Genomic DNA, 56,224 nt, shown 5'->3' on the forward strand with positions numbered 1-56,224 from the left:
CGCCGTTCAGATGCTCAACCGCCAGTTGCTGCGCGAGCAACTCGTCATTACCTTCTTCGGCGTAAGGACCTGTTTGTGGGACGTTGAATCCCAAAGTGACAGAGGACCCTGTCGGTTCGTTGGTGTAGGCAGCAGCCGACGAAGCGGTAAAGATCGTAGGCAGGGCCAGACCGGTTCCCGCAACGGCACCGGACTTCAGCACGCCGCGGCGTGTGACAGATTTATTGGTCATTAATTCCTCCCATTTCCCATTTTCCGCCCTCTGGCTCCTCTTCCATCGGACGAAATCGCATTTCTGCGTGCAGTAAGTATGGAGGCGCTTCTGAAAAATTCACAACAACCCATTAATTTCGAAGGAATCTTATGTAAACAAATACACAGAAACAAGAATATTTTGTAACTGTTTTGACACCAGTGATCGTTAGACTCTATTTTCATTCAATTAAATAGTAAAAATGCTCACCCTCGGCATTCAGGCCCATCCCGATATTTCTGCAAACCATGAGTCCATACTTACTGTAATACCCCTCCACGAAGTACCAGGTTGAAACTTACAGACCGAATGCCTCGCATAAACCCACATGCGTAACATCGCTCTGATATGGCAGTCGACGGCCATCAACCCGACTCAAAGACTCTTCTGACACCAGCACAAAACGGCTGGAATTGCCTCTGCTTTCCGGCCCAATCCCAGACACAGTGAAAGGTGAAAAGACGCATTGTCGTCGCAACGGCGACTAATTAGTCACAACTTCCAAGCGATACCCTCGAATTAGTTAAAAATTAATTTTCGGTTCATTTTCAAGTGATATTTCTGGTAGGCCGAGTAGAATCGGTAAAAGTGAAAAGACTTTATAAATCATTAACCTGTAATTTTTTACGAGTAACGGAACGGTGTGACATGAATGGGGGGAAAGCTCATCGCGGAGTGTGGCTGCCTAACACGCTTCACGCAAGAGCCATCATAAATTTCATTCACTGGAGCCAGGGTGGTCTGGTATTGGACGCCGCGCTGAAAGGCATTGTTGAAGCCTTCGGTGCAGATTGCGGCGTGATTAGCCGGCTCTGGCTCAACAAGGGGGCGCATCGCGTTGCCGCCCGTGCGGACACGCGTGATCCGGCCGTCAGCCGTCCGCTGTTCTTGTCCTTTGCCAACGATGCATTGGGCCCTTTCCGCAACATGCCGAAACGGGCCTCTGTTTTCAGCTTGCGTGAGGATGGTGAAGATCCCAGCGATTTGTCACCCGTCCTTGTCGATTGGGTAACTCATCGCAAGATTAAGGACATTCTGTTTGTCTGCCTGGATCACCAAGGGGGCGAGATCGACTTTCTGGAGCTGCATTTCGGGCAAACCCCCGAACCTGGTTTCAAGGAAGCCATTGAACAGATCGCTCCGCAGCTTTCAGAAACCTACCAAAGCCGTCGACCGGGTTTGGTCACCGAAGCTTTGTCGCGCCAAACAGTGTCGACAATTCGGAAAAGCACAACGGACACTCCAATCCTAAGCACAGGAAACCCGGCTGGGTTGACCCGCGCTGAATGGCGCGTATGCGCGCTGGTTTCGCGCGGCATTTCTCCACAAGGGATCGGCACAGAGCTTGGAATTGGGCCAGCAACTGTTAGAACGCATCTGAAGCATATCTATTCGAAAACAGGTCTGGATAACTTTCACATGCTGGCAAGACGTTTGGTTTCAGTCGAAGAACGCGAAGCACTGCACGGAAAGCAGCATCAGGCAAGGGCTTGATGCCAGACACCGACTGGCAAAATTGGCTGGCATTGTGGCTGTTCGCACCGCTGTTCGTCGCAATGGCCTGGACGGATTTCACCCAACTTCGGATTCCAAATACCTACTGCATTGTGGGCCTGATCCTGTTTGTGGCTGCCGCACCCTTTCTGGCATGGAACGAGCTTCTTTTGCGCTTGCTGATCGCGGGGGCGTGCTTTGTGATCTGTTTCGGTCTGTTTGCCATCAACTGGCTTGGCGGGGGGGACGCCAAGATGCTACCCATCGTCTTTCTTGCTGTTCCTTCGACCCAGATACCGAACTACCTGTTCTTGTTTGCTGCTGCGATGGCGGTCGGTCTGGTTGGTATGGCCTTGTTCCGCCGTCTTGCGCGCGATACTTCCCCTCTTTTCAAGTCGACCGCCCAATCACGTGAGTTTCCAATGGGCATCGCAATCGGGTCGGCAGGATTGGTCCTGATCGCCATATCAGTCGCGGAACTGACCGGTTAACGATCAGTTCCCGAACGTTTCAGCATAGCGGATAAAGATCGGCGTCAGGATTAGGCCAGCGATTGCTGGCAGCATCAGGAAGGCCATCACACCCGACATTTTCACCGGCAGTTTGTTCGCCATTTCCTGCGCCCGCAATTCGCGCAACTCGCGCATCTCTTCGGCGTATGTGTTCAGTGCTGCCGCAAGCGGCACACCGAATCTTGTCGACTGAAGGACAACGCTTACGAAGGAACTCATCTCTTCGATACCGGTGCGACGGGCCATGCGCATGAGCGCTGTGTCACGGTCGCGACCGGCCTGAATTTCACTGAGCGCAATCAAGATTTCTTCGGACATTTCGGGCGAAACCAGCTGCATTTCCACAGCGACCTTCAGAAGGGCCTGATCAAAGCCCATTCCTGCTTCGACGCCGATCTGAAGAAGATCCAGCATGTTGGGAAAGGCATTTTCCATGAGCCGCTTACGCTCTTTTATGCGCGCGTTCATCCAGTACTGGGGGCCAAAGAAACCAATCGCGCACAAAATGGCGACATTACGGATGATTTCCAACAGGTCCAAGCTGGACATGTATTTGCCGATGGAATTGCCGATACTGTTGGCGGGCTGCCAGTTCAGCAACAGGATGAACAGCAAAGGCAGAGACGTGGCCAACATCAACCGCAAGAAGTAATATCCCGCAATCGCATTCTTTCCGCGAAAGCCCGATTTCGCCAGAACCTGCCCAACTTCGAAGCGTTCACTGGCATCGCTTGGGATCAAGGCCGCGCTCAACCCTACCGGAGCCTCGTCTTCGAGGTCATTGGTTATTGTACGGGCCAGGTTTTGGCGCTGACGGCTCGGCATCATACGCTCGGCCGCTGTAGAGCGTTCGCTTAGCGATGACGAAATTCCCAGAAAAGCAATAATGGCACCAACAGCAACAAGGCCAAGGATCAAGGCCTGAGTACCCCAGCCACCATCCAAAAGTGAACTAATAAATTCCATCGTAAATGCTCCTTATATCCGGAAATTCACGAGCTTGAACATCACGAAGGCATTGAGAACGACTGCCACCGCAATAACGCTCATTGCCGGCCAAAATGCCGGAGCGTCCATTACATCGCCATAATATGAGGGCGTAATAATCGTCATGAATACCGCGATCAGAACCGGAATGGACGAAAGGATATAGGCGGTCATCCGTCCTTCGGCCGAAATCGCCTTGATCTTGCGGCGCAGAGACATGCGCGCGCGGATCACACGGGACAATGTCCTAAGAATACCCGCAAGATCACCGCCCGTGCCGTGCTGCATCATCAGCGCAACGGCGAGGTATTGAACGTCTTCTTCGTCAACACGGTCCGCCATAGCCTTCATAGCTGTCGTCAATTCTTCACCAAAGGCTACTTGGTCAACGACAAGGCCAAATTCTGTTCCGATGGGATCCGGCATTTCTTCGGCGACGCTTTGCAAGGTTGCGTTCAGAGGGTGACCCACTTTCAAACCGCGCGACATCAGGTCCAGTGCATCGGGCAGTTGCTTGATCAATGCGGCTTTACGCTGACGAAGCGTAGCACCCAAGGCGAGAAGCGGTCCGATCAGAAAGACCAGAGCTGAGATTGAGACCACCTGCAGAGGGTTAGCCACCATCGACCCGCCGATCGCACAAATCAGGAACGCTGCGACGCAGGCCATCAGAAAAACTTCCGGAACCATGTTCAAACCAGACGCCTTGAGCGCGGCAGGCAAATCGCCGACAAAAGGAAACTTCCGCAGCAGCGGTCTGGCTTCCTGCGGTTTCAGCAGGTTCAGAACGTCTTCTCCGGTTGAACCCTGGTTCAACATCTGAACGCGACGATTGATCGCCTCTTCGCGGTTTTCACCGCGCTTCAGAAACTGCCGTATTCCTTCAAAGGCAATAAGCGCACCCAGGAAAATGGCCAGTGCCATAACCAACTGGGCGTCAAACCCGGCCACTTCCAACTCTGGGCCTAAAATGGCGTTGATGTCGATGTCTGCAACGAAAGCCCGAATTTGCTCAAACATAGCCGACCTCCTTAGTTGAATTGGACCGAAGACAAGTCCACGCCGGCCGCGGCCAAAACATCGCTGGATTTGGGGCGAATGCCGGTTGCAACGAACTTACCCAGTACCTTGCCGTTTTCGTCCTTGCCTTGACGCTTGAAGACAAAGATGTCCTGCATGGTCACGACGTCTGCTTCCATACCGGTAACTTCGGCAATGGACGTTACACGACGGGTGCCGTCAGACATACGGTTCAGCTGCAGCACAAAGTTGATGGCCGACGCGATGGTTGACCGGATCGCCGTGTGCGGCAGCTCCATCCCACCCATCTGAACCATCTGCTCGACCCGCGCCAAAGCGTCTCGGGGCGTGTTGGCGTGAACTGTGGTCATCGAGCCGTCGTGACCTGTGTTCATCGCTTGCAGCATGTCAAAGGCTTCCGAGCCGCGAACCTCGCCCACCACGATACGGTCGGGACGCATCCGAAGCGCGTTGCGAACCAGATCACGCTGCGCCACCGCACCAGTTCCGTCCAGACCTGCCGGGCGAGTTTCCATGCGCAGGACGTGTTCCTGCTGCAGTTGCAGTTCCGCGGCGTCTTCGATCGTTACAATACGTTCACGGGCACCAATATAAGATGACAGAGCGTTCAGCATGGTTGTCTTACCCGAACCGGTACCGCCCGAGATCAAGACGTTCATCTTGGCTTCGACCAGCCCGCGCAACAAGGCCGCAGCACTGTCATTCAGGGCTTCGTTCTGAACAAGACGCTGCATCGTCAGCGGAACGCGTGCAAACTTCCGAATTGACAGCGCCGGGCCGTCCAGCGCACAGGGGCGGATGATCGCATTGACCCGGCTGCCATCCTCCAGACGCGCGTCCACCCAGGGCTGGCGTTCGTCAATACGGCGACCCACGCGGCTGACGATTTTGTCGATAATTCTAAGCAGGTGACGTTCATCACGGAACCGGGCCGACGTTTTTTCAAGAATACCGGCACGTTCCACGAAAATCTGTTCATGCCCGTTGACCAGGATATCGTTGATCGTCGGATCGGCCAGCAGCGGTTCAAGAGGACCAAGCCCCAGAACCTCATGCATCAGCTCCTCGACCAGTTGCTTGACCTCTTCGCTGCGCATCGCGCGACCTTCGGCACGAAGAAGTTCCGTTGCGTGTTTCCCAATCTCGCCGCGAAGCGTTTCTTCTTCGACCTTGTCGATGACGGCCAGATTCAGCTTATCCAGCAACGAGTTGTGCATCCGCGCCTTCAGATCAATGCGCTCCAGCTCCATTGCTTGCTGGTTCGCTTTTTTCTCGGCATCAAATGCTGCAAAATCGGACAGGTTGTCGGCAACCTGCTTCGTGTCCAAAGCCACAATCTTGGCTGCGCCAGAAGATGTGCGACCTGTTCTGTCAAATTCACGAAACATATTCCAAACCCTTATTACTTGTTAATTCACGTCTACAGATGGCGACCGATCACTTACCGACACGAGGCGGCATTGCGATACGGGTTTCATCTGCCAGCTTCTTGATGGCGCGCGTCGCAGGTGCCCGGTTTGAGACCTCCTGCAGCGGGATGCCGCGATCAACGGATTCACGCACTGTGCGATCGTCCTTGGGCACCCAATAGGCAAAGTCTTTTTCCAGCAATTTCGACGCTGCCCGATGGTGCGCGGCGGGGAACAGCGGCTTTTTCTCAAGGCTGGCGACAAGCTGAATATCAATCGCCGGATTTTCGGCTTGATAGAAGTCCATCAGTTTACGGGCGGACCGAACCGATGGAACCGCGACGTCCGTGACCAGGTACAACCGGTCTGCCTGAGCAAGAACAGGTGTGATCCACTCTACCAGAGCACGAGGCAAATCCACGACGACGTAGTCATGGGTGCGCCGCAGGCTATCAAGAATGGCCGAGATTTGCTCTTCCTTGATCGCAGACAACGGCCCATAGCGCGACGGCGCAGCCAGAACGTCTACGCCACAGGGCGCTTTCACCATGGCCTGTTCCAGAAACGCATTGTCAGGGATGCTTTCTTCCATAGCCATCCGCCACATCGCGTCACTTTCTTCGACGTCCATCAGGGCCGCGATGGACCCGAACTGGAAATCAAGATCGACGACGGCGACGTCGTTCGCGGCCTTTTTCTTGAAAAAACCTTCCTTGCACTGCAGTTCGTTGGCCATATTCGCGGCAACAAGCGAAGACCCTACCCCGCCTCGGGACTTCGCTACGGCAATGACCTTGCCAAGAGTCGCCTGACCGCCCCAAACAGCGGGCAACTGAGCCTGGCGGCGGGCACGGATTGCGTCTACCTGAGGAACGATTTCTTCGTTAATCGCCTTACGGGGCAGAACATCATCTACGCCCAGCTTCGTGAGCTGACGCGCCTTTTCAAGCGGCAGGTCTTCAGGGGCCAGAGCGATAATGATTGCGTTCGGCATCCGGGCATCGCAGATGGATTGCGCGGTCTCAAGCATGGCGTCCGAATTCTCGTCCACGTCGAAAAGCACAACATCATGCAGCGCGGTCAGCGAGACGGCCGATCCGTTGGCACCCTCGACCGTGTCCTTCTGACCGGTGAACGTGCAGTTATCCTGACTGGCCAGGGATCCTTCGATCGCCGAATAGATTTGTTCGTCAGGCGAAATTAACAATACTGAAATCTGCTTAGCACTCATTATCTTTCTCCTTACTCTACCGCCCCGACAGCCAGGTCTTCGGCAGGAACCGAAGTGCTCATGGCGGGAAGGGAAATACTGTTTGGGGTATTGGACGTGACCGCAGGGCCTCCACCTGCCAAGGCAGCCAGTCCTGCCAGTGGCATCACGAAATTGAAGTCGACATTAATGAGATCTGCTGTGACAACCGGCGTATAGGGTCCACCGAGGAATCCAAGCCGAGAGTCATGCGAATAAGTGAACTGAACATTGGCTGCCGTCGTTCCAGGCGGAAGCAACGGGCCGATCTCGTCCCAGATACGCGCGCCATAGGCCGTCGACGTGTCCAACGTGCACGGAGCCGGAAGGTTGGGGACCGCACAGATATTCCCGCTGCGGCACAACGCGCCAAATCGTGTGTCACCCGGCGCAGTTCCAGACAGGTCATGCGACGCAGGCAGCGCGCCACATTGAGGCGGACCAACGGTTGCCAGTCTCGCGGCGGTATGCATCGCTTTCTGCGCAGCCGTTGTTGACCAATACAGGCGACCGTAGTCGATGACGCCAAAAATCAGGAACAGGAATATTGGAATGACGATGGCCAATTCGACCAATGCCGCGCCACGGTCCTGACGGCCAAGCAACCTTGCGATATGGGCTAGTTGTCTCATACGCCGTACACCCTGCTTTGATCCGAAATCACGGTGGTAATGGATGTCAGCGAGTTGCCGAACCAGCCAAATATTCCACCAAAGATAAAGTCAATCTCAACCTCGGCCGTAACTTCGACGATAGACGCCGGGTTGACCCGATAGGTTCCCACACGGGGGATACAGGTCGGGGTGACATCCACGACAGTCGTCCCACCCGGCATGATCGACGAGCCACCCAACTGGTTGGTGACGATAGTGGTCGCAAGCGAGTCATAGGTCCCGACGGTTCCGGCATTACACAAGTCAAGCGGGGCAATGCGGGCAATCATGCGGGACGCATCCCGTACACCACCTGCCGTCGCCTGATGGATCCAGGTGATCCGGCCGCCTTCGATAATAACTGCGATGAACAGCAGCAGAACCGGAAGGATGATGGCAAATTCGACCATAGGCGCGCCTGACTCACAGCACTTGAGCCGCGTGATATGAGCAATCAGACGTTTCACCGGTACAACCTCACGACGTCGCGGAAGATTCCGTCGTCTTCGTTACCGCCCAGACCGTCACCACCGACCTGGCTGACAACTTCCAGGAAGATGTCAAAGTCTGTACCGTTGGTGTTCGCCAATGGCTGGATCAGGAAGCCTTTTACGTATTCTTTCACCGTGACGTCTTCTGCACGTCCCTGTACGTTGTTTGCGGCGCAGTCGACGGCAGCAAGAATAAAGGTCCGGCGGTCGGGATCAGTTGACGTGGCAGGCGCGTTACATTGGGGGCGGCCGTTCTCTTGGCGTTGTTCCAAGATATCGCCGCTGCCGAACTGGTCAATTTCCTCCAGATACATCTGGTAGCGCGTGGTCGATGCAGGCATTGCGTTCAGCGCGTTGACCTTCGTTGTTTGCGAATGCGCTGGCAGTTCGTTGTCCGGGTCCAGGCCCACGCCATAGTTCTGGGTCAGGTAATCAGATCGGCCATCACTCCAATCCCCGTCACCAAATCGACCGCCACCGCCGGGGAAACTACAGGAGTCGTCCACGAAACAATCATCTGGCGGCAAAGGAAGCGTATCCAGCGAAACTTCTGGCTGGCCGTTTATGCAATTCGGGCCAGTGCCGTTGCCGTTGCTATTGCCCGAGCGGTTCCAACCCGAGATTACATTCGGCGCTGGTGCATAGTCGGGGTTGTTCTTCAGATTATTCATCGTGCCTGAGAAATAATCGAAGCGGGAATTATAGATCGCGCTGCCAATCCCGTTTCTTTGACCGGGTTCGGTGTCAACACCGCGCTGCGCAACGCAACGCCCTATGTTGCCCTCTGCCGCGATCAGGCAAATGTAAAGATTGGCCCCGGTCAGCCCGTTGCAGGGCCCCAGCGGGTTGATTCCATAATCCGTCGGATCAAGGAAACCAAAGTTACCGGGACCCCAAGCTGAATTGTTCCCACCGGTACGCAGTTTGATCGTCGTCCCCACAATCGCAGGGTCGCTGGCCGACCAGTTAGGCGGGATGCAGAACATCAGAGGTGTCACGTCACAGGCGTAAGACGTGTACCCTGCGATCGCCTGGGCATCGACCTGTTCGTTGGGGGTCGCTGCACCCACCAAAGATGCCAGCGCACGAGCAAACGGGATGAATACAGTTCTTGGGGTCGCTGTCACTTCAACCATGACAGCCAAAGCCGGGTCGGTCGTGACAAAGCTGTCTACGGCATCATCGTCGTCAGGATCTGCTGCCGGGGTGGGCAAACCCGTCAGGAAACGGAGCGAGAAATCCGCTGCCGAATCCAGGGTTTTGTCACCGTCGGCGAAGAACTGTTTATCCACGATCATCGCACCCGCCGCATTTGTGGCACGAGTGATTGAGTCGGGGTTTCCGTCCAGCTCTCCGGCGGCGGCCAAGGCGACGTGGTCGGCATAGGCCTGAAGGTCAGTTTGCGTCGACGCCATACGTCCAAGGTCAAAGGTCAGAGCGGCAAATCCGATGATCATGGCCAGACATAGGGCCGCAAAGACCAGGATGGTTCCGTCTTCTTCTTTCCTGAAAGTACGTAACGAGAACATCATTAACCCTCCGAACAAACTCGACGCGCCTTAGTTCACGGTGCTGGACGTATCAGTGACAGGTGTCTCTTCTTCTGTAGTGTTGTTTACGACCGGAACCTCTTGGACATCGGTAATACCGCGGCGTACCTTGACCACAGGCTGCGGCGTGCCGTCATCAACCGGTGACTTTTCAAGCAGGATGTCGCTCAGGCGCACGGTTTCCAGCGGCTTGTCGTCAAGCTCATCCAGCGACCGCAGGGACAGGCTCAGCTGACCGGCTTTCTGCGCCAGCGCCAGGCGTTGGCTTTCATCCGGTGTCACCTCGACCGTTACGGTGCGGGCAATTCCTGGCTGGTCCAGTTCCTCATCGGTTTTCTGGTCAACACCAATAACCCGGATGTTTTGCAGGATGGTCAGCGCACGCAGGGTATCATCGCTGCCACGGGTCAGAACGATGTCGACAAAATCGCCGGGGGTGACGAAGCCACCAACGCCGGTCTGCGCGTTGACGTTAATCGCCATCGCGCGGTTGCCTTCACCAATTGTCTGAACAATCGTGACTTTTTCGCCAAATCCCGAGACTTTGGATGCCAACAGAAGCTCTCCCTGCGCCAGGGCACGTTTCGCGCGGCGCGGCTCTCCTCCCTGAGCGGGTACGACGTCGTCGAAATTTGTGAACACGCCCGGCGGAACAGAGTCGGCCGGCCATTCAATCGTTGTAAGCTTGTATCTTTCGATCGGGCTACCGAAGGCAATGTTATCTGCCACGGCAACTACGCGAACGATGGTGTTATCGACAGCGGCTGCCTGATTTCTTTCAAGCTGGTCTTGGGCCCAGAATACCGCGCCCCCCGCCAGGGCGACCCCGAAGACTGTCATCAAAAATGATTTAACTCGCATTTTGCCCTCCAATTTCCGAAGTCGGCTTTGGCAGTCAGATTTGGGCGAATTGCTGTGTAACTTTACAAAACGGTAATCAAACTGACGCTACTGATTAAGTTGGGTGCTACCCCCCACAAGAGCCTGCGGGGAGTTAGCTATTCAAAGAACTCATGTCGCCCTGAATCAGCGCGTCGCGGCGGCTGTTGTGGCGTCAGTGTAGTTAGAGTTCGTTTCGCTCGCCAAACTGGTTAGGAATGTACCACCAGCGATAATTGCAACCAACAGAGCGACTCCGTATTCCACCAAAGTGGCCCCACGCTCGTCTTTACGGAGTTTCAGGAAAATCTTGCGAATAGATTCCGACATGATTTTTTCTCCAGATTATTGTTAGAGTGCGAAAGACGCACAAACCAACGCGACTTAGCGAGTTTGGATCGACGAAGTAGCGTCGCTAAAGTTCGAGTTCGTTTGGGTCGCCAGGGACGTAAGGAATGTGCCACCGGCGATAATCGCAACCAGCAGTGCAACACCGTATTCGACCAAGGTCGCGCCGCGCTCGTCTTTGCGCAGTTTCAGGAAAATTTTGCGAATGGAATTCGACATAACTTTTACTCCAGACTGTTTTAACAACGTGCGAAATCCGCACTCACGAGGCAGACATCCCCGTTAACAAATCGATACCAAGCGGAAAGCTGCCAAACCTCCCCACAAACGCAAAAGTTTTCCCGTATAACGGGAATTTTTTTTCGTTTGGGGCAGATTTGTGTCCTAAATTCGGCCCTCGTCAGGTGAGTCGCGCCATGATTCTTAAGGAATCTTTAATGCGATCACAGAAAAACCCGCCTCCCATACGCAAGGCGGGGCAGAATAATAAAATCTATTTAGTTTAGACAGTTACACCCTGGAGGACTTGCTCGCGCGACAGATCCTGCCTGCTGCCCTTCATCAGGATTTCACCACGCCTCAGCACGACAAAGCGGTCAGCAAGGTCATAAGCAAAGTCAAAATACTGTTCGACCAACACAATTGCCATTTCACCTTTGGAGCGAAGGTGGCGAATGACTTCTCCAATCTGTTGGATGATATTTGGCTGAATGCCTTCGGTCGGCTCATCCAGCAGCAGCAGCTTTGGTTTGGTGATCAAAGCGCGTGCGATTGCCAGTTGCTGCTGTTGCCCACCGGACAGATCACCCCCCCGGCGATTCTGCATCTGTCTGAGCACTGGGAACAGCTCGAAAATTTCATCGGGAATGTGATGTTCGGTTTTTGGAAGGCAGGCGAATCCGGTCTCCAGGTTCTCACGCACGGTCAGCAATGGGAAAATCTCTCGGCCTTGAGGGACATACGCCACACCTTTCCATGCCATGCGATGCGCAGGCAGGATGCCCAGCTCCTCTCCGTTCAGCACCATTTGCCCGCCGGATCGTGGGTGCGTCCCCGAGATCGCCTTGATCAGGCTGGTCTTGCCAACACCATTGGTGCCCATCACGCAGGTCACCTCGCCTTGTGCAGCCTGCATCGAGATGCCGTTCAAAATTTGCGAATGCCCGTAATGCAGGGTCAGATCGTTAAGTGTCAGCATCGCCTAGCGCCCCAGATAGACGTCGATGACGTCCTGATTTGATGTCACGTGGTCCAAAGACCCCTCGGCCAGAACCGCGCCTTCGTGCAGGACCGTGACCTTGCAGTTCAAACGGCGCACAAATTCCATATCGTGTTCCACCACCACCACGGCACGGGTTTTCGCGGCCTGCACCAGCAGGTCGGTAGTATGCTCACGTTCCTGCGGCGTCATCCCGGCAGCGGGCTCATCGACCAGCAGCAGGCGCGGTTCCTGCGCCAGAAGCATGCCGATCTCAAGCCATTGCTTCTGTCCGTGGCTGAGTTCGCCGGATTTGCGGGTCAGTTCATCTTTCAAGCCGATCTCGGCGGCCAGTTCTTCGACCTTGTCCAGATCAACCGTTGAAGGGCGATAGAACAGCACGCCCAACCACCCGCGTTTGTTCTTCAACGCCATCAGCAGGTTTTCCTGCACCGTCTGATCTTCGAACACGGTGGGTTTCTGGAACTTCCGCCCGATCCCCGCCTGCGCGATTTTTGCCTCGCTCATGCGCAGCAGGGACACGGATTTCTCGCCCCAGATCACGCGGCCCTCGTCAGGGCGGGTCTTGCCGGTGACGATATCCATGAAGGTGGTTTTGCCCGCCCCGTTCGGACCGATCACGGCACGCAGTTCCGCGTTGCCGATCTGAAAGGACAGGTTGTTGATGGCACGGAACCCGTCGAAAGTGACAGAAACGCCGCTGACCTCTAGCAGAGTGCTCATTCCGTGGCCTCCTTTTCGCGCAATGCGCTTTCATCAGGCCCAAGGGCCGCGCCGTGGCGCTGTGGCGCGCGACGGTTGGTCCTGAGGTCGAACAACCCCCCGATCCCTTGCGGAGCGAACAGCGTGACCAGCACAAAGGACACGCCCAGCAGCACCTGCCACCAGTCGACCCATTTGATCGTGTAGAACCCCAGCGGGATATCCGGCGCCTGCCCGCCGGTGAACCATGTGCTGAGCAGGCTGACGAAAGCCGCCCCGATGACTGCGCCGTACAGACGCCCGCGCCCACCGATGGCGACCCAGACGGCCAGATAGATCGAGGCGATGGGGGCCATCTCCTCGGGGTTGATGATGCCCGCCTGCGGGTAGTAGAGCGCGCCCGCGATGGCCGCGATACAGGCGGTCAGGGTGAACACGGCCAGTTTGTAAACCTCGACCGAATAGCCAAGGAACCGCACCCGCGCCTCGTTATCCCGGATGCCGCGGATTACCGAGCCGAACTTGCCCGATACGACCCATGCCGCCAGCATGTATCCCAGCCCAAGGGCCAGCGCCGAGGCCCAGAGGAACCAGATCGACACCACGTCTTGCGAGGCAGTGACGCCGGGCAGGTTCTGCAAGCCCGACAGGCCATTATTACCACGCAAACCGCTGTCATTCTGGAACAGGTACAGCGCCAGTGCCAAAGTCATGGCTTGAGTCAGGATCGACAGGTAGACTCCCGTCACCCGGCTGCGAAACGCCAGCCAGCCAAAGATCAGCGCCAGCAGGCCCGGCACCAGCACGACCAGTGCCAGTTGCAGAAACAGGCTATCTGAGAAGGCCCAGATCAGCGGGAATTCAGACGATCCGACGACGCCGAAGATTTGCGTACCGATGGCGTCCACGACTTCAGTGGAAGTCGGAGGGATATCGGCCTGCGACAGAGACTCGACCACGATCAGGCGGGTGCGTTCGTACATCAGCCACATGCCGATCATGTAACCGCCCAGTCCGAAAAAGGCGAAATGGCCCAGTGAAAGGATCCCGGTAAAGCCCCAGACCAGATCCATCGCCACGGCGATCAGGCACAGGCACAGGGTCTTGCCTAGTGTCTTGACGAAACTGGTCGAGATCACGCCGATCCCGAACCCTTCGGACAGGACAGTGACGCCCAAAGTGAACAGGGACAGGATAGCTAGAAAGACCAGCACCGAGGGATTCTTTGCGACAAAGCTGCGTTCCATGGCTCAATCCCCCGCCGCGCGGCCTTTGAGGGCGATGATGCCCCTTGGCCGGAACTGAATGAAAATGATGATGAAGATGATCATGTAGGTCTGCGCGGCGAGGGTGTTCGACGGGTTCATCCACTCGATCCCTTTTTGCAGGAAGCCGATCATGCCAGCGCCCGCCAGTGCGCCCCAAATGTTGCCGACACCGCCAACGACCACGGTCATGAAGCTCTGCACGATATAGTCGCTGCCCAGATCGGACGTGACTTTGGCGAACAACCCAATCGCAACGCCCGCAATCCCGGCGATGCCCGAGCCCAAGCCGAATGTCAGCATATTCACCCGCCCCGGATTGATCCCCATCGACCCGGCCATACGCGGATTCTGCGTCACCGCGCGCATCTCAAGCCCAAGCCGGGTGCGTTTCATGATGTAGAGGAACAGCCCCAGAAAGATCATCGCCAGAACGAAGATCGCGATGCGGATATAGCTGATCGAGACCACATCGTTCAGAACCCACGCCCCGTCCAGCCAGCCGGGCGCGGTCAGCGGACGCGCCTGCGTGCCAAAGATGTTCTTGGCCAATTGCTGTAGCGCGATCGAGATGCCGAAGGTTGCCAGCAGCGTTTCCAACGGACGGGAATAGAGCCAGCGGATCACCAACCGCTCCATCGCCACACCCATGGCGAAGGTGACGGCAAAAGCCATCGGGATCGCCACGATGATCGACAACGTGTGGTCTGGAATGAACTGCTGTACGACGTAGCCGGTATAGGCGCCCATCATGATGAACTCACCATGGGCCATGTTGATCACGCCCATCACGCCGAAGGTGATGGCCAGACCGATGGCCGCGAGGAAATAGATCGACGCCAGCGAGATCGCGTCCAGCGTCAAATCGAGCGTCTGGTTCAGGCCGACCTTCAGCTCGATCTGCTCCAGCGCTTGCGCGGCGGCGGAGGTCACTTCGGGCGACGGCTCTGCGTAGGTTTCAAAGAAAACATGCGCGACCAGCGCGGAGTCGATGTCGGCCTCAGTGACCAGCGCAGGAACAAGTCCGGTTTCTGCCAGTGCCGCATAAGCCTGTGTGCGGGTGGCGTCTGTATTCAGTTGCGCGACAGGGACGTCGCCGACGCGGCCACCGTCGATATGCGCGGCCAGTGCAGAGCGGATATCGTCCGGTGAAATGCGCGGGGCGGCCAGATCGCTGGCAACCAGCAGGTCATAGGCCGCATCTCGTGAAAGTACGTCTGATCCGGGCTCCAGCACGGTCGCTATATTCTCATCCGAGGGCAATTCCGCAGCCGTTTGCAGCTTGGTCACGACCAATGGGTTCAAGGCCGCGCGGACATCTACGCCCAGATCGCCAGACATGTCCTCAATCGCGGCCACGCGCGCTGCATTGTCTTCGTCATAACCAATGGTCAGCAACCGCTCCAGCCGCTGTTTCTGCGCCTTCAACGCCTCGTCGGGTTCATCCTCAATCGACGCGCGCAGGGGGGCCAGCAAGGCCCCTTCAGGATCACGTTGTATAGATTGCAACGCGGCCGCGCGTTTCGCACGGTCCGGGTCGGTCAGCTGGAATTGCACCAAGGCCGTCCCGATCATTGCGCGGATACCGCTATTGGGCTTCAATTGTTTCAGGTCAGATTTCTCGTACGTGCCAACAATTTCGCCGGTGTCGAAATCGGTCAGCTCATAAGACCGTCCCTCACCCTTTTTACCGGCAAAGAACAGACCATCCGACTTGCGCATCCACACATTCTTGGCGGCCCAAGTCTCAAGCATCACCTGCGCCTGAGGCAAACCGCTGCTGGCAATCGCGTCAATCGCAGGTCCGATCGTCTTGCGTGAGCTTTTGGCGATGATCTCCTGGTGCTCTTGCAGGATCGGTTGCAGACCGCCCTCTTGCGCGTTGGCAGTCAGGCAGGCGCACAGAATTGCGAGGCCCGCAAGGAATAGTCGTAACATGTAGAGAAACCCGAGGTGTCTTATGCGCAAGGCGGGCAATCACACCCGCCTTGCATCTGGTTTAGTAGTTCGACAGCGTCTGAACGCAGGTCTTGGTCTCGGTGTTGTACATACCGCAGCCCAGTTCTTTCCAATCCGAGATCAAAACCGCCGATTCCGGCAGGAAGTCGGTCCAGGCATCACCCGGCACAACCTCGGTTTCGCTGATGATGTCGAACTGACCATCTTCCTGAATCTCACCGATCAGAACCGGTTTCGCCAAGTGGTGGTTCGGCAGCATAACCGCCGTGCCGCCAGTCAGGTTCGGGAATTCCTGCCCGTACATCGCGGCGCGTACGTCGTCGACCTCGGTCGAGCCAGCCTCAGTTGCGGCGTTCACCCACATGTTGAAGCCGATATAGTGCGCCTCCATCGGGTCATTGGTCACACGCTCGTCACCCATGGTGGCTTTCCAAGTTTCAATAAATTCAGCGTTGGCTTCGGTATCGGCCGACTGGAAATAGTTCCACGCGGCCAGGTGACCGACCAGGTTCGCGGTATCCAGACCCGACAGTTCTTCTTCACCGACCGAGAAGGCCACGACAGGGATGTCATCCGCCGAAACGCCCGCAGCCGCCAGCTCTTTGTAGAAGCCGATATTCGCGTCACCGTTGATGGTCGAGATCACGCCGACTTTCTTGCCATCCGCGCCCAGCGCGACAACGTCCGCCACGATCTTGGACCAGTCGGAATGACCGAACGGGGTGTAGTTGACGAAGATATCCTCGTCCGCAATGCCTTTACCCTTCAGGTAGCTTTCCAGAATGTTGTTGGTGGTACGCGGGTACACATAGTCGGTGCCCAGCAGCGCGAATTTCTCGACGCCCAGCTCATCCAGGAAATAGTCAGTCGCAGGGATCGCCTGCTGATTCGGCGCGGCGCCGGTATAGAAGACGTTTTTCGAGGATTCCTCGCCCTCATACTGAACAGGGTAGAACAGCAGGCCGTTCAGCTCTTCGATCACCGGCAGAACCGACTTACGGCTGACCGACGTCCAGTTGCCAAAGATCACATCCACCTCATGTACGGTCAGCAGCTCGCGCGCTTTTTCCGCGAACAGCGGCCAGTCGGATGCGGGGTCAACGACCACGGCCTCAAGCTGTTTGCCCAGCAGGCCACCCTTGGCATTTTGCTGGTCGATCAGCATCAGCATGGTGTCTTTCAGCGTGGTTTCCGAAATCGCCATGGTGCCTGACAGCGAGTGCAATACACCGACTTTTATCGTGTCTTCCGCAGACAGTGCAGCGGTCGCCATGGCGGCAAAGACAAGTGATCCGGCGAGCGTGGATTTGAGAGATGTCATATGATTCTCCTGGGCGGGGCCGGGAGAGAGGGCTTGCGCAGACGCACACTCTTCTTCTACCTGATCCCCGCAACTGTTGTTGCGTTCCGTGTGGCGGTTGTGTCCGAGGTCCAATTCGCGCAGCCGTCACACACCCCCGGGTCATCTCCTCGGCGGGCACCCATACGGTTTCTGCATCGCCGAGAATTTAGCAAATGCAGGGCCCATCATTTTTCACAATCCGCCGTATCTGCCTGTTTTTTCACCAGCCGCCTGAGGTTGCGCCCAAAAATTAATCACGTACTGCGGAAAACCGACGAAAACCGACGTCGAAGAATAGAGTTCCGGCGCGCAAACGTTGAAACAAGCAGCATAACTTCTGGTTCCGCAGGTGCGCCATTACTCAACATGCCTCCATATTGCCCAAGCAAGACGCGATGCCGCCGCGCGCGAAGGGCGCGATTCGGCTAAGTGCAAAGCAATTGGGCGAAAAGTCGGTATTGGACGGTTTTCGCCAATCGGGGTCATTTAAGTGCCTGTTTCCCCGAACCGACGGGAAGTCGCTGGACGCGGTGCTGCTGAACACCGCTGGTGGTATCACGGGCGGGGACGCATTCCGCTTTAGCGGCCACGCGGGCGATGGCACGACCCTGACCCTGACCACCCAAGCCTGCGAGCGCGCGTACAAGGCCAAACCCGGCCCCTCGGGCCAGATCGTGAACCACCTGAGTGTCGCTCCGGGCGCGCGGCTGAACTGGCTGCCACAGGAAACCATCCTGTTCGACGGCAGCGCGCTGGATCGCCGGTTGCAGATCGACCTTGCCTCGGATGCCACCGCCCTGATGGTCGAACCCCTGATCTTTGGTCGTATGGCGATGGGCGAGACCCTGACCAATATCCGCCTGCGAGACCGAATTGAGATCGCGCGCGATGGCGCACCTCTGTTTATGGACGCGATGCAGTTCGACGGTGATCTGCACGCCCACCTGGCCAAGACACATATCGCGGGCGGTGCGGGGGCGATGGCGCTGGTCGCCTTTGCCTCACCCACTGCCGAGGGTCAGATCGGCCCTATCCGCGCGATGCTACCCTCCACCGCCGGAGCCTCGCTGATCCAAAGCGATCTGCTGGTGATCCGGGTGCTTGCCGAAGACAGCTTTACCCTCCGTCGAACACTGATGCCGGTGCTGCGGCGGCTGAACAATGACACGCTTCCCCGATGCTGGATGATCTGACATGAACCTGACCCCTCGTGAAAAAGACAAACTGCTGGTCGCCATGGCCGCCGAGGTCGCCCGCAAGCGATTGGCCCGAGGCGTCAAGCTGAACCACCCCGAGGCGATCGCGCTGATCACCGACGCGGTGGTCGAAGGTGCGCGCGATGGGCGCTCGGTTGCCGATATGATGCAGGCCGGAGCCGAAGTGATCACCCGCGCGCAATGCATGGAAGGTGTGCCCGAGATGATCCACGAAGTTCAGGTCGAAGCCACCTTTCCAGACGGCACCAAGCTGGTGACTGTTCACAACCCTATTCGCTAAGAAAGGAACACTGATATGACCCGTATGCTTTTCCCCGCCCTGATCCTTGCTGGCCCTGCGGCAGCCCATAACGGAACACATATTCATGCGCATGGCTCGGATTACGCCACTCTGGGCGTTGGTCTGGCCGTTGTCGCGCTGGCCGCCTTCGCGTTGATGGTAAAGCTGAACAAATGATCCCAGGCGAGCTGTTCCCGGCCAAGGGCGAGATCACCCTTAACGCAAGTGCCTCAGCCATCACCCTGATGGTCGCCAATACTGGTGACCGCCCGGTTCAGGTCGGCTCGCACTATCATTTCGCCGAAACCAACCCAGCGCTGGATTTCGACCGCGCCGCCGCACACGGGCTGCGTCTGGACATCGCCCCCGGCACCGCCGTGCGGTTCGAGCCCGGTCAGGCGCGCGAGGTCTCGCTTATCCCCATCGGGGGGGCGCGTAAGATCTATGGGTTCAATCAAAAGGTCATGGGGTCGCTCTGATGCCAGCAACAATCAAACGCTCTGACTATGCCGCCATGTTCGGCCCCACCACCGGCGACAGGCTGCGGTTGGCTGATACCGATCTGGTGATCGAGGTTGAACGCGACCTGACCGCCGAACGCGCGGGTGCCGCTGCTACCGGGGGCGCCGGCGACAACGCGCTGCTTTACGGCGAAGAGGTCAAGTTCGGTGGCGGCAAGGTGATCCGCGATGGGATGGGGCAGTCTCAGGCCACGCGGGCCGAAGGGGCCGTGGACACGGTCATCACCAATGCGCTGATCGTGGATCACTCGGGCATCTACAAGGCGGATGTAGGCCTGAAAGACGGGCGCATCGCCAAGATCGGCAAGGCCGGGAACCCCGACACGCAACCCGGCGTCGATATCATCATCGGCCCCGGCACCGAGGCTATTGCGGGCGAAGGGCGTATCCTGACCGCCGGGGGTTTCGACAGCCATATCCATTTTATCTGCCCACAACAGATCGAGGATGCGCTGCATTCCGGCCTGACCACCATGCTGGGCGGCGGCACTGGCCCTGCGCATGGGACGCTGGCCACCACCTGCACGCCAGGACCGTGGCATATCGGGCGGATGTTGCAGGCCGCCGACGCGTTTCCGATGAACCTGGCCTTTGCGGGCAAGGGCAACGCCTCGCTGCCCGCCGCGCTGGAGGAGCAGATCAACGCGGGCGCCTGCGCCCTGAAACTACACGAGGATTGGGGCACCACCCCTGCCGCTATCGACTGCTGCCTGACGGTGGCCGACGCGATGGACGTGCAGGTCATGATCCACACCGACACGCTGAACGAATCCGGTTTTGTCGAGAACACCGTGGGGGCCATGAAAGGCCGGACGATTCACGCCTTCCACACCGAAGGCGCAGGCGGTGGTCACGCCCCCGATATCATCAAGATCTGCGGCGAGAACCACGTTCTGCCGTCTTCGACCAACCCGACGCGCCCCTTCACCGTGAACACTGTCGAAGAGCATCTGGATATGCTGATGGTGTGCCACCACCTCGACAAATCCATCCCCGAGGATGTGGCCTTTGCCGAAAGTCGCATCCGGCGCGAGACGATCGCGGCCGAGGATATCCTGCACGACATGGGCGCGTTCAGCATCATCGCCTCGGACAGTCAGGCTATGGGCCGTGTGGGTGAGGTTCTAATCCGCACATGGCAGACCGCCGACAAAATGAAGAAACAGCGCGGCCGCCTGCCCGAGGAAACTGGCGAGAACGATAATATGCGCGTGCGCCGCTATATCGCCAAATACACCATCAACCCGGCGATAGCCCACGGCCTGAGCCATCAGATCGGCAGCATCGAAGAAGGCAAGCGCGCCGACCTGGTGCTGTGGAACCCGGCCTTTTTCGGGGTCAAGCCCGAGATGGTTCTGCTGGGCGGCACCATCGCCTGCGCGCAGATGGGCGACCCCAATGCCTCGATCCCGACACCGCAGCCGGTCTATAGCCGTCCGATGTTCGGGGCCTATGGGCGTTCGGTCGAACATTCAGCGATCACTTTTGTCTCGGGCGCGGCGCAGGCTGCGGGAGTTGGTGATACACTGGGGTTGGCCAAGCAAACCGTCGCGGTGCAAAACACCCGCAATATCGGCAAAAGCGACCTGTTGCTGAACAACGCCACGCCGCAGGTCGAGGTTGACCCCGAAACCTATGAGGTCCGCGCCGATGGCGAGTTGCTGACCTGCCAACCCGCCGAGGTTCTGCCCATGGCGCAACGCTATTTCATGTTCTGAGACATGCTGCGTTGCAGCATATGCAACGCAACCATGACCAAACATCTACTACAAAACGAGGCCGACATGACACATCATGAAGACCAAGGGAGGACCAACAAGTTTGAAGGTCCACATGGCACATTCAGCACCGCAAACCACCCCGCGCGTTTCGCTACCCGGACTGATCGCATCCTTCGGGACGTCGATCTATTCGTTTCTTATCCGGATGGCAGACGCACAAACGCGCGTTCAGCAGATCAGATTTCTTCAATCCCTCAGCGACGAAGACTTGCGCAAGCTCGGGTTGACACGCGACCGGATCCCACACCGCGTCTTCGCGGATTCAATCTGGCTTTGACCGGGCTTTTGGCAGGGGGGGCAACCGCATGACAGCTCTTCTCTGCACGGCACGGCAGTATTCCGACCATACGCATGGTGACCCCGCCGACCACCTGTCACTGACTTATGAAGATCGCTTTCTGCGCCGCAAAGTGCTGACCTGTGAAAGCGGTGAGCAGATTCTGATTGATCTGTCACAAACAACCTCGCTAGATCATGGCGGTGCCCTGATCCTTGACGACGGGCGCGAGGTCGAAATCCAGGCCGCGCCAGAAGCGTTGCTGGAAGTCACGGCCCCCGACCTGACCCGCATCGCGTGGCATATCGGCAACCGCCACACACCCTGTCAGGTCGAAGCGGACCGCCTGCTGATCCAAATCGACCACGTCATCCGCGACATGTTGCTGAAAATCGGCGCAACGGTGCGTGAGGTTCAGGAACCCTTTACCCCCGAAGGTGGTGCTTATGGCCACGGCAGGACCCATGGCCACGCCCACTGACACAGATATCCTGACGCTGACCCAATGGCTCTCGCCTGCTTATCCGGTGGGAGGGTTCGCGTATTCACACGGTCTGGAATGGGCGATCGAGTGCGGCAGCGTTGCCAACGCCGCCGACACAAAGGAGTGGGTTGCCGATGTGATCGAATACGGCTCTGGCCGGAATGATTGCATATTTCTTTCAGCCGCGTATTCGGCACAGACCACCACCTCCTTGTCCGAGGTGGATGAGGCTGCGCGCGCATTCTGCGCCTCGTCCGAGCGGTTGATGGAAACTCGACTGCTGGGAGAGGCGTTTTGCGGCATAACCGCAGATGTCTGGGCGGTGGAGCTGGGCACCCTGACCTACCCGGTCGCCGTGGGATACGCTGCACAGCGACAGGGCTTGCCGCTCGCCCTGACGGCCCAGATGTACCTGCAGGCCTTCATGTCCAATCTGGTCGCGTGTGCGACGCGTTTGGTACCGTTGGGTCAAACCGAAGGGCAGCGGATGATCCGCGATCTAACGCCTTTGTGTCAGCATGTGGCGACGGGCGCTGTGACCTTGGGGCTGGATGATCTGGGGTCGACGGCGTTTCTGACAGATGTCGCGTCGATGAAACACGAAACTCAATATTCAAGGATGTTCCGAACATGAGCAAAATGAACGGCCCCCTGCGCGTGGGCATCGGTGGTCCTGTTGGCGCAGGCAAGACAACTCTGACCGCCGCCCTGTCCGAAGCGCTGCGCGACAGGGTATCCGTTGGCGTGATCACCAACGACATCTACACCCGCGAAGATGCCGAGGCGCTGATGCGGATGCAAATCCTGCCGCAGGACCGGATCATCGGCGTCGAAACCGGCGGCTGCCCGCATACGGCCATTCGCGAGGATGCCTCGATCAACCTTGCGGCTGTTGCCGAGATGCAGGCGCGTCACCCCGACGTCGAGGTCGTTCTGATCGAAAGCGGTGGCGACAACTTGTCTGCCACGTTCAGCCCGGAACTGGCGGACGTTACGCTCTATGTGATCGACGTGGCCGCGGGTGAAGAGATTCCGCGCAAAGGCGGTCCTGCGATCACCAAATCGGACGTCCTGATCATCAACAAGACCGATCTGGCCCCGCATGTTGGCGCGTCGCTGGAGGTGATGGACAGAGACGCGACGAAGATGCGCAACGGTCGCCCATTCGTGTTCACTTCGCTGCGGCATCGCAAGGGCGTGGATCAGGTCGTTGACCTGCTGGCGCAAATCGGGGGGCTGAATATTCCCGTCGCCGTGACCGAGGGGGCCGCCTAGCGCAGCCCCCTGGCAATGGAAGCTCATCGCGAGATTGCAGGCAAACTTTTCGACCTAGACAAAAGTGCCTTCGTCACTTCGTGTCCCTTGCTGTTTTAAACAACAAAAGAAAAACAAAAACCGACCCGATCGAGGTGGTAACAATACCCACTGGCAGTTCCTGAGGCGCAAGCAACAGGCGGCTGAGGATATCTGAACCGGTCAGCAAAGCCGCCCCGACGATGGCGGCAGCGGGCACAAGACGGTTGTGCAGAGGCCCAGCGATCCCACGTGCGATATGGGGCACCATGAGCCCGACAAAACCGATAACCCCCGCAACCGAAACAAAAACGGCGGTCGCTAGTGCCGCTACAAAAAACATGCGGAACCTCAATGCCTGTACCGGAACGCCCAGCGTCGCTGCCGTCAAGTCGCCGGTCAAAAGCGCATCCAGCCAGCGACTGCGCCACAGGGCATACATCAAGATCAGAAACATCCCGGCGCAGACCAGCGGAAATGTCTCCCATCGGGCCAGACCCAGTCCACCCAGCATCCAGAAGATGACCGAGTGCGCGGCGCGACTGTCGCCCGCAAATATCAGATAGTTCGTGATCGCCGAAAACAGAAACGAAACTGCCAACCCCGCAAGGATCAGCTTTTCCGGCGCACTGGTGCGCAACCCGTGAACCAGTGCCAGCACAATTCCCGACGCGACAAGCCCGCCACAAAATGCAGCCAGCGGCAGCGTCCAGAATCCCAGGATGTCGCCGGTCACCGTAATGACGAAAACCGCACCCGCCGCCGCACCCGACGAAAGGCCGAACAGGAAGGGATCAGCCAAGTCGTTGCGTGTTGTGGTCTGAAGCACTACGCCGACAACGCCCAGCCCTGCACCGATCACGGCCGCAAACAATGCACGCGGCAAGCGAAGGTCAAAGACAATGCGGTGCAGCGGCGACACCTCGCCATCCGCCATGCCGTTGCCCAGCATCACCGCATCCAACGCAACCGCGGCTGGAATTTGCGTCGTGCCGTAAATGGTCGAAACCAGCAAAAGGGCGGCCACAACAACCGCCCCAAGCAAGAGTGTCAGGCCAAAACGGCCCATATTAGTTCAGGCCCGGGTGCATCGCGTCGGCCATTTTCGAAATCGCCGCGATATTTGCGGGTCCGGGGGTCAGTTCTTCGTAACGTAGGCCAATCCAGCGCTCGTTCCTTACCGCGTCGGTCTGCGACATCACGGGGTGTTCCTGCAGAAACTTGAACGTGTCTTCCGCGCCGTTGCCGGTCTGATATTCCAGCAGCACAAGAAATTCGGGGTTCGAAGCTGCCACAGCTTCCCACGAGGTGCGGCCCCAGCTTGTGTCCATGTCATGAGTGACATTCGCACCACCAGCTGCAGCGATCATCGCGTCAGGGATGGCGAATTTACCTGCGGTAAAGGGCGCGTCGGCTGGTCCATCCAGCAGGAAAACACGGGGTTTTGGCAGGTCCGCAGTCTGCGCCTGGATCGCTGCCAGTTCCTCTTTCCAGCCGGAAACCAGAACCTCGGCCTTGTCTTCAACATGCATGACCTCGCCCAGACGAAGCACATCATCAAACAACAGGTCCATGCTGGCCTCGGGACGGTCCTTGTCCAGATGCACACAGCTTTCCGTTAGGATCATTGTCTTGATGCCAAAGGGTTCCAGCGTGTCGGGCGTCACGTCGCCCCCCGGCTTCATCCCATAGTACCAACCCGCGAAGAACAGGTCAGGCTCTACCGCCACAAGGTTCTCAACAGTTGGGTATTTCGGCGCAAGCTCGGGGATGTCACCGCGCAGCGTGTCAAACTCGGGGCTGGTCTTGTACCAGCCGGTGATGCCGGTCAGACCCACGATCTTGTCCTGCAGACCCAACGCAAAGGCCATGTCGGTCATGTTCATATCATGCACAACCAGACGCTCGGGCTGGGTGTCGAACACCAGCGGCGCACCGCAATTATCAACCGTGACTTCGTGCGCGACGGCACCACCTGCCAAAACGGTGGTCAACGCCACAGACAAGATCTGTTTCATTCAGAAATATTCCTATTCATAAGTTGTTATCGAGGTTTTTCGGATATCCAGCGCCGGGATCACGCGCCCTTCGTGGTGAAAGCACAGGTAATCGACGCCAAACGTGTCACTAACCCTGTCCGGGGTCAGCACATCGGCGACCAGCCCAAAACCAGTCAGCCGTGTATCTTTCATCAATGCCACATGAGTGGCAAATTCTGGGATCATCACCAGATCATGCAGGATCATCACCACAGTGATACCCAGTTCAGCGACCAGCGACAGCATCCGCCCCTTCGTGTCTGGATCCAGATGGTTGGTGGGTTCGTCCAGAAACAAAAGCGTAGGATTCTGGGCCAAAGCACGGGCGATATGCGCGCGCTGGCGTTCCCCCCCGGACAGAACGGCCATCTTTTTTTCGGCCAAAGCACTAAGCCCGGTGAGGCTCAGGATTCTGACCAAATCCGCGGCGTGTTCCTCGGCAGAGCGGTCTGCACGGATCGGAATCTGGCCCAGCGCCACATAATCCCGCAACAGCAACCTGCCATCCGGGAACTCCTGCTGACTGACCACGGCGATCGTCCGCGCCCGATCCCGTGCGGACATCTGTTTCAGGCTGCGTCCGTTGACCAGAACATCACCCTGATTCACCTCGTGCGCGCCGCATAACAGATTCAAAAGCGTCGTCTTGCCTGCCCCGTTGGGCCCGGCAATTGCAAGGATTGCGCCTTCGCATAATGTGAATGAGACCCCCTGCAGCAGTATATCGCCACTAAGAACCTGATGGGTCAGATCACGCGCAACCAAAATAGCTGGGTTGGTCATGGACACACCCCTTTTTGAATTTGGGGCATGCGGGACAGTGTCTTTGTGAACAGTTTTTCCGGACGCTCGGTCGCATTGGCCCAGCCATCTGCGCTGTTTTGGTATTGGTGGGCAAACTCTGTCAGTGCCTGGATATCCTGCGTATCCTGAATGTCACCAAAAAGGTACTGCGCTTTGTCGACTGCCTGAAGTCCAACAGTCACAGGCCGCGCGCATCCAGCCATGCAATCGACCATGCGGATGGAAAAACCATTTGGCAAACGATCGAACAGCGCGTCGGACAAGCCCTGCGCGTGTGCCTCACCCTGGCACGTTTTGCAGATGAGAAGAAAATGGTCAGGCGCTGACGGCATGGGTTCCTCCGCCAGCTTCAAAGCGCGGGCAGACAGTGCCGGAAATGTAAACACGATGTGCTCGTGCCATCAAAGCCTCCTTTCAGGACGCCCCGCCCCGAGTTGGTTAACATTTGATGGCAGGTCTCCTGACTTGCGGGTCGATGCTCGGCCATCCTTCCCGGCACTTGGGCCAGTGGGTTGTTGGCGTCGCTCACCGCTTACAGTTGCGGGGGCAGTCACGGACTTGGCGCAAAATGGCGGCCTCACCGTATTCCCTTTTCATCCCTTGGGCGCACCATCGGGAACCATCATCCGAACGAGTGCCCGAGATCACATGTCAGGTCAACGACAATATTGTGGCAGCCAATCAATTTTTGGCAGACGCAAAACCCCATTGACCAATCCAAAGTATAATTGTCCTACACCCCGCTTCGCGACCGCCACCCCGTGAGGCTGAAACCGGCAAACAAAACCGCGGCCACGCAGACGATTGAGGGACCCGCCGGTGTGTCAAACACATAAGCTGAGCGCAGTCCTGCTACGGCCGAGAAAGCCCCGATTGCCGCGGCAATCAATGCCATCGTTTCCGGAGATCGCGCCAGGCTGCGCGCGGCCGCCGCCGGAATGATCAGCATCGCGGCAATGAGCAACACGCCTACAACTTTGATCGCGACAGCAACCGTAACGGCCAGTGACAAAGTCAGGATCAACTGCTCGCGCTTGGGGTCGAACCCGGTGGCGTAGGCCAATTCTTCGTTCAGCGTAGCGGTCAGCAGTTGCGACCATCGCCATACGATCAACGCGACGACCAGCGCGGCCCCGCCCCAGATCACGACAAGATCGGTGCGCGAAACTGACAGTATGTCACCAAAAAGATAGGCCATCAGGTCGATGCGAATGCCCGACAAAAACGACACCGCGACAAGACCAAAGGCAAGCGACGAATGCGCCATAACTCCAAGTAGGGTATCCATGGCATAACCGCGACCGGACAGCAATGTGACGGCCAACGCCATGATAAGCGCGACAACCAATGCGCCCAGAAAGACCGACATCTGGAAAGCCAGCGACAGCGCAACACCCAGGATCGCAGCATGAGCGGTGGCATCGCCAAAGTAAGCCATACGCCGCCAGACCACAAAACACCCAAGGGGGGCGGCTGCAATTGCCACGCCAATACCGGCGAGCGTTGCCCGCGTCATAAAATCATCAAGCATTATTCTGCCGCTTCGTGAGAGTGGTCGTGGTTGTGATCATGTTCGTGGCGATACAGGGCAAGCGCGCCACCGGTGCCTGTTCCAAACAGGGCGCGGTATTCTGGTGCCGAAGCAACGACGGCAGGCGACCCCTCGCAGCAGACATGACCATTGAGGCAGATCACCCTGTCCGAAGCACTCATCACAACGTGCAGCTCGTGGCTGATCATCAGGATGGCGCAACCGGTTTCCTGTCTCACCGCCTCGATCTGCTGGTAAAAACTGGCCGAGCCTCGCTGGTCTAGACCTTGCGTGGCTTCGTCCAGCAAAAGGATGTCGGGACGATTGATCAAAGCCCGCGCCAGCAATACGCGCTGAAACTGGCCCCCGGACAGTTGGGACATCTGGCGCTTCAAAAGATCCGGCACACCTGCCGCCGCCAGCGCCGCAGCGCAGTCATCTTTTGAAACACGGTGCGTCAGACGCATGAACCTTGCAACCGAGATCGGCAATGTCGGGTCAACATGCAGTTTTTGCGGCACATAGCCGATTTTCAGCCCAGGCTTCCGGTAAACATGGCCAGCAGAGGGATTTGTCGCACCGATGATGGCCCTAAGCAGACTGGTTTTGCCCGATCCGTTCGGGCCAACGATGGTGACGATCTCACCTGCCTCAATCGCCATATCCACATTTTGCAGAACGGTGTTCGCACCGTACCTTACGCTGAGTTTTTCAACGGTGATCAGGGTCATTTCTACGCCTTTTCGGTGCAGTCGGGGCAAAGCCCTTCGGCTTCTACAACCGTTCGTTCAATTTCGAAACCCGCCGCGCGTGCTGCAGCCCCCAAAACACCTTTGGCCGGAGTGGATTGCGCCTCGGCCACGGCGTCGCATTTTCGGCAGATCATGAAGGCCGGCGAATGAGAGGCCCCCGGGTGAGAACAGGCAACAAAGGCGTTCAGTCGCTCAATCTTATGCACGAACCCATTCTGAGCAAGAAAGTCGAGCGCACGATAGGCCACCGGAGGCTGTGACCCAAAGCCTTCCTCGCGCAATCGGTCGAGTATCGCGTACGCGCCCAGCGCGCGATGCTCTTGCAACAGCATTTCCAGAACCCTGCGACGGACTGGCGTCAGACGCAGTCCTTCTTCCTTGCACCGGTTTTCCGCTGCGGACAACCCGGCCGCAACGCAAGTCTTGTGGTCATGCTTTTGGAACCCAACCGGGGCCGTATCGCCGGTTATTTCGGGTTGCGTATCACTTGTCATGTTATTCCATATCATGTATGTCGCTCGCAATGTTATAAAATCACACAGAGGGTCTGATGTCCAGAAAGCTTCTCCCACTATCTATCACCGCTGCATTCATGGGCGGAACGGCCTTGGCGGATGTACCCAATGTCGCGGTCGACATCGCGCCAGTTCACTCGCTTGTGGCACGGGTTATGGAAGGTGTCGGAACGCCCGACCTGATCATCTCACAGGGTGCCTCGCCGCACGAATACAATCTGCGCCCCTCAGAAGCTGCTGCGCTGCAAAACGCCAACTTGGTATTTTGGATGGGTGAAGACCTGACACCGTGGATGGAAGGGGCCGTCGAGACTCTTGCCGACGGCGCAACCGTCACGACCCTGTTGGAAACGGATGGAACAATTCTTCTGGATTTCCGTGAGAACGCCCTGTTTGAAGCCCACGATCACGACGATCACGCCAAACATGACGACCATGACGACCATGACGACCATGCTGAAACCAAAGGCCATGACGATGAACATGCCCATGATGATCATGACCACGAAGGGCATGACGACCACGATGGTCACGCGCATGGGGACCATGACCCGCACGCCTGGTTGTCGCCAGAGAACGCAAATACGTGGCTGAATGTGATCGCCGCTCAACTATCTGCGGCTGATCCGGACAACGCCGGTACGTATTTCGCAAATGCTGCGGCGGCGCGCGAAGAAATGGCGGCCCTGTCTGCTGAGATCGCCGAAACGCTCGAGCCGGTCCGAGGAGGCAGCTTTGTCGTCTTCCACGATGCCTACCAGTATTTTGAAAATGCGTTTGATTTTCCCGCCTCTGGCGCAATTTCGATCGGTGATGCATCCGACCCAAGCCCGGCCCGCATTGCTGAAATTCAGGCGCGCATCAAGGACGAAGGCGTGAAATGCGTTCTGGCCGAACCGCAGTTCAATCCTGGGATCGTCGAGGTTGTGATGGATGGTGCCGACGCCAATACCGCAGTGATCGACCCGCTCGGCTCTGATCTTGAGCCCGGAGCGGCGCTTTACTCCCAAGTCATTCGCAACATGGCGCAAACACTGGCCGATTGCCTTTGATCCCCTGCCCGGCCGAAGTTCAAAATTCGGCCGGGCTGAACGTCAGCGGCATCGCAAGTGAGTGTTTGCCCAAGTTCCGAGTGATCGCGATCCGCTGACGTTTTCAAATTCGCCCTAAAACCGAACGAAAGACCGACGGACTTAGCCCCAATCCGCAAACATCCACGAGGCGCTTGTGGTTTACATTTTCATATCGTTACATTATTACATTTCATTATCTAAATTACGACCTCCCACCCCACGCCAACATGTTGCGAACCCGTCGCCCCATACCCACCACGAAAGAAGAAGTGTTTTTAAGCTATGACTGATACCCGCCTTCCCGTTACTGTCCTGTCCGGTTTTCTTGGAGCTGGCAAAACAACCCTGCTGAACCGGGTTCTCAATAATCGTGAAGGCCGGCGTGTCGCCGTCATCGTTAATGACATGTCCGAAGTGAACATCGACGCCGATTTGATCCGGGCCGAAACGGAACTCAGCCGGACCGATGAAACTCTGGTTGAAATGTCAAATGGCTGTATCTGCTGTACCCTGCGCGATGATCTGCTGGCCGAGGTCCGGCGACTGGCTGCGGAAGGTCGGTTTGACTATCTCCTGATTGAATCCACTGGTATCTCAGAACCCCTGCCCGTCGCGGCGACTTTTGATTTTCGCGATGAAGACGGTGAAAGCCTGTCTGACGTGGCCCGCCTTGACACGATGGTCACCGTGGTTGACGCGGTGAATCTGCTTAACGACTACTCCAGCCACGACTTCCTTCACCACCGTGGTGAGACCCTTGGCGACGAGGACGATCGCACTCTGGTGCATCTACTGACCGACCAGATCGAATTTGCCGACGTTGTCATCCTGAACAAGGTTGCTGATGCCGGCCCGGAACGCACCGATGCAGCGCGCAAGATCATCCGTAGCCTCAATGCGGATGCAAAAATCATCGAAACGAACCAATCCGAGGTTTCCAGTGATGCTATTCTGGACACTGGCCTTTTCGATTTCGAAATGGCGCATCAGCACCCCATGTGGGTCAAGGAGCTTTATGGTTTTGCCGACCACGTGCCGGAAACCGAAGAGTATGGCGTTTCGTCCTATGTTTTTCGCGCCAGACAACCCTTTGAGCCCGAGAAAATCCTGGTGCTGCTGAATAGCGATTTGCCCGGTGTGATCCGGGCGAAAGGTCATTTCTGGATTGCAACCCGTCCCGAGTGGGTGGCTGAGTTTTCCCTTGCTGGCGCTCTGTCCAGCGTGAAGCCAATCGGAACTTGGTGGGCGTCCGTGCCCGATACCAGATGGCCTGATCACCCGTCAGTGCTTGACTACATCAAACAACACTGGGTCGAGCCTTGGGGCGATCGGCGGCAAGAGATTGTGTTTATCGGTGCAGGTATCGACTGGCCATCCCTCAAGTCCCGTCTTGAATCCTGCCTGCTATCTCAGGCCGTTGCGCCCGGGCCGGATGCCCTTCCATCTGACTTGCCTGACCCGTTTCCGCTGTGGCGCCGAGTGGAGGATGCCGCATGACCTATCATCGCACCGACCTGAACGGCGCAGCCGTCGGAGTGGGCGTATCGGATAAGCCGGACGGATTGGCCAAAATCGAAATGCCGGGGTGCGCGGCGACTATCTGGCGCCGTCAACTTGCGCCGGAATTTCAGACATGGATCAACACCCTGGACCCATCGCATCTGCCCAAAGCGCGGCTAGTCCTACGCCCTCAGGGCCGTTCCGGACGCCCTGAGTCACTTGTGCAACATGGCGGGGATAGACGAAGGTGCAGAACGCACTTGGTTAGAGGATGCATCTCAGACCTCGCCACGCGGTTTGCCGAGATGATGCGCGCACCCTATCTTCGACTTTGCCTAGACGCGATCAACACCAATGCCTGCAGGAAATTCCACATAGATGCCTTATACGCGCGCCTGATCTGCACCTATCGCGGGATAGGCACGCAATACGGTATGTCAAAGGATGGCCTTGACCCAGACCGCGTGTTTACCGTGGCAACCGGTGCCCCCATAGTTATGCGTGGCACGCTTTGGCCACAGAACCCTCCGTCAGGGTTACTGCATCGCTCGCCACCAATTGCGGGAACAGGTGAGACCCGCCTTGTTCTGGTGCTCGATCCCATTTTTGACATCGAGGAAGACGTCTGATGCCGCGAAATCTTGGCCAGACGAGACTGAGAAAGCGCCGCCGCGCCGAAAATCCGATGCGCGAGTTTGACCGCCTGCCTCCGGTCTTGCGTGCGTGGGTATCTCAGGCCGCGTTGCCTTGGCGTCCACGATCAGTCCTTCGTGCCTATCAGAAAGCGCTGGCCCATACAGGTGATCATGGCCGTGCCCTAGAGGAACTGGGCCGCCTTGAAGCCTTGCAACTTGCCAAAGATAGCAAAGGCGCAGCATTAGCATGATATGTTTGGACCTCACCGAAAACGATCTGAAAGGGCGACTTCCTCGCCCGTCAAACCAGCCCCCATAATCTCACGGTGTCCGGAGTTGAACAGCCTGTAGACTTTCGCAAGGTTGTGCAGTTGAACCGAATACGTGTAAGCGTCGTGATCACGACACTACAATGATTTGGGCGCGCCTTGGGCAACGACAATAATGATAATCCGGTGGATGACTTACTGCGCGCCCGTCTGCGCATTCCAGTTGGAGCAGACTTTAGGTTAAGGATCTTGCGGTACCTGATGGAGGGCGTTGACTGGATCAACCGCACCACGACTGGTCAGGCTTTCTTTGCCCTGAAAGAAACCGAAGAGATATTGTCGGAGCTTGGTGAACGCACCGGGCCAGAGTTGGTGCGCGCGGTTTTGCAGATGAACCACGGAACCACGATACGCGCGCACGGGCTTGAGAATATTCCGACTCAAGGCCCGGTCGTCATCGCCTCGACCCATCCGATCGGGACCTTCGATTTTCTTGCCCATGCGGGGGCATTGCAGGACCATCGCGCGGACCTGAAGGTTGTCGCCGGGCGCGAAGCTGAAAGGTTTTTGGGCCGCGATCTGATCGTCCCGGTGGATCTGGATCAAAAGGACAGGGTTTTGACGGCCCGACAGACCCGTGCCGGAATGTTGCAACACCTTAAGAAAGACGGCGCCCTGCTCGTGTTCGGCTCTGGCCGGGTTCCGTATTTGAAAGGTGACCGTCTGGTCGAACCTCCCTGGAGGACCGGGGTAACCCGTGTTTCAGCAGAGGCCGGGGCGCCAATCGTTCCCGCATCGGCAAACATGCGCAACTCTCGGCACTACTACCGGACGCGCCGTCTGGCTGGGGTCCTGAGTGGGGGCAACGACGAGTTTGGGCGCAAAGTCGCGTCTCTGCGATACGTGTCAGAGCTGATTGCTAAGCTTGGCGGCTCATATGATGTCTATTACGGCCCGGTTCAGCAAGCAGGCACCGCACCCGACATTCTGAAAAGACTGTCCGAAGGGTTGGTTCCCGACCTCTATGACCAATAGTGGCGCTTAGCTTTTCCCGGCCTTATAAATCCTGGTCCTTTGCCCGGTCGCGCTCCTGCAGCGCGCGGATGCGCATTCGTTGCGCCGCCTGGATATGAGCGCGCATTTCAGATTCTGCCGCAGCACCGTCGCGTGCTTTCAACGCGACCATTATGCGCCGGTGTTCCGCCACGGCTGACGCGGCCCGTTCACTGCCCAAAAGCTGTGAGGGTCCCAGAATCAACAACGCCTTCTGCAAGGACAATGTGGATTTCGTTAGAAATCTGTTCTTTGCCGCATCCAACAACGTGGCGTGGAAAATCTTGTTGATCCGCACGGCATCCGGCCCTGTGCCTGCCTCGGCCAGCCGGTCATTGAGAACGTCCAGCTCATCCAACTCAATGTCAGAGGCAGCCCGCGCAGCAAGTCGCGCCGCAGTCCCTTCAAGCACTGCGCGCATCTCATACAGCTCCATCACTTCGGCATAGTCGAGGCTGCGGACCGTCGCGCCCAGACGCGGAACATGCGTAACCAGCCCATCCGCCTCTAGCTGTCGGATCGCTTCCCGCACAGGGGTGCGGCTAACGCCCAGCCGTTCCGACAACTCTATCTCGCGCAGACGATCCCCCGGCAGCAAAGCCCCTGCGCGAATTTCATCCAGCAGGGATTGATAGGCAGAGCTGCCCTGCGGTCCGGGCTTAATCTGATCGTCCTGAATGCTCATAACGCCTGTACTTGCATGCTGCGTCCAATTGTATACATATGGATACAAAATGAGTCAATGCCGATGGAACACGAGAGTTGGCCAATCAAGACATTTTTCATTCTCTGCTGATGAAGCGGTTCGTGACCGCTGGCCTTGCGGTTCTTGGCACAGGGGTCTTTTGGGTTTTGGGCCTGCCGCTGCCGTTTTTGTTCGGCCCGATGACAGCTTGCCTGATGGCTGCTCTGGCCCATGCGCCGATGGAAGGCTTCGGACAGGTTTCTGTTGCGGCGCGGACAATTCTGGGTGTTGCAGTCGGCGCGTCGATCACCCCCAGCCTGTTTGCCGAACTGCCCAAAATGGCGGCCTCGATCATGCTGATCCCGTTGTTCATCCTCCTGATCGCCCTGATTGGTGTGCCGTTCTTTCGCAAGCTATGGGGGTTTGACACCACAACCGCATTCTATGCCGCCATGCCCGGTGGCCTTCAGGACATGATCATTTTCGGCACCGAAGCCGGGGCCAACCCGCGTACCTTGTCCCTGATCCACGGTACGCGCGTTCTGATCATCGTGACGTTGGCCCCTATTTTCCTGGCAGTTTTCTACGATGCGGACCTGACAAACCCCATTGGGCAACCCGCCAGCGAGCTACCCATTCACGAGGTTCTGCTAATGGTTCTGGCCGCGGTTGTAGGCTGGAAAGGGGGTGAGAGGATTGGGTTGTTCGGCGCGTCCATTCTGGGCCCCATGATTTTGACAGCCGCGTTGTCGCTGGGCGATTTCATACACTCGCGCCCCCCACGCGAGGCTATCTTGGCGGCGCAGTTCTTTATCGGCTGCACCATCGGGGTGAAATTCGTTGGCGTCACTTGGCGAGAGCTTCAGCGCGTTGTCGCCGCTGGTTTCGCCTATGTCGTAGTGCTTGCGGTCTTGGCGGCAGGGTTCACAGCCATCGTTACCACTTTGGGCCTGGGGCGTCCGGTCGAAGCATTCCTTGCTTTCGCGCCCGGCGGGCAGGCGGAAATGACGGTGCTGGCGATTGTATCAGGCGCGGATCTGGGGTTTGTCATCACGCACCACCTGACGCGAATTGTGCTGGTCATCATTGGCGCACCGATTGCCGCAAACCTAATCCTGCGACTGTCCAAACCGAAGGACCACCCCTGATTTGTAATCGTTTCGCCTTGGGTCAGCACTTGGTTCAGTGGGTCTGCCGGGTGCCGAGATTTTCAGGCTTAAACAACAAGCCAATTAACGGGGTCGGGCATTGGCCGCCGCCACAGATTTAACGAATCTCGATTATGTGGCATTCTCTGGATTGGGCGCTAACAGGCCAACCCATTTTGGTCAGGCGCCCACGCTTTGGGAGGAGCCAGATATGAACTTGAGACCTGATCCCACTTTTCACGCAACCCCTAAACTTGCAATGGAGGCTCCGGCGGAAACGCTAGCCTTTACTTTGATGCTCAGTCCGGACGGTTCGAAACCGGATGGGTTAGCAGTTATCGACGTTGATCCGAATTCCAAAACCTACAGCAAGATTGTTCACAAACTCATTATGCCCAACAAAGGTGATGAGTTTCATCATTTCGGGTGGAACGCTTGCTCGTCTGCGCTGTCCCCCCTGACCGGGCACGCCTTTCTTGAGCGCCGTTACCTGATCATTCCCGGCATTCGATCCTCACGCATCTACGTGATCGACGTCAAAGAGCCGCTCAAGGCGAAAATCCACAAGATCATCGAACCCGAAGAGGTGTTTGCCAAGACAGGATACTCGCGCCCGCATACAATCCATTGCGGCCCCGAAGGTATCTATGTCTCGACGCTTGGGGGTGGTGGCAAAGACGGCACAGACGGACCACCCGGCATTTTCATCATGGATTGTGAAAGCTTCGAAATCCTCGGCCGATACGAGATGGACCGGGGTGAGCAAACCAAGCACTACGACTTCTGGTGGAACCTTCCGCGCGATTACATGGTGAGCTCGGAATGGGGCCTGCCCCCACAATTCGAAAACGGGATCGTGGCCGAGGATTTACTGTCCAACAAATACGGTCACAAAATTCACTTCTGGAACCTGCGCGAACGCCGCAACGTCCAGACCATCGACCTTGGCGAAAACCACCAGATGGCGCTGGAAATCCGGCCTGCGCATGATCCGGCAAAAGATTATGGGTTCTGCGGGGTCGTTGTGGATACGACCAACCTGCAGGGTTCGATTTTCACGTGGTGGCAGAAGGACGATGGCACGTTCGAGGCGAAGAAAACGATCACGATCGACCCCCGGCCAGAAAAGGCCGAAAACCTTCCACCCCTGTTGCAGGGGTTCGAGGCCGTGCCGCCATTGGTAACCGACATCGACCTGAGCCTGGATGACAAGTACCTTTACGTCGCATGTTGGGGTCAGGGTGAAATGCACCAATATGATGTATCCGACCCAATGAAACCCAAACTGACTGGCAAGGTTGAGCTGGGCGGGATTGCGCGTGGGACGAAACACCCCAACGGCAAGGCTTTTGCCTATGGTCCACAGATGGTCGAAATCAGTCGTGACGGCAAGCGGGTCTACTGGACCAATTCGTTGTATTCGACATGGGACGACCAGTTCTACCCCGATGACGAGGGCGGCCAGATGGTGATGGCCAATGTCGGCGAAAATGGCGGTTTGGAGCTGGACAAAGACTTCTATGTTACTTTTCCAAAGGGGTATCGCAGCCACCAGATCCGCCTAGAGGGCGGCGATTGTTCAACCGACAGTTTCTGCTACCCGTCTGTCTGACACGTGGACGGATTAGATACGGCAGCAGCCCTTTGGTGGGCTGTTGTCGCTTCGGGCATATATCACGGGGTCAACCCCGGTATGGGTTGGCCCTTGGCGGTGTCTGCGGCACTGATGGACAAAAGCGGCAACAGTCTGCTCAAGGCGCTGCTCGCCTTGGCAACCGGGCATCTTCTGGCGATGGCCGCGATACTGTTTCCCTTTGCCGCATTGCTGTTTCTGGCCGAGTGGCAGCGAAAAATCCAGATTGCCGCGTCGTGCCTTGTGATTGGCCTGGGCCTTTACCTGCTTTTCAATCGCCGCCACCCGCGCTTCCTTGCGCGCGTGCCTCCGACAAGGCTTGTGCTGTGGTCATTTCTGGCTGCGATGGCGCATGGAGCGGGCCTGATGCTGGTTCCGATCTATCTGGGAATCTGCCGAACAGTTGCCACTAATGCAGGTCACGCAGCCGCGTCTGACCTGATGACCGGAAATGCCGGAATTGCGGTTGCTGTTGCCCTTGCCCACACCTTAGCCATGACTATTTCCGGCGGCCTGCTTGCCTTTGGCGTCTATCATTGGCTAGGCCTCAGGTTTCTGTCGAAAAGCTGGTTCAATCTGGATCTGGTTTGGGCACTAAGCCTGATCCTAGTGGGGACATTGTCGCTGATATTCACCCACTAAGCTGCCCAACCTTTGGCAGCTCAGCGATCGGAACTTGGTATGGTTCGCTGCGGAGATGAGCGAATGCCTTGCCATCCCGATGATCAAAAACGGATTTATGGCGTCTCGACCTTCGCGGGCTGAAAACACCGGGCGCAGTTTCTACTTTGTCCGTTCAACAGATTAACGGTTGAATTCGTGGTTGGCTGGGTTTTGGAAACAAGCCCAAATTAACGGCTTTGGACAAAGCGCATCCTGAGGTAAGTTATGGCCAGTTGTAAGATTTTCAGTTTTCGCGTTTTTTGGCCGTGTGCGTAACGCCTTGAGACAGACAGGATTTTTCGTTTGAAGCACAAATTCAAGATACTGACAGGATTGGCGGTGCTGTCTTTCGTCTGCGCCTTCTTGTTTCAATTGCATCGCGCCTTTACAGACCCAGAGCTGGCCCTGGGTACAAGATGCAAAATCATGTGGCACGACGCAGGGTATCGAATTCCGTTTCGCAGAACCGAAGAACGTCACATCAGCCACGAAGGATTCCTGATCAGCATCGGGTTACAAGACCCTTCGGGAACTGAATTGGATCCCGGTTTTTGCGCATATGATCCGTTCTCGGACACTCTGACATTGGTTGAGATGCGCAATGGCTAAGTTCCACGGGCGAACATCGCAGGCTTCATCCGTTTTGGTTGACTAAGGGGGGGCACCGCAACGGCTGTGAGTGCGTGGTACGTTAGCTGCGGGCCGCACCCCCTTATCCTACCGAACTCCCCTCAGCGGACGATATCGCCACGCCATCCGGCAGGATTGCCGAATATGTGGCTGATGCCCGGCGATATGGCTTGCGCCCCGCCGCCAAATTTATACGCAGTTTTGCCAACACCGGTGCGTATGGGCGCGGCGTGATTAGACGGGAACTCATATAATTTTGGCGCAACCTCGCAAGCCTCAGGCGACCGGACGAACCACTTAACAATAAGTGAAGTGACAAACGCAAAGAGGATATCGAGATGAACAAAAGACCGTCGTTATCGTTGCTTATTGTCTTGGCTGTAACCGGCATTGCGTCAGCCATAGGGGGCCCCTTTGTCGGAGTTTCAGCATTTTTTGGCATCGTCCTGATAAGCGCCATCATCGTCGGCGGACGCGCAGAGAAACGCAGCCTTGCGGCCCAACGCGCCTGACGACCCGTGCAGAACCATACATCGTACGTTTGTGGCGGCTTACTGGTCGTGGCAGCCTCATAAGCTAGGCAGAAACAATGCCAAGCCGGGGAACGCGATCAGTAGAACCACCAACAAGATCGAGCAGAAAATAAACGGGAAAGCTGATGTATAGATTTCGCGCATTGTGGTACCCGGCGGCGCGACGCCTTTCATAACAAACAGCAACAACCCGAATGGCGGGGTGGTGAAGCTGATTTCAAGCGAAAGCAACATGATCAGGCCGAACCAGATCGGATCGAACCCAAGCGTCTGCGCCAGTGGAAAGAAGATTGGCACGGTCAGCAACATGATCGAGATCTGCTCCATGAACATGCCAAGCAGCAGCAAGACAGCGAACATCACGGTCAGCATGGCCAACGGGGCAAGTTCAAATGCGATGGCCCAGTTCACCAATCCTCGTGACGCTCCGGAAAATGCCAAAAGCTGACTGAACGTGGCCGAGCCAAAGACAATCAGATAGGCCATCAGTGTAACCTTGATGGCCCCGATGACCGACTTTTTGATCGCCTCCCACGAGAGGCAGCGGAATATGGCGGCCAGGATCAACACGCCCAATGCGCCAAATGCTGCGGCCTCGGACGGGGTGACAAAACCTTTAATCATCAAGATGATGATCACGACCATGACGCCAACCATCGGCACGACCTCGGTCATGAGCAGTTTCAGGCGGTATGCCAAAGACATAGGCTCCACGTCGTAGGCCGGAGCCGCGTTGGGGTCCAACCGTGTTTGGAGCCAGATCGTACCAATGTAAGAGAAGGCGAGTATCAGGCCCGGAATAACGCCCGCGATCAGCAAGGCCGCCACGTCTATCTGTGCGAGCGTGGCCAGAAGAACGGCAAGCGCCGAAGGCGGTATGATGATCGCCAAGCCACCCGTTCCCAATATTGGTCCAATGCTCATATACGACTTGTAACCGCGGCGGTTCATTTCAGGCACCATCAGCGACCCCAAAAGCGCGGTTGAGCCCATTGACGACCCCGACAACGTGGAAAACGCGGTGCCGCCCAGAACCGTTACGTAGCTCAGCCGCCCCGGCAGGCGGCCCAACAGCTTATCTATCGCGCTGAACATGCGCCCACCTAACCCTGTGTGAAAGAAGATCTCTCCCATCAACAGAAACAGCGGGATTGGCATCAGCGCATATTTGGTCAACGCGCCCAGCCCGTTGTTGAGCAGTTGCGTAACCCCCCGTTCACCCCCCATGAAAATCCAGGCGCCCAGAATGTTGGCCGCAAGAAACGCCAGCGCAACAGGCATTCCAATGGCCATCAGGAACACTATTGACCCAAGCAGCAGGGCAAGCGCTTCGTACCATTCCATTATTCGTGTATCCCTGCTTCTCCGCTGTGCATCAGCTCGGGTCCGAAGACAAAGCGCGAAAATTCGATCGCCATCATTCCAAACGAAAGCGGAAAGGCGATCGTCAGCATCCATCGGGGGAAATAGTAAGCGCGGGTGTCATAGTCCCCGCGTTCGATATTCGTCAGGACCAAGTCGGCCCCTTGCCAGGCAAGGATGAGGCAGACCAGTACACAGGCGGCAGCCACCGAACGGCTGACAATCCGGCGCAAACCAATCGGCAGCGCCGCTGTCACCAGTTCGATGTGGACATGGCCCTTTTCCCGTACCAGCCAAGGCGCGCCCAGCATGGTCATGTACAACAGCCCGTATTCTGCAGACGTAAACAGCCAAGCAAAGGGTTGCAGCCCGGCATTTCGCATCAGAACTGACGTGATGACGGATAGCATCAGCCAAACCAGCAAAAGACCAGCGATTATGGCCATGCCAAACAGCACTGCGTCATAGATCCTTTTCATCATCCCGCCTGCTTTGCCCCAAAAATGTTATAGGCCCGTCCAACCAGAACGGGCCTGTCTTTGGACTTAGTTTGCAGCGTCGAGATCGTAGAACAGCTCGATCAGGCGATCATAGTTATCAGTGCCGCCGGGCTGTTCGGCCATCAGACCTTTCATACGCTCCCACGTCTTTTCGCGGGCCGCTGCAAGGTAGTTTGCCTTTGCTTCCCCTTCCAGACTGACAACTGTCATTCCCGCTGCATCAAGGGCCGCAAAGTCTTCGTCGCGTTTGCTGCGAAGGGCTTCAACACTGTCTTTTTCGTGTTGGATCGCGACGTCTTGCAGGATCGTGCGCGCTTCTTCAGACAACGAGTTCCAACGGTCGAGGTTCACGATGACGCCAAGATCGGTCGAGAAGAAGCATGGCTCGATACGAAAGTTCAGGAACTCGTTCCATTTCAGGTCAATCAGGCCAATCTGGGTCCAGCCCGTCGCATCAACAACACCACGTTGCAGCGCCGAGTAAACCTCGCCAGTTGGCAGGTCGATCACCTGTGCGCCAAGGTAGTTTGTGAAAAAGGCGTTGTAGACGTTGTTGCCGCGCAGCTTCAGTCCTTCGACTTCCAGATTGCCGTCGGCATCAAAGCTGGGCTCGTTACGAGTCCAAAGGTTGTAGCAGACGCCGCTGTCGAACCAGCCAAGGTACTTCAGGCCCATTTTGTCCTGATGAATTTGGTCGATCAGTTCTGTTCCGCCATTTTCGCGGGTTTCAATAGCGGTCAGGTTCGAGGCGACCATCGCGTCTTTTTCGGGCAGCGCGCCACCATAGAACGAGCCTGGGGTATAAACCATGTCGACGACACCGTCGCGAACCGCATCGGGTTGTTGGAACATGCCAATGGCTTCCGGACCACCGCGCACGTCTATCTGGATGACCCCTTTGCCCGCTTCGTTAACTTTGTCGACAAAGTCCAGAAAGCTTTGGGTATAAATCAGCGTTTCAGGAAAGGCGTGAACGGCCGAGATTGTTTCTTCTGCTTTGGCCGTTCCGGCGACGATTACGGCCCCTGCCAACAGGCCAGCCAATGAGTTCATTTTCATAAGTCTTCCTCCACTTGTTGAAGGGGCATTTTTTGGTCTCACCCCATTTCAGGCCGCTTGGCCCGTATTGCGCCGTCTTCACGCGACGTGTCCTAATTCGGTTTGTTCGGCCACGCCCAAGGGGCGGCCTTGTTGCGGTTTTTCCTATGCGCGCCGATTGCCTGCATATGCTGCCGGGTCAGGTCGATGTCGTCCCAGCCGTTGATCAGTTTCACACGCCATCCTTCGTCCAGCTCAAAGGTCACCGTAATGTCCCCGAGGGTCAGTCGGCTTTCGGGCAAGTCAATCGAAACCTGGGCCGGGGCATCCTTCAACGCGTGCTGTAGCTGCATCACCTTCTGGGCATCGACCTGCGCAGGCAGCAGGCCGTTGTTGATCGCATTGTTGGCGAAGATGTCACCGAAACTGGGCGCGATGACCGCGCGAATGCCCGCATCGACCAGCGCATAAACCGCAGCCTCACGCGACGACCCGCTGCCAAAGTTATGCCCGGCGACCAGAATACTGATCCCTTCGTGACGGTTCAGCGGAAAATCTGCGGACAGTTGTTCGTCATCGCCCCGCCGCATGTCGTGCAGCAGATACTGGCCATATCCCTCGCTGCGTGGGGCCGACATGAAACGCGCCGGGATCAATTGATCCGTGTCGATATTGTCGATCGCCAGCGCCAAGGCGTGCCCCTTTTGTGTGCTCCAACCAGCCATTATGCCGCCCTGCCCTGAATAAGCGGCCTGACATCTGTGATTGTGCCCGTTACGGCCGCTGCAGCGACCATCGCCGGGGACATCAGATGCGTTCGCGCACCGCGTCCCTGACGCCCACGGAAATTGCGGTTGGTCGAGGATGCGCAGCGCTTGCCCTCGGCCACGATGTCGCCATTCATGCCGACGCACATTGAACAACCCGACGCGGCCCACTCCAACCCGGCATCTTGGAAAATCCTGTCCAACCCTTCGGCTTCGGCCTGTGCTTTGACACGTTCCGATCCGGGCACAACAAGCCCCGGTACGCGCGCCCGGCGCCCTGACAAAACCAAAGCAGCCTCGCGAAGGTCTTCAATGCGCCCATTCGTACACGAGCCGATAAAAACCTGATCCACAGGGATACCGTCCAAGGGTTGCCCTGGTGCCAATCCCATGTAATCCAATGCTTCACGCGCCAAGTTTGACGTGGCTGGATCGCTGGGGTCCGGAGCGGGAATATTGGCCGTTATAGGCAGGGCCTGCTCTGGGCTGGTGCCCCAAGTGACAGTTGGCGAAATGTCAGCCGCGCCCAGGGTGATATCGCGGTCAAAAACAGCCTCTTTGTCCGTGACCAGACCGCGCCACACCTGTCGCGCGCTTTGCAGGTCTGCCCCCGAAGGGGCGCACTCGCGCCCTTCGAGATAGGCAAACGTGACCTCGTCAGGTGCGACCATGCCAAACCGCGCCCCACCTTCGATTGAGAGGTTGCACAGAGTCATTCGCCCCTCCATCGACAGATCCCGGATCGTTTGCCCCGCGTATTCAATCGCATGACCCTGCGCACCGCCGCTGCCCAGTTGCGCGATCCAGTTCAGGGCAATGTCCTTGGCCGTTACACCAAACCCTAAACGACCTTCGACGTTGATGCGCATCGCCTTGGGTTTGCGCTGCCAGACCGTCTGCGTCGCCAGCACATGTGCAACCTCGGTCGCCCCGATCCCGAACGCCAGCGCACCAAATGCTCCGTGAGTGGATGTGTGGCTGTCCCCGCAATTGATAAGCAGTCCGGGCAAAGTCAGGCCCAACTCGGGCCCAATCACGTGAACGATGCCCTGCGAAGGGTCGCTCAGATCGAAAATCCTGAGGTTGTGAGCCGACGCATTGTTTCGCAGGGTTTCGATCATCCGTGCAATCTTTGGATCGGCAATCCGTTCCCGGCTTCGTGTGGGCGCGTAATGATCTGCCACCGCAAAGGTGAGGGCTGGTTCAGCCACAGGCAGGCCGCGCTCGGCCAGCTTGGCAAAGGCATGATGCGACCCTTCATGTACAAAGTGTCGATCCACCCAAAGCAGCGACGCGCCATCCTCGCGCCTCAAAACCTCATGCGAGGCCCAGAGTTTGTCGAGCATGGTGCGCGGTGCGTTCACTTCCCGACCTCCTCGCTGCGTCCGATCGCAGGTTCCCAGTGCCGGGCCGAGCCGGTTCCCACGCGCGCCAAGGGCATCTCGAGCCGAAACATGTCAGAGCGATAGAGGCCGGAAAGATATTCGACCCCATTGCCTTCGACGTCCCGAACGATCCGCTTGAGCGACAACAGAGCCGAGCCGACAGCGATGCCCAATGCGTCGGCCACATCAGGCCCCGCCAAGGTCGCCGAAACGGTTTGATGCGCTTCCTCGATCTGCACGCCGCTGCGCTCCAGCAGTTTGAAAAGCGGTGTCGTTGCGAGGTCACTTTCCGAATAGTTCTGCGCAATCGAAGCGGGTACGTAGGTCGTCAGATGTGAAAACGGAACATCATCAGTCAGGCGCACGCGCGTAGCGATCTGCACCTGCTGGTCACTCGGCAGCCCCATGGCCGATGCCACCACCTCCGGCGCCTTGCCGTATGAAAAGGACAAAAGCCGCGCGGTGGTGCTGTGCCCCATTTCAACCAGTTGCGGCATCAGCGTGTTGAAGTCCATCGCAGCAGGTGCCCCAAGGGTGGATTGGCCCGAAACCCGGGTGCCGCTACCTGCCTGACGTTCTATCAGACCATTTCGAGAAAGCGCGTCCAGCGCCCGCCGAATTGTGACACGCGAGACCCCGAACTTTTCAGCCAACCGCTGTTCACCGGGCAAAGTTTCCCCTGACGCAAGCTGCCCTTCGGTGATCTGATCATGCAGATGCAGATAGACGCGTTGCGCCTTGGTCCCGTCCGGAAGATTGGCCGCGTTGATCTTGTTCACCCGATGATTCCCCTTTCACAGCGCCTCCAATCGTAGAACCGGAACTCTAAAAAGCAAGCTTTAGTATTATTGCAACTCGAAAAATAGTCTTACAATTATTTTCAAACCTGTATTACAGATAATACAATAACCGGAGGAGCTTTTGCATGCCGATTGTCGAATTGCATGTGTTCAAGGGCTATAGCGCACAAGAAAAACAACGACTTGGCGTGGCGCTGACCAATGCAGTGCGATTCGTAGTGCCTGCCGCGCCAGACCTTGTGACCGTCTTGATCCACGACATATCCGATCAAAACTACTATCGTGGCGGCAAGGTTCGGCAGCCCGCCCGGGCGAAAGACGACCCCGAACATATCGTGCGTGCGTTTCTATCCGATATGGGCGAAGGCGCGGTTGAAAGCGCGCGCAAAAGGCTAAGCCCGGACTTCGTGATGCAATTTCCCGGAACCGCGCCCATGCGTGATCTGGGGGATCTCAGAAACTGGGCAGCCACCCGGTATCGCCGCATCGCAAAAACCTACGACGGGTTCGATGCCATGCAAAGCGATGGTGAGGCCGCGATCGTTTATTGCAGGGGTACGTTATCCGGTGAATGGACTGACGGCTCACCATTCGAAGGCATCCGCTTCATTGACCGGTTCGAGATACAGAACGATTTGATCACACGCCAGGATGTCTGGAACGATATCGCAGAAACAAGGGCGCAGGCATGAGCGAAATTGACCCTATCACCCTTTCTGTTCTTGCAGGCCGCATGGAGCAGATCGCCGACGAAATGGACGCCACCCTGTTTCGGGCGGCTTTCAACCCGATCATTGCCGAAGCGCATGACGCCAGTCATGGGCTTTATTCGGCGACGACAGGCGACACTCTGGTTCAGGGCAAATCCGGTTTGCCGATCTTTGTGGGGGTGATGTCCTTTGCGGTGAAAGCAGTGATCGAAAAGGCAGCCTCGGACGGCGATCTGGAAGACGGTGATATCTATATCTTCAACGATGCGCATATCGGCGGCACGCATTTGTCCGACATGCGTCTGGTGCGTCCCTATTTCCGCGATGGCACGTTGTTCTGCTATCTCGCGTCGGTTGGGCATTGGCATGATGTGGGTGGCGCTGTGCCTGGAAACTATAACCCCGCTGCGACCGAAGTTTTCCAGGAAGCCTTCGTTCTGCCGCCAGTAAAGCTGGCGCGCAAGGGCGAGATAAATCAGGACATTATCGACATTCTTCTACGGAATTCCCGCCTGCCTCAATCGGCGATGGGTGATTTGAACGGGCAACTGGGCGCTTTGGATCTTGGGGTCCGGAGAATGGACGAGCTGCTGGATGAATACGAGGCTGACACGGTTTCAACCGCACTTGCGGCGCTCAGCGATCGGGCCGAAGCTCTGATGCGATCCGAGTTGCAGGAACTGCCGGACGGCCGGTGGGAGACCGAGGATTTCCTCGATAATGACGGGATCACAGATGAGCCGCTTCGCATCAAACTGGCGCTTGAGATCAAGGACGATCAAATGGTGCTGGATTTCACGGGCTCATCCCCGCAATGCGCCGGGCCTGTAAACATTGCCCTGCCGACGACCGTTGCGACCGCCTATGTGGCAATCAAACACGTCTTCCCGGCGCTGCCTGCCAACGCCGGGGTAATGCGCCCCATCGACGTCATCGTGCCCGAAGACAGCCTGTTATCGGCCAAGTTCCCTGCCCCGACAGGTGGATACACGGAAACTATTCTACGGATGATCGACGTGGTCTTCTCGGCCTTTGCCAACGCCGCACCTAATCGGGTTGTCGCCAATGCCTATGGGACAATCAATGCGCTTTCCATTGCTGGGAAACGCTCAAACGGACAGCCATGGGTGATGTTCAGCTTTTACGGAGGGGGACACGGCGGCTCGGTCGAAAGCGATGGGTTGAACCACGGCAACGCTCCGATCTCAACGGCGACGATCCCGCCGATGGAAATTCTAGAAGCCGCCTATCCGGTCATGTTCCGTCAATGGGCTTTGCGCCCTGACAGTGCAGGTGCGGGCACCCATAGGGGCGGGCTTGGGGCCATCTATGAGATTGAAGTACTTGAAGAAAATGGCGCTCAGGCTTTTCTGTTTGGCGAACGCGGCAAGTTCGCCCCAAAGGGGATCGCCCAAGGCGGCGACGGGGCGATGAATGTCTTCACCTATGAACAGGACGATGGGTGGAAGGCACCGCCCCTGGTTTCAAAAATGAGAGGGATCGAATTGAAGCAAGGACAAGCGGTGCGCCTAGAGACACCCGGCGGCGGGGGTTATGGCGCTGCGGGTCGCCGTTCACCCGAAGCGATCGCTCGGGACGTGGCACGCGGACATGTAAGCGCCGAACAGGCGGATCAGGACTATGGCCCCGCATGGCGCGAGGTGGCACCATGAGCGGGCGTATGATCGGTGTGGACGTTGGCGGCACGTTCACGGATGTCTTTGTTCTGAACGAAGCGGACGGCAGCGCAACCGTCGCCAAAGTTCCCACCACACGCCCGGATCAGTCGGGCGGGTTTCTCGACGGGATCGGGCGCGAGGAGGAAGACCTATCCGAGATCTCTGTTGTCGTACATGGCACCACAGCGGGCACGAATGCTCTGCTGGAACGCAAAGGGGCCAGAACGGGCGTTATCTGCACCGAGGGCTTGCGGGACGTGTTGGAGATGCGCCGCAGGGATCGGCCGCGCACTTGGGGGCTGCGCGGTGATTTCGAACCCGTTGTGGATCGTCGCGACCGTCTGGAGGTGCCGGAACGCACGCTTGCGGACGGCACCATTCGCACGCCGGTTGATTTGGACGCCGTGCGCAAAGCGGCAAAGCAATTGCTTGAACAAGGGTGCGAAGCTGTCGCGATCCTGTTCGCCAATGCCTATGCCAACCCAGATAACGAAGCCGCTGCTGTCTCGGCCATACGCGAAATCTGGCCAAATCCACATGTGTCGGCCTCGTCAGAAATCCTGCCGGAAATCCGTGAATTCGAACGATTTTCAACCACGGCACTGAACGCCTATCTGCAACCCGAGGTTTCGGGCTATTTGACCCGCTTGGAAAACGCCCTGCGATCCGGCGGATTCGATGGTGAGTTCATGATTGTGCAATCCAATGGTGGCGTCATGGGGGTCAACACCGCGTCCCGCCTTCCAGTGCGCACGGCGCTGTCTGGCCCCGCAGCCGGTGTGATTGCGTCAGGCTACATCGCGCAATCGGCGGGCTTTGACAACGTCATCACCGGGGACATGGGCGGCACCAGCTTTGATGTTTCGTTGATCTCACAAGGGCAGACGATGCTGTCGGCCCAGACCTCCATTGATTTCGGGATGGTTGTGCGCAACCCGATGATCGAAATAACGACCATCGGCGCGGGAGGCGGGTCGATAGCGTGGGTCGACAAGGGCGGATTACTGAACATCGGCCCTGAAAGCGCAGGATCAAATCCCGGCCCGGTCGCCTACGGCCTTGGCAATGATCGCCCGACGGTAACGGATGCCAATGTCGTGCTGGGTCGTATCGACCCGGACAACCCGATTGGTGGCAAACTGGAGAGGCTGGACGTAGAGGCCGCTGGCAAAGCCATTGATATTCACGTCGGCGAACCTTTGGGTTTGACGAGGCTTGAGGCGGCCGAGGCCATTTTGCGTGTTGCCAATTCACGTATGGCTGGGGCGATCCGGCTTGTAAGCATCGAGCGCGGCTTTGACCCCAAGCGTTTTGCCTTCATGCCGTTCGGCGGTGGCGGCGCGTTGCATGCCGGGGCAATGCTGGCCGAAGTGGGGATCGCCCGCGCCATCGTTCCACGTTATCCCGGCGTCACCTCGGCACTGGGCTGCGTGATCGCGGATATGCGGCAGGACTTCGTTCAGACCATCAACACATTGGTCGCGCAGTTAGACAAAGCTGCTTTGGGCGCGTTCATGCAAGAACACGTGGATCAGGGAATGGCGCTTCTTGATGCCTCACGGACGACGTTCGACAGGCGTGAGATTTCATTCGAGCTGGACATGGCCTACGTGGGTCAAACACATACCGTACCGGTTCCGCTGACTGTGAAGATGACAGACGGCAAGGTGACCGCGCCCGGCAAAGCCGATATCGAACAAGCCTTTGATACGGCTTATCACGCCACTTATGGAAGACTGCTGAAAAACGGTGTGCGACGCATCCTGAACCTGCGCAGCGCGGTTACGGGCAAGCGGCCGAAATTCGATCTTTCGTCCCTTGCACCGGCAACGGAAGGCAGCATTGCGCCCTCGTCGACGCGCAAAGTTCATTTTGGCAACGCCTGGCATGACACGGCCATTTATGATCGCTTGTCTTTACCGGTTGGCGCTGTAATCAAAGGGCCAGCCATTTTGACCCAACCGGATACGACCGTTCTGATCGAACCGGATTTTCAAGGACGCGTAGACTCCTTTGGCAACACGATCATCGAACCACTGGGGGAGGACTGAATGAGCGAACCAGAAACCTGGGACCCGCGCAAAACGGCGCTGCTGACCATCGACCTTCAGAACGACTTTATCCATCCTAAAGGTGCCTATGGCCGGGCAGGCCAGTCAGCACAAGAAATCGCGGCACTTCCCGAACGCATCGCCCCCTTGGCGCGAAAACTGCAAGCCGCTGGCGGGTGCTATTTTTCAGCGCAATTTACACTTGTGCCGGACCGCAAAGGCGAGCCGTTGATTGCACCGCATCTGAAGAAGTTGCGCCCGTTTCTGACCAAAGGCGACTTCGCGCCGGGCGGATTTGGTCACAGTCTGGTCGATACCCTGCAACCTTGCGATTTCGTCATCGAAAAGGTTGCCTACTCGGCCTTCTACCAGACGCGGCTGGAATATCTGATGCGCGCTTTGGGCATCGAAAACCTGATCGTCGGGGGCATCGTGACCAATGGCGGCGTGGCCTCTACTCTTCGAGATGCCCATTTGCGGGATATCCACACCGTTATGCTGACAGATGGGTGCGCCGCATTTCGGCAAGAGGTTCACGATGCAACGCTCCTGTCGTTGGGCACTGTTACACACCAGCGAAGTTGCGATCACATTATGAACTGGCTGGAGGGAGCCAAATGAGCCTTAAGTCCCGCCTGAAAAACAAAGAAATTCTTGTGGCCCCCGGCGTGTATGACGGCTTGACCGCATCGCTGGCTGAAAAAGCTGGTTTCGAGGCGCTGTATCTAAGCGGTGCAGCCGTTGCCTACACGCGGCTGGGCCGCCCCGATATCGGACTGTCCACCGCGTCCGAGATGGCAGACACCATGACTCTGATCGCAGATCGGGTCTCATTACCTGTTATCATCGACGCTGACACCGGCTTTGGTAACGCGCTGAATGCCCAGCGAACCATGCGCCTGTATGAACGCGCCGGCGCATCTGCGCTTCAAATCGAAGACCAGACCTATCCAAAACGCTGCGGGCATCTGTCGGACAAGTCGCTTATCCCCGCGCAGGAAATGGCTGGGAAAATCGCAGCGATGGCCGACGCGCGCGCCAATAGTGACACCCTGATCATTGCCCGAACAGATGCCATCGCCGTCGAGGGATATCAGGCCGCCACCGACCGCGCGGAAATCTATCTGGAGGCTGGTGCAGATGTTCTGTTCCTCGAGGCCCCTCAAAGCCGCGAACAACTTACATCCATCGCCGATCAATTTGCCCCGCGAGTCCCCCTTTTGGCGAACATGGTCGAAGGCGGCGCAACCCCGATACTTGGCGCCAACGATCTTGAGGCACAGGGATATTCCATCGTCATTTTCCCCGGAGGGATTGTCCGAGCTTTGGCCAAAACCGCTCAGGCATACTATCAAAGTCTGGCTGTCAACGGTTCAAACAAGCCCTTTGCCCAGAACATGTTCGACTTCGGCGGTCTGAACAAAGTCATCGGAACTGCTGAGATGCTGGAAGCTGGGGCCCGCTATGATGACACCCAAGGTTGAGAGCGTTCCGCCGGACCGGTTCGATTTGACGACCGGCACGCTGATCATCGGTGCGGGTGCTTGTGGTCTGGTCGCCGCCCTGTCGGCATCGGAGACTGGACAGGACGTGCTGGTCATTGAGGCCGATCCAGTTCCAAGCGGTTCAACCGCGTTGTCCGCCGGGTTGATCCCGGCTGCAGGCACAAAGCTTCAACGGGCTGCAGGGATCACGGATGATGCCGCACTTTTTGCGCGTGATATCCAGACAAAGGCACATGGCGAAAACGAGCAGGCTCTGGTCGATCTGTTGGCCAGCAACGCCGCCGAAGTCATCGACTGGCTGTCTGAACGCCACGCCCTGCCCTTTTCGGTTGTCGCGGATTTCGACTATCCCGGTCACTCGCGCCGCCGGATGCACGGGCTGCCGTCACGGTCGGGCCAAGAACTGATCGACGCCCTGCGCAGCACTTGCGAGCGTGAAGGTTTAGACATCATATGCAATCGACGGACGGTAACGCTGTATCGGGATCAAGACCGGATCTTGGGTGTTGCCGTGACTGGCCCGGACGAAACCGTTGAAACCATTGCATGTGATCGGCTTATTCTTGCCTGCAACGGTTTCGGTGGCAATCGCGCCTTAGTGTCCGCGCATATGCCCCAGATCGAAGAGGCGCTCTGGTTCGGGCACAGCGGCAACCGGGGCGAGGCTATCGTTTGGGGGGAAGGGCTTGGTGCAGGACTTCTGAACTTAAGCGCCTATCAGGGTCACGGAAATGTCGCTCACCCTCATGGGATATTGATTACGTGGGCGGTGATCACCGAAGGCGGTGTACAGGTGAACCGCAATGGCCACCGTTTCTGGAACGAAGCGCAGGGCTATTCGGAAGCCGCCCGTGCGGTTCTGGCGCAGCCCGGCGCAGAGGCTTTCGCCATTTTCGACGACCGTATCGCTGCGATTGCGCGCCAGTTCGAGGATTTCAAGCGCGCAGAGAATTCAGGGGCAATTCAATCCGCTGAAACCATCGAAGACCTGTCAAAAGCACTGGGTTTGCCGTCTGCGGCTTTGGAGCAAACCATTCACGACATTCCTACCGGTCACACGGATGAATTTGGCAGGTCCTTTAACCAGCCGCCTTTAGCACCGCCTTACAAAGGCGTTCGCGTTACTGGCGCTTTGTTTCACACCCAAGGTGGATTGCGGGTCGATTCCTGTGCGCGCGTTCTCAAAGCTGACGGTACTAAATTCGCCAACCTCTACGCAGGCGGCGGCGCGGCTGTTGGCGTGTCTGGCAAAGGGGACAGCGGATATCTTTCCGGAAATGGTTTGTTGGCTGCCGTTGTGCTAGGTCGAATTGCGGGCCGGATCGCTTAATATCAGGCTTTGCACCTGAATATTCCGATCATTTCTACCTGTAGGCAGGAATGCAGCCTCGTCGTATTTCGGATTTGGAGGCAAAACTAAAACGCCAATTTGAATGACAGGCGAATTTACCTTTCAAAATAAGACGTTTCCGTTTCTTCCGTTTTAATCTGTTCTTGATGCAAGCTCATTCTAGGTGTTTTATCCACATGACGCTGGTCGTCATAATTTGCCAGTCGTCATAATAGTTACGCTATGTATCTTGAGCAAAACGGACCATTTGAACGACCCAGGAGATTTCATAATGGAATTGATTACTGAACAGCTTCGGGCATTTCCGATCATGGCGCTGTTTCTTTGCCTGGGCCTTGGATACGGTCTTGGAAAGTTTCGGGTTGGCAAATTCGAACTGGGTGGCATCGCCGGAACCCTTCTGGTGGCAGTTTTTGTGGGCCAGATCGGTGGCATCAACCTAAGTCCCGACGTTCAGAACGTTTTCTTTTCGCTCTTTATTTTTATGGTTGGCTACAATGGCGGGCCTCAGTTTTTTGCGGCTCTGAACCGAACCGCCCTCACGAAACTTCTGGCCGCGTTTATGATGACGCTTTGGGGGCTGTTCTTTGTCATCGTCGTCGCACGATTAGCTGGGTTGGACAAAGGCTTGGCCGCCGGGTTGGCCGCCGGAGGGCTGACCCAATCCGCAATCATTGGCACCGCAGGAAACGCGATAGACCTATTAGGGTTGGCCGCGGACGAGGCTGAAAAGCTGAAAACCAACATCGCCGTCGGGTATTCGGTGACTTACATCTTTGGCTCGATCGGCCCAATTTTGGCGGTAAGCGTTATTCCAATCATAATGCGCGTCAACCTGAGGCAAGAGGCAATCAAGCTTGCTCAGAAACTCAGCGGCGGGGGCCGCAAACTAGAAGAAGGCGAGTTTCTTCCGATGAACCGCTTCGATGCCCGCGCTTATCGAGTAAATGCGGATGCCTCGGTTTCCGGCCAATCGGTCAAAGCGATCGAAGGCGCCTATAACGGTGATCTGATCGTCGAAAAGCTGCTGCACGATGGGGTCCCGGTGGACCCGACCCCTGAAATTGTTGTGTCGGCAGGCGACGTTATTGTCGTATCTGGCCTGGTCACAACCCTGACCCAGTTCGAGGGCACCGCAAGCGGTGAGATTGGCGAATACCCGCCCGAACTGACCGTTGTCGAAGAACGCCGCAATGTCGTTGTCACCAATCGCAAGTTGGCGGGCAAGACTCTGGCCGAAATCCGCGAAGCCCTAACCGTGGATCAACGCCGCGGTGTTCATATCTCAAAGATCACGCGGGTTGGTCACGACGTACCGGTTCTGCAAAACACCGTGATTCAAGCAGGCGACGAAATCAGCATTGTCGGCCACAAGGACGACCTTAACAGAGTGGCTAAAGAGGCTGGATATGTTCCCCCTTCGGCTTCGGTCACCAATTTCATCGCGCTGGGGATCGGTGTGGCGGTCGGCTATTTGATCGGTGAGATCAGTTTTGTCATTGCAGGGACAAAAGTCGCGCTTGGCTCGGGCCTCGGCTGTCTCGTGACCGGGCTGATCATTGGATATCTGCGTGTTCGACAACCCAAGATTGGCGGTATCAACCAAGGGGCTGCGAATTTTCTGCAGAGCTTTGGTTTGGCAGTTTTCGTCGGGGTCGTTGGTCTGAACGCTGGAAAACCCGCTTTGGAAGCGATTCAACAATATGGCGTCATACTGCTGTTGTTGGGTGTTGTCGTCACTCTGATGCCCATGATCGTTCAGTTCCCGATCAATTATTACTTCCTGCGGATTAAAAACCCGATCGAGGCCTGCGCTGTCGTGACAGGATCACGCTCGGGCAACCCCGGTTTTGCCACGCTGTTAGAAAAGGCCGGGAACTCGACCCCTACACCAGCATTCACCATGACCTATGCGGTTGCGAACATTTTCCTGACGCTATGGGGGCCGCTGGTCGTCGCGTTTGTGCCGTAGGTTACAAAGGCAAGATCACGATGTTTGACCCCCACAGGGTCGGCATCGCCCTCGGACCATTACATCTCGGACTCATCTGGGGTTGGGTATGAAGACAAAACTCTGAACTGCAACGTCTTGGGCCATGCAATTACCACTCAATAGGTACAAACTGGGATAGTCGTGAAAATCCAACAAGCCCCGCTCGCGCGGCAAAAGCCGTAAATCACACAGTCTAAAAGAACTCTGTGCAGATCATCGCAGTTTGAGGAAATCACCAAGTGGCGGACCGAGGAGGATTCGAACCCCCGACCCCTTGATTCGTAGTCCAGTGTACCGCCTTTTCCTAGAATGCCCTTACCGTATCATAGAATAATAAAAAAAGGCACTATGCTCTCGATATTTTTGCTCTGGCTTCACCCCATTTACCCCTCATTTGTCATTCTTTTGGTTGCCTCAGAGTTGCCTTAAGCGTATTTCTGGGGTCGACAGTCAAGTGTTCTGAAAACGAACCCCGCCCCGACTGCATTCGGAACGGGGTTCTTGACCCAGACGATGAAAGGACCATCGCCTATGTCTGCAAATGTAGTACCCCTGCCCAAGTCGGAAACCCAGCCCGAGGAGCCGCGCCGCTTCCGGTTCGGCAAGCAGACCCTCACTCGAGCGACCACGGTATTCGCTGACACCACCGGCGTCACGCTGCGTGACACCGACTTGCGCGGGTTCGTGTGCCGCAAACAGACCTCGGCGTGGATGCTGGGTGTCGAGCGGAAGGTGCGGGGCAAGCTGCACCGCATCAGTATTGCGGAGTTCACTCCGGCGACCAAACCCGGCACCATCGAAGCAGCCCGCGATAAAGCGCAGGCAATTATGGCTGAGTTGGCCGCAGGCACCTATCTCAGCCCAACCGACAGAGCGGCGATGGACGCGCGTGAACGCGCCCTCGTGGACTTGACCATCTACAGTGCGCCCACATTCCACGGGCAGGAAAACCCACATGTCCGGGCCTCCACCATCGAAAGCTACGGGTACGCCGTGAAACGGATGTTTCTCGCCGATGTAAGGATGAGCGACATCACGTCCGAGATGGTGCGGGACGAATACCGCCGCATGCTGGGCGTGACTTCCCCGGCCTCGGCGTCCAACGCACTGCGTTCGGTTCGGGCGCTGTGGCAGTCATGGGCCGACGCCCATCCCGCAGGACAGGAGCCATCTCCCAACCCGGTGAGCAAGCTAACAGGCAAGCGCAAGGCGGTTAAGCCCTCACCTCCTCGCGAGGGTGCGCTTACACCGACTGAGCGCCCGCTGTGGTGGACAGAGGCCGAGCGTCTGGCGGTTCACCTCGGGCCGACTGGTACTCTGTATCGTGCCTTGCAGATGCTGTTCCTGACGGGGTGTCGCCGCGATGAAATCCTGCATCTGCGCTGGATGGAAGTCGGGGCCAATGTCATCACCATTCCCGCCGAGCGGATGAAGGCGGGCGTGGAACTCAAACGCCCGATAACGCCCGGAATGCGCTCCATCCTTGACGCCCAGCGCGGCGCGTCTGACGAATGGGTGTTCCCGGCAGTGCGGGGAAGTGGGCCAGCCCGCGACCCTCGCAAGGCCCTGAAACGCATCGGCGTCGGCGACATCACACCGCATGATCTGCGGCGGACCTACATTTCCACCGCTGAGATGATTGGCGTACCGAGTGTAGCGATTAAGATGCTGGTGGGTCATAGCACGGGTGACATCACCGAAGCCTATGCAAAATCTTTACGCCCCCAACTCCACGAATTTGCCGAGCGTATCGAGACCGGTCTGCTGTCATGACCCCCGACGACCTGACATCACGCGACCAAAAAAATGATAGCGATGATAATGGCAATGGAGATGGCCAACAAACCCGACGCGAAGCAGCAAACGACGGCCGCGCTCATCAAGAACGCCGTCGCCGCTGCTGCTGCTGACAGTCGTTGGCATGTCGTTCGGCGACTCGTTGAGATAGCTCTCGAGCGATACCGCGCATCGCAAAAACGATGCAAGTGCAGCACTGCGGAACTACGACTTCTTTCAAAAACTGAGGTCCGCTTTGGGCTCAATGCGGCCGTTCGCTGCAGTCTACTTCGACGCCCCCAACCGCCAGCACCAGCGACCAGTCTTCAGCACCCGGAACAGTTGTCGGCGGTTCTGTCAGCGCCGGTGGGCGGTTCTCTAGAGGTGAAAATGCCCCAGTAACCGCCCCAGTTTCTTCTGCTTCGTCAAAAAGCCGAATCTAGTCATTGTACGGCAAGGATTTCTACCACCCCAGCCAGTTCATTCATACATGGAGCGACCGCAGGCGCTTGGAGCTAAACCCTCCGAGCAATGCCCCCTGTTATAAGTTCAGAGCTAACGAATTTTTCGTGTAGCGTCCGTGGTTCCGTGATCTTGAGAAGAGACAATTCAAACGCAGAAATATGGCATGGCGGCTA

Annotated in this window: 59 protein-coding genes and 1 riboswitch (1 of these 60 cut by a window edge); of the genes, 29 read left to right on the forward strand and 30 right to left on the reverse strand. The window is 57.2% G+C overall.

What is annotated here, in order from left to right; all coding sequences use genetic code 11:
• Window positions 1-232, reverse strand: partial view of a substrate-binding protein gene (locus GOX75_RS13145; protein ID WP_171123757.1) — the start only. Its footprint begins 1,115 nt before the window's first position; 232 of the gene's 1,347 nt are visible here — the first part of the coding sequence; it begins with the start codon at window positions 230-232; its stop codon lies beyond the left edge, outside the window.
• 669 nt (window positions 233-901) lie between these two features.
• Between GOX75_RS13145 and GOX75_RS13150 the strand changes: the two genes are divergently transcribed.
• Together GOX75_RS13150 and GOX75_RS13155 are read left to right on the forward strand one after the other, a co-directional pair.
• Window positions 902-1,747 (forward strand): LuxR family transcriptional regulator, encoded by an 846-nt coding sequence (locus tag GOX75_RS13150; RefSeq protein WP_171123759.1) that lies wholly within the window; start codon window positions 902-904, stop codon window positions 1,745-1,747.
• On the forward strand, window positions 1,747-2,238 hold the full coding sequence (locus GOX75_RS13155; protein ID WP_171123761.1) for a prepilin peptidase: 492 nt from the start codon (window positions 1,747-1,749) through the stop codon (window positions 2,236-2,238). The genes GOX75_RS13150 and GOX75_RS13155 overlap by 1 nt, the downstream gene beginning before the upstream one ends.
• 3 nt (window positions 2,239-2,241) lie before the next feature.
• On the opposite strand, the gene GOX75_RS13160 is transcribed toward GOX75_RS13155, so the two are convergent.
• The 15 genes from GOX75_RS13160 to urtA form a co-directional block, all read right to left on the reverse strand.
• Entirely contained in the window at window positions 2,242-3,225 is a 984-nt protein-coding gene (locus GOX75_RS13160; RefSeq protein ID WP_171123763.1) for a type II secretion system F family protein, read from the reverse strand.
• Window positions 3,226-3,237: 12 nt separating this feature from the next.
• Complete coding sequence (locus GOX75_RS13165) at window positions 3,238-4,266, reverse strand: type II secretion system F family protein (protein ID WP_171123765.1); 1,029 nt, start codon at window positions 4,264-4,266, stop codon at window positions 3,238-3,240.
• Window positions 4,267-4,277: 11 nt separating this feature from the next.
• Window positions 4,278-5,675: a CpaF family protein gene (locus GOX75_RS13170; RefSeq protein WP_171123767.1), complete on the reverse strand. Its 1,398-nt coding sequence runs from the start codon at window positions 5,673-5,675 to the stop codon at window positions 4,278-4,280.
• 49 nt (window positions 5,676-5,724) lie between these two features.
• Window positions 5,725-6,927 (reverse strand): AAA family ATPase, encoded by a 1,203-nt coding sequence (locus tag GOX75_RS13175; protein WP_171123769.1) that lies wholly within the window; start codon window positions 6,925-6,927, stop codon window positions 5,725-5,727.
• An 11-nt stretch (window positions 6,928-6,938) separates the two neighbouring features.
• Window positions 6,939-7,577 carry a TadE/TadG family type IV pilus assembly protein gene (locus tag GOX75_RS13180; protein WP_171123771.1) on the reverse strand — a complete coding sequence of 213 codons (639 nt, stop codon included), beginning with the start codon at window positions 7,575-7,577 and terminating at the stop codon, window positions 6,939-6,941.
• Window positions 7,574-8,065, reverse strand: coding sequence for a TadE/TadG family type IV pilus assembly protein (locus GOX75_RS13185; RefSeq protein ID WP_171123772.1), 492 nt, complete (start codon window positions 8,063-8,065; stop codon window positions 7,574-7,576). The genes GOX75_RS13180 and GOX75_RS13185 overlap by 4 nt, the downstream gene beginning before the upstream one ends.
• A complete protein-coding gene (locus tag GOX75_RS13190; RefSeq protein ID WP_171123775.1) occupies window positions 8,062-9,621 on the reverse strand; it encodes a Tad domain-containing protein in 1,560 nt (519 codons plus the stop codon). The genes GOX75_RS13185 and GOX75_RS13190 overlap by 4 nt, the downstream gene beginning before the upstream one ends.
• 27 nt (window positions 9,622-9,648) lie before the next feature.
• Window positions 9,649-10,500, reverse strand: coding sequence for a Flp pilus assembly protein CpaB (gene cpaB / locus GOX75_RS13195; protein WP_171123777.1), 852 nt, complete (start codon window positions 10,498-10,500; stop codon window positions 9,649-9,651).
• A 165-nt stretch (window positions 10,501-10,665) separates the two neighbouring features.
• Window positions 10,666-10,848 (reverse strand): Flp family type IVb pilin, encoded by a 183-nt coding sequence (locus GOX75_RS13200; protein ID WP_174825837.1) that lies wholly within the window; start codon window positions 10,846-10,848, stop codon window positions 10,666-10,668.
• A 54-nt stretch (window positions 10,849-10,902) separates the two neighbouring features.
• Window positions 10,903-11,085, reverse strand: a complete 183-nt coding sequence (locus tag GOX75_RS13205; RefSeq protein WP_174825836.1) for a Flp family type IVb pilin — start codon at window positions 11,083-11,085, stop codon at window positions 10,903-10,905.
• A 283-nt stretch (window positions 11,086-11,368) separates the two neighbouring features.
• On the reverse strand, window positions 11,369-12,064 hold the full coding sequence (gene urtE / locus GOX75_RS13210; protein ID WP_171123779.1) for an urea ABC transporter ATP-binding subunit UrtE: 696 nt from the start codon (window positions 12,062-12,064) through the stop codon (window positions 11,369-11,371).
• 3 nt (window positions 12,065-12,067) lie between these two features.
• Window positions 12,068-12,808, reverse strand: coding sequence for an urea ABC transporter ATP-binding protein UrtD (gene urtD, locus GOX75_RS13215; protein WP_171123781.1), 741 nt, complete (start codon window positions 12,806-12,808; stop codon window positions 12,068-12,070).
• Window positions 12,805-14,034, reverse strand: coding sequence for an urea ABC transporter permease subunit UrtC (gene urtC, locus GOX75_RS13220; RefSeq protein WP_171123783.1), 1,230 nt, complete (start codon window positions 14,032-14,034; stop codon window positions 12,805-12,807). The genes urtD and urtC overlap by 4 nt, the downstream gene beginning before the upstream one ends.
• 3 nt (window positions 14,035-14,037) lie before the next feature.
• Window positions 14,038-15,990, reverse strand: a complete 1,953-nt coding sequence (gene urtB / locus GOX75_RS13225; RefSeq protein WP_171123785.1) for an urea ABC transporter permease subunit UrtB — start codon at window positions 15,988-15,990, stop codon at window positions 14,038-14,040.
• A 61-nt stretch (window positions 15,991-16,051) separates the two neighbouring features.
• A complete protein-coding gene (urtA, locus tag GOX75_RS13230; protein WP_171123787.1) occupies window positions 16,052-17,332 on the reverse strand; it encodes an urea ABC transporter substrate-binding protein in 1,281 nt (426 codons plus the stop codon).
• A 416-nt stretch (window positions 17,333-17,748) separates the two neighbouring features.
• Between urtA and GOX75_RS13235 the strand changes: the two genes are divergently transcribed.
• The 9 genes from GOX75_RS13235 (at window position 17,749) to ureG (ending at window position 23,188) form a co-directional block, all read left to right on the forward strand.
• Window positions 17,749-18,546 carry an urease accessory protein UreD gene (locus tag GOX75_RS13235; protein WP_171123789.1) on the forward strand — a complete coding sequence of 266 codons (798 nt, stop codon included), beginning with the start codon at window positions 17,749-17,751 and terminating at the stop codon, window positions 18,544-18,546.
• A gap of 1 nt (window position 18,547) precedes the next feature.
• Complete coding sequence (locus tag GOX75_RS13240; RefSeq protein ID WP_152460019.1) at window positions 18,548-18,850, forward strand: urease subunit gamma; 303 nt, start codon at window positions 18,548-18,550, stop codon at window positions 18,848-18,850.
• 15 nt (window positions 18,851-18,865) lie between these two features.
• Window positions 18,866-19,027 (forward strand): peptidase M23, encoded by a 162-nt coding sequence (locus GOX75_RS13245; protein WP_171123792.1) that lies wholly within the window; start codon window positions 18,866-18,868, stop codon window positions 19,025-19,027.
• Window positions 19,024-19,329, forward strand: coding sequence for an urease subunit beta (locus GOX75_RS13250; RefSeq protein WP_171123794.1), 306 nt, complete (start codon window positions 19,024-19,026; stop codon window positions 19,327-19,329). Before GOX75_RS13245 ends, GOX75_RS13250 begins: the two co-directional genes overlap by 4 nt.
• Window positions 19,329-21,089, forward strand: a complete 1,761-nt coding sequence (gene ureC, locus GOX75_RS13255; protein WP_171123796.1) for an urease subunit alpha — start codon at window positions 19,329-19,331, stop codon at window positions 21,087-21,089. Before GOX75_RS13250 ends, ureC begins: the two co-directional genes overlap by 1 nt.
• 115 nt (window positions 21,090-21,204) lie before the next feature.
• Entirely contained in the window at window positions 21,205-21,429 is a 225-nt protein-coding gene (locus GOX75_RS13260; RefSeq protein ID WP_171123798.1) for a hypothetical protein, read from the forward strand.
• A gap of 28 nt (window positions 21,430-21,457) precedes the next feature.
• On the forward strand, window positions 21,458-21,910 hold the full coding sequence (locus GOX75_RS13265) for an urease accessory protein UreE (RefSeq protein WP_171123801.1): 453 nt from the start codon (window positions 21,458-21,460) through the stop codon (window positions 21,908-21,910).
• Window positions 21,876-22,547 (forward strand): urease accessory protein UreF, encoded by a 672-nt coding sequence (locus GOX75_RS13270; RefSeq protein ID WP_254428776.1) that lies wholly within the window; start codon window positions 21,876-21,878, stop codon window positions 22,545-22,547. The genes GOX75_RS13265 and GOX75_RS13270 overlap by 35 nt, the downstream gene beginning before the upstream one ends.
• Window positions 22,544-23,188, forward strand: coding sequence for an urease accessory protein UreG (gene ureG, locus GOX75_RS13275; protein ID WP_171123803.1), 645 nt, complete (start codon window positions 22,544-22,546; stop codon window positions 23,186-23,188). The genes GOX75_RS13270 and ureG overlap by 4 nt, the downstream gene beginning before the upstream one ends.
• Window positions 23,189-23,261: 73 nt before the next feature.
• Here the strand turns inward: ureG and GOX75_RS13280 are convergent, their stop codons facing one another.
• The 7 genes from GOX75_RS13280 to GOX75_RS13310 form a co-directional block, all read right to left on the reverse strand.
• Window positions 23,262-24,275 carry an iron ABC transporter permease gene (locus tag GOX75_RS13280; protein ID WP_171123805.1) on the reverse strand — a complete coding sequence of 338 codons (1,014 nt, stop codon included), beginning with the start codon at window positions 24,273-24,275 and terminating at the stop codon, window positions 23,262-23,264.
• Between the two features lies 1 nt (window position 24,276).
• Complete coding sequence (locus tag GOX75_RS13285) at window positions 24,277-25,224, reverse strand: ABC transporter substrate-binding protein (RefSeq protein ID WP_171123807.1); 948 nt, start codon at window positions 25,222-25,224, stop codon at window positions 24,277-24,279.
• A gap of 12 nt (window positions 25,225-25,236) precedes the next feature.
• Window positions 25,237-26,028 carry an ABC transporter ATP-binding protein gene (locus GOX75_RS13290; protein WP_171123809.1) on the reverse strand — a complete coding sequence of 264 codons (792 nt, stop codon included), beginning with the start codon at window positions 26,026-26,028 and terminating at the stop codon, window positions 25,237-25,239.
• Window positions 26,025-26,381, reverse strand: coding sequence for a DUF1636 family protein (locus tag GOX75_RS13295; RefSeq protein ID WP_171123811.1), 357 nt, complete (start codon window positions 26,379-26,381; stop codon window positions 26,025-26,027). Before GOX75_RS13295 ends, GOX75_RS13290 begins: the two co-directional genes overlap by 4 nt.
• A 100-nt stretch (window positions 26,382-26,481) precedes the next feature.
• Window positions 26,482-26,688, reverse strand: a riboswitch (cobalamin riboswitch).
• 94 nt (window positions 26,689-26,782) lie between these two features.
• Window positions 26,783-27,580: an iron chelate uptake ABC transporter family permease subunit gene (locus GOX75_RS13300; RefSeq protein ID WP_171123813.1), complete on the reverse strand. Its 798-nt coding sequence runs from the start codon at window positions 27,578-27,580 to the stop codon at window positions 26,783-26,785.
• Window positions 27,580-28,311 carry a metal ABC transporter ATP-binding protein gene (locus tag GOX75_RS13305; protein WP_171123814.1) on the reverse strand — a complete coding sequence of 244 codons (732 nt, stop codon included), beginning with the start codon at window positions 28,309-28,311 and terminating at the stop codon, window positions 27,580-27,582. Before GOX75_RS13305 ends, GOX75_RS13300 begins: the two co-directional genes overlap by 1 nt.
• 2 nt (window positions 28,312-28,313) lie before the next feature.
• Window positions 28,314-28,826, reverse strand: a complete 513-nt coding sequence (locus GOX75_RS13310; protein ID WP_171123816.1) for a Fur family transcriptional regulator — start codon at window positions 28,824-28,826, stop codon at window positions 28,314-28,316.
• 56 nt (window positions 28,827-28,882) lie between these two features.
• Between GOX75_RS13310 and GOX75_RS13315 the strand changes: the two genes are divergently transcribed.
• The 5 genes from GOX75_RS13315 (at window position 28,883) to GOX75_RS13335 (ending at window position 33,359) form a co-directional block, all read left to right on the forward strand.
• A complete protein-coding gene (locus tag GOX75_RS13315; protein WP_171123818.1) occupies window positions 28,883-29,899 on the forward strand; it encodes a zinc ABC transporter substrate-binding protein in 1,017 nt (338 codons plus the stop codon).
• A 303-nt stretch (window positions 29,900-30,202) separates the two neighbouring features.
• The gene (locus tag GOX75_RS13320) at window positions 30,203-31,417 is read left to right on the forward strand and encodes a GTP-binding protein (RefSeq protein WP_171123820.1); all 1,215 of its coding nucleotides are present in this window, start codon (window positions 30,203-30,205) and stop codon (window positions 31,415-31,417) included.
• Complete coding sequence (locus tag GOX75_RS13325) at window positions 31,414-32,049, forward strand: DUF1826 domain-containing protein (protein WP_171123822.1); 636 nt, start codon at window positions 31,414-31,416, stop codon at window positions 32,047-32,049. Before GOX75_RS13320 ends, GOX75_RS13325 begins: the two co-directional genes overlap by 4 nt.
• On the forward strand, window positions 32,049-32,306 hold the full coding sequence (locus tag GOX75_RS13330; RefSeq protein WP_171123824.1) for a DUF6525 family protein: 258 nt from the start codon (window positions 32,049-32,051) through the stop codon (window positions 32,304-32,306). Before GOX75_RS13325 ends, GOX75_RS13330 begins: the two co-directional genes overlap by 1 nt.
• A 204-nt stretch (window positions 32,307-32,510) precedes the next feature.
• On the forward strand, window positions 32,511-33,359 hold the full coding sequence (locus GOX75_RS13335) for a 1-acyl-sn-glycerol-3-phosphate acyltransferase (RefSeq protein ID WP_171123826.1): 849 nt from the start codon (window positions 32,511-32,513) through the stop codon (window positions 33,357-33,359).
• Between the two features lie 22 nt (window positions 33,360-33,381).
• Here GOX75_RS13335 and GOX75_RS13340 read toward each other — a convergent pair whose 3' ends face one another.
• Window positions 33,382-34,062, reverse strand: coding sequence for a GntR family transcriptional regulator (locus GOX75_RS13340; protein ID WP_171123828.1), 681 nt, complete (start codon window positions 34,060-34,062; stop codon window positions 33,382-33,384).
• 110 nt (window positions 34,063-34,172) lie between these two features.
• On the opposite strand from GOX75_RS13340, the gene GOX75_RS13345 reads away from it, so the two are divergent.
• The 5 genes from GOX75_RS13345 to GOX75_RS13365 all read left to right on the forward strand — a co-directional run bounded on the left by GOX75_RS13345 (window position 34,173) and on the right by GOX75_RS13365 (window position 38,648).
• On the forward strand, window positions 34,173-35,210 hold the full coding sequence (locus GOX75_RS13345) for an AbrB family transcriptional regulator (RefSeq protein ID WP_171123931.1): 1,038 nt from the start codon (window positions 34,173-34,175) through the stop codon (window positions 35,208-35,210).
• A 211-nt stretch (window positions 35,211-35,421) separates the two neighbouring features.
• On the forward strand, window positions 35,422-36,822 hold the full coding sequence (locus GOX75_RS13350; RefSeq protein ID WP_171123830.1) for a selenium-binding protein SBP56-related protein: 1,401 nt from the start codon (window positions 35,422-35,424) through the stop codon (window positions 36,820-36,822).
• Window positions 36,823-36,825: 3 nt separating this feature from the next.
• Entirely contained in the window at window positions 36,826-37,485 is a 660-nt protein-coding gene (locus GOX75_RS13355; RefSeq protein WP_171123832.1) for a hypothetical protein, read from the forward strand.
• A 324-nt stretch (window positions 37,486-37,809) separates the two neighbouring features.
• The gene (locus tag GOX75_RS13360) at window positions 37,810-38,115 is read left to right on the forward strand and encodes a hypothetical protein (RefSeq protein ID WP_171123834.1); all 306 of its coding nucleotides are present in this window, start codon (window positions 37,810-37,812) and stop codon (window positions 38,113-38,115) included.
• Window positions 38,116-38,474: 359 nt separating this feature from the next.
• Window positions 38,475-38,648: a hypothetical protein gene (locus GOX75_RS13365; protein WP_171123836.1), complete on the forward strand. Its 174-nt coding sequence runs from the start codon at window positions 38,475-38,477 to the stop codon at window positions 38,646-38,648.
• 57 nt (window positions 38,649-38,705) lie between these two features.
• On the opposite strand, the gene GOX75_RS13370 is transcribed toward GOX75_RS13365, so the two are convergent.
• The 6 genes from GOX75_RS13370 to GOX75_RS13395 all read right to left on the reverse strand — a co-directional run bounded on the left by GOX75_RS13370 (window position 38,706) and on the right by GOX75_RS13395 (window position 44,500).
• Window positions 38,706-40,013, reverse strand: coding sequence for a TRAP transporter large permease (locus GOX75_RS13370; RefSeq protein ID WP_171123837.1), 1,308 nt, complete (start codon window positions 40,011-40,013; stop codon window positions 38,706-38,708).
• Window positions 40,013-40,510, reverse strand: a complete 498-nt coding sequence (locus GOX75_RS13375; protein WP_371808164.1) for a TRAP transporter small permease — start codon at window positions 40,508-40,510, stop codon at window positions 40,013-40,015. Before GOX75_RS13375 ends, GOX75_RS13370 begins: the two co-directional genes overlap by 1 nt.
• Window positions 40,511-40,576: 66 nt before the next feature.
• Complete coding sequence (gene dctP / locus GOX75_RS13380) at window positions 40,577-41,590, reverse strand: TRAP transporter substrate-binding protein DctP (RefSeq protein WP_171123841.1); 1,014 nt, start codon at window positions 41,588-41,590, stop codon at window positions 40,577-40,579.
• 92 nt (window positions 41,591-41,682) lie between these two features.
• Complete coding sequence (gene leuD, locus GOX75_RS13385) at window positions 41,683-42,294, reverse strand: 3-isopropylmalate dehydratase small subunit (RefSeq protein ID WP_171123843.1); 612 nt, start codon at window positions 42,292-42,294, stop codon at window positions 41,683-41,685.
• A complete protein-coding gene (gene leuC / locus GOX75_RS13390; RefSeq protein WP_171123845.1) occupies window positions 42,294-43,700 on the reverse strand; it encodes a 3-isopropylmalate dehydratase large subunit in 1,407 nt (468 codons plus the stop codon). The genes leuD and leuC overlap by 1 nt, the downstream gene beginning before the upstream one ends.
• Window positions 43,697-44,500 carry a GntR family transcriptional regulator gene (locus GOX75_RS13395; RefSeq protein ID WP_171123847.1) on the reverse strand — a complete coding sequence of 268 codons (804 nt, stop codon included), beginning with the start codon at window positions 44,498-44,500 and terminating at the stop codon, window positions 43,697-43,699. Before GOX75_RS13395 ends, leuC begins: the two co-directional genes overlap by 4 nt.
• A 146-nt stretch (window positions 44,501-44,646) precedes the next feature.
• Here GOX75_RS13395 and GOX75_RS13400 point away from each other — a divergent pair, with 146 nt between their 5' ends.
• From GOX75_RS13400 to GOX75_RS13435, 8 genes are all read left to right on the forward strand, one after another.
• Complete coding sequence (locus GOX75_RS13400; protein WP_171123849.1) at window positions 44,647-45,213, forward strand: tautomerase family protein; 567 nt, start codon at window positions 44,647-44,649, stop codon at window positions 45,211-45,213.
• Complete coding sequence (locus GOX75_RS13405; RefSeq protein ID WP_171123851.1) at window positions 45,210-46,904, forward strand: hydantoinase B/oxoprolinase family protein; 1,695 nt, start codon at window positions 45,210-45,212, stop codon at window positions 46,902-46,904. Before GOX75_RS13400 ends, GOX75_RS13405 begins: the two co-directional genes overlap by 4 nt.
• Window positions 46,901-48,961, forward strand: coding sequence for a hydantoinase/oxoprolinase family protein (locus GOX75_RS13410; protein WP_171123853.1), 2,061 nt, complete (start codon window positions 46,901-46,903; stop codon window positions 48,959-48,961). Before GOX75_RS13405 ends, GOX75_RS13410 begins: the two co-directional genes overlap by 4 nt.
• Window positions 48,962-49,582 carry a cysteine hydrolase family protein gene (locus GOX75_RS13415; RefSeq protein ID WP_171123855.1) on the forward strand — a complete coding sequence of 207 codons (621 nt, stop codon included), beginning with the start codon at window positions 48,962-48,964 and terminating at the stop codon, window positions 49,580-49,582.
• Window positions 49,579-50,445, forward strand: coding sequence for an oxaloacetate decarboxylase (locus tag GOX75_RS13420; RefSeq protein WP_171123857.1), 867 nt, complete (start codon window positions 49,579-49,581; stop codon window positions 50,443-50,445). The genes GOX75_RS13415 and GOX75_RS13420 overlap by 4 nt, the downstream gene beginning before the upstream one ends.
• Window positions 50,426-51,796 (forward strand): FAD-dependent oxidoreductase, encoded by a 1,371-nt coding sequence (locus tag GOX75_RS13425; RefSeq protein ID WP_171123859.1) that lies wholly within the window; start codon window positions 50,426-50,428, stop codon window positions 51,794-51,796. Before GOX75_RS13420 ends, GOX75_RS13425 begins: the two co-directional genes overlap by 20 nt.
• A gap of 292 nt (window positions 51,797-52,088) precedes the next feature.
• A complete protein-coding gene (gene aspT, locus GOX75_RS13430) occupies window positions 52,089-53,789 on the forward strand; it encodes an aspartate-alanine antiporter (protein ID WP_171123861.1) in 1,701 nt (566 codons plus the stop codon).
• Between the two features lie 552 nt (window positions 53,790-54,341).
• Window positions 54,342-55,583 carry a tyrosine-type recombinase/integrase gene (locus GOX75_RS13435; RefSeq protein ID WP_171123863.1) on the forward strand — a complete coding sequence of 414 codons (1,242 nt, stop codon included), beginning with the start codon at window positions 54,342-54,344 and terminating at the stop codon, window positions 55,581-55,583.
• Window positions 55,584-56,224: the final 641 nt, after the last annotated feature.

The sequence above is a fragment of the Ruegeria sp. HKCCD7251 genome (genome assembly GCF_013031165.1).
Lineage (GTDB): Bacteria > Pseudomonadota > Alphaproteobacteria > Rhodobacterales > Rhodobacteraceae > Ruegeria.

Excerpts from the sequence above, each read along its gene's own strand:
- GOX75_RS13270 (WP_254428776.1), top strand. The coding sequence starts at position 21,876 with ATGGCCACGGCAGGACCCATGGCCACGCCCACTGACACAGATATCCTG.
- ureC (WP_171123796.1), top strand. The coding sequence starts at position 19,329 with ATGCCAGCAACAATCAAACGCTCTGACTATGCCGCCATGTTCGGCCCC.
- GOX75_RS13190 (WP_171123775.1), bottom strand. The coding sequence starts at position 9,621 with ATGATGTTCTCGTTACGTACTTTCAGGAAAGAAGAAGACGGAACCATC.
- urtD (WP_171123781.1), bottom strand. The coding sequence starts at position 12,808 with ATGAGCACTCTGCTAGAGGTCAGCGGCGTTTCTGTCACTTTCGACGGG.
- GOX75_RS13400 (WP_171123849.1), top strand. The coding sequence starts at position 44,647 with ATGCCGATTGTCGAATTGCATGTGTTCAAGGGCTATAGCGCACAAGAA.
- GOX75_RS13200 (WP_174825837.1), bottom strand. The coding sequence starts at position 10,848 with ATGTCGGAATCTATTCGCAAGATTTTCCTGAAACTCCGTAAAGACGAG.
- GOX75_RS13350 (WP_171123830.1), top strand. The coding sequence starts at position 35,422 with ATGAACTTGAGACCTGATCCCACTTTTCACGCAACCCCTAAACTTGCA.
- GOX75_RS13160 (WP_171123763.1), bottom strand. The coding sequence starts at position 3,225 with ATGGAATTTATTAGTTCACTTTTGGATGGTGGCTGGGGTACTCAGGCC.
- GOX75_RS13150 (WP_171123759.1), top strand. The coding sequence starts at position 902 with ATGAATGGGGGGAAAGCTCATCGCGGAGTGTGGCTGCCTAACACGCTT.
- GOX75_RS13405 (WP_171123851.1), top strand. The coding sequence starts at position 45,210 with ATGAGCGAAATTGACCCTATCACCCTTTCTGTTCTTGCAGGCCGCATG.
- GOX75_RS13330 (WP_171123824.1), top strand. The coding sequence starts at position 32,049 with ATGCCGCGAAATCTTGGCCAGACGAGACTGAGAAAGCGCCGCCGCGCC.
- urtB (WP_171123785.1), bottom strand. The coding sequence starts at position 15,990 with ATGTTACGACTATTCCTTGCGGGCCTCGCAATTCTGTGCGCCTGCCTG.
- GOX75_RS13375 (WP_371808164.1), bottom strand. The coding sequence starts at position 40,510 with ATGAAAAGGATCTATGACGCAGTGCTGTTTGGCATGGCCATAATCGCT.
- GOX75_RS13435 (WP_171123863.1), top strand. The coding sequence starts at position 54,342 with ATGTCTGCAAATGTAGTACCCCTGCCCAAGTCGGAAACCCAGCCCGAG.
- GOX75_RS13235 (WP_171123789.1), top strand. The coding sequence starts at position 17,749 with ATGCCGCCGCGCGCGAAGGGCGCGATTCGGCTAAGTGCAAAGCAATTG.
- GOX75_RS13310 (WP_171123816.1), bottom strand. The coding sequence starts at position 28,826 with ATGACAAGTGATACGCAACCCGAAATAACCGGCGATACGGCCCCGGTT.
- GOX75_RS13245 (WP_171123792.1), top strand. The coding sequence starts at position 18,866 with ATGACCCGTATGCTTTTCCCCGCCCTGATCCTTGCTGGCCCTGCGGCA.
- cpaB (WP_171123777.1), bottom strand. The coding sequence starts at position 10,500 with ATGCGAGTTAAATCATTTTTGATGACAGTCTTCGGGGTCGCCCTGGCG.
- GOX75_RS13420 (WP_171123857.1), top strand. The coding sequence starts at position 49,579 with ATGAGCCTTAAGTCCCGCCTGAAAAACAAAGAAATTCTTGTGGCCCCC.
- urtE (WP_171123779.1), bottom strand. The coding sequence starts at position 12,064 with ATGCTGACACTTAACGATCTGACCCTGCATTACGGGCATTCGCAAATT.
- leuD (WP_171123843.1), bottom strand. The coding sequence starts at position 42,294 with ATGGCTGGTTGGAGCACACAAAAGGGGCACGCCTTGGCGCTGGCGATC.
- GOX75_RS13295 (WP_171123811.1), bottom strand. The coding sequence starts at position 26,381 with ATGCCGTCAGCGCCTGACCATTTTCTTCTCATCTGCAAAACGTGCCAG.
- GOX75_RS13300 (WP_171123813.1), bottom strand. The coding sequence starts at position 27,580 with ATGCTTGATGATTTTATGACGCGGGCAACGCTCGCCGGTATTGGCGTG.
- GOX75_RS13180 (WP_171123771.1), bottom strand. The coding sequence starts at position 7,577 with ATGAGACAACTAGCCCATATCGCAAGGTTGCTTGGCCGTCAGGACCGT.
- ureG (WP_171123803.1), top strand. The coding sequence starts at position 22,544 with ATGAGCAAAATGAACGGCCCCCTGCGCGTGGGCATCGGTGGTCCTGTT.
- GOX75_RS13265 (WP_171123801.1), top strand. The coding sequence starts at position 21,458 with ATGACAGCTCTTCTCTGCACGGCACGGCAGTATTCCGACCATACGCAT.
- GOX75_RS13250 (WP_171123794.1), top strand. The coding sequence starts at position 19,024 with ATGATCCCAGGCGAGCTGTTCCCGGCCAAGGGCGAGATCACCCTTAAC.
- urtC (WP_171123783.1), bottom strand. The coding sequence starts at position 14,034 with ATGGAACGCAGCTTTGTCGCAAAGAATCCCTCGGTGCTGGTCTTTCTA.
- GOX75_RS13305 (WP_171123814.1), bottom strand. The coding sequence starts at position 28,311 with ATGACCCTGATCACCGTTGAAAAACTCAGCGTAAGGTACGGTGCGAAC.
- GOX75_RS13370 (WP_171123837.1), bottom strand. The coding sequence starts at position 40,013 with ATGGAATGGTACGAAGCGCTTGCCCTGCTGCTTGGGTCAATAGTGTTC.
- urtA (WP_171123787.1), bottom strand. The coding sequence starts at position 17,332 with ATGACATCTCTCAAATCCACGCTCGCCGGATCACTTGTCTTTGCCGCC.
- GOX75_RS13285 (WP_171123807.1), bottom strand. The coding sequence starts at position 25,224 with ATGAAACAGATCTTGTCTGTGGCGTTGACCACCGTTTTGGCAGGTGGT.
- GOX75_RS13315 (WP_171123818.1), top strand. The coding sequence starts at position 28,883 with ATGTCCAGAAAGCTTCTCCCACTATCTATCACCGCTGCATTCATGGGC.
- GOX75_RS13205 (WP_174825836.1), bottom strand. The coding sequence starts at position 11,085 with ATGTCGAATTCCATTCGCAAAATTTTCCTGAAACTGCGCAAAGACGAG.
- GOX75_RS13155 (WP_171123761.1), top strand. The coding sequence starts at position 1,747 with ATGCCAGACACCGACTGGCAAAATTGGCTGGCATTGTGGCTGTTCGCA.
- GOX75_RS13290 (WP_171123809.1), bottom strand. The coding sequence starts at position 26,028 with ATGACCAACCCAGCTATTTTGGTTGCGCGTGATCTGACCCATCAGGTT.
- GOX75_RS13365 (WP_171123836.1), top strand. The coding sequence starts at position 38,475 with ATGAACAAAAGACCGTCGTTATCGTTGCTTATTGTCTTGGCTGTAACC.
- GOX75_RS13240 (WP_152460019.1), top strand. The coding sequence starts at position 18,548 with ATGAACCTGACCCCTCGTGAAAAAGACAAACTGCTGGTCGCCATGGCC.
- GOX75_RS13320 (WP_171123820.1), top strand. The coding sequence starts at position 30,203 with ATGACTGATACCCGCCTTCCCGTTACTGTCCTGTCCGGTTTTCTTGGA.
- dctP (WP_171123841.1), bottom strand. The coding sequence starts at position 41,590 with ATGAAAATGAACTCATTGGCTGGCCTGTTGGCAGGGGCCGTAATCGTC.
- GOX75_RS13410 (WP_171123853.1), top strand. The coding sequence starts at position 46,901 with ATGAGCGGGCGTATGATCGGTGTGGACGTTGGCGGCACGTTCACGGAT.
- GOX75_RS13415 (WP_171123855.1), top strand. The coding sequence starts at position 48,962 with ATGAGCGAACCAGAAACCTGGGACCCGCGCAAAACGGCGCTGCTGACC.
- GOX75_RS13425 (WP_171123859.1), top strand. The coding sequence starts at position 50,426 with ATGATGACACCCAAGGTTGAGAGCGTTCCGCCGGACCGGTTCGATTTG.
- GOX75_RS13280 (WP_171123805.1), bottom strand. The coding sequence starts at position 24,275 with ATGGGCCGTTTTGGCCTGACACTCTTGCTTGGGGCGGTTGTTGTGGCC.
- GOX75_RS13340 (WP_171123828.1), bottom strand. The coding sequence starts at position 34,062 with ATGAGCATTCAGGACGATCAGATTAAGCCCGGACCGCAGGGCAGCTCT.
- GOX75_RS13165 (WP_171123765.1), bottom strand. The coding sequence starts at position 4,266 with ATGTTTGAGCAAATTCGGGCTTTCGTTGCAGACATCGACATCAACGCC.
- GOX75_RS13260 (WP_171123798.1), top strand. The coding sequence starts at position 21,205 with ATGGCACATTCAGCACCGCAAACCACCCCGCGCGTTTCGCTACCCGGA.
- aspT (WP_171123861.1), top strand. The coding sequence starts at position 52,089 with ATGGAATTGATTACTGAACAGCTTCGGGCATTTCCGATCATGGCGCTG.
- GOX75_RS13325 (WP_171123822.1), top strand. The coding sequence starts at position 31,414 with ATGACCTATCATCGCACCGACCTGAACGGCGCAGCCGTCGGAGTGGGC.
- GOX75_RS13345 (WP_171123931.1), top strand. The coding sequence starts at position 34,173 with ATGAAGCGGTTCGTGACCGCTGGCCTTGCGGTTCTTGGCACAGGGGTC.
- GOX75_RS13170 (WP_171123767.1), bottom strand. The coding sequence starts at position 5,675 with ATGTTTCGTGAATTTGACAGAACAGGTCGCACATCTTCTGGCGCAGCC.
- GOX75_RS13175 (WP_171123769.1), bottom strand. The coding sequence starts at position 6,927 with ATGAGTGCTAAGCAGATTTCAGTATTGTTAATTTCGCCTGACGAACAA.